Source organism: Arthrobacter sp. 10N410 (genome assembly GCF_056394945.1).
In genome coordinates this window covers 1-57,671 of sequence record NZ_JBFTIP010000004.1, presented here as the reverse complement: position 1 = coordinate 57,671, position 57,671 = coordinate 1, and the positions used below count along the sequence as shown (strand labels likewise).

General features: G+C 64.8%; 43 protein-coding genes and 1 pseudogene (1 of these 44 running past the window's edge). 21 read left to right on the top strand and 23 right to left on the bottom strand.

What is annotated here, in order from left to right:
- Positions 1-120: the final stretch of a hypothetical protein gene (locus AC1DB8_RS11275; protein ID WP_476893064.1), read on the top strand. 144 nt of this gene lie to the left of the window's left edge; only the last 120 of its 264 coding nucleotides appear in the window; the start codon falls outside the window, past its left edge; the stop codon is at positions 118-120.
- Between the two features lie 15 nt (positions 121-135).
- Here the strand turns inward: AC1DB8_RS11275 and AC1DB8_RS11270 are convergent, their stop codons facing one another.
- The 7 genes from AC1DB8_RS11270 to AC1DB8_RS11240 form a co-directional block, all read right to left on the bottom strand.
- Positions 136-3,312 (bottom strand): UvrD-helicase domain-containing protein, encoded by a 3,177-nt coding sequence (locus tag AC1DB8_RS11270; RefSeq protein WP_476893063.1) that lies wholly within the window; start codon positions 3,310-3,312, stop codon positions 136-138.
- Positions 3,309-5,948, bottom strand: coding sequence for a PD-(D/E)XK nuclease family protein (locus AC1DB8_RS11265; RefSeq protein WP_476893062.1), 2,640 nt, complete (start codon positions 5,946-5,948; stop codon positions 3,309-3,311). The genes AC1DB8_RS11270 and AC1DB8_RS11265 overlap by 4 nt, the downstream gene beginning before the upstream one ends.
- A 147-nt stretch (positions 5,949-6,095) precedes the next feature.
- Positions 6,096-6,854, bottom strand: coding sequence for a DUF6308 family protein (locus tag AC1DB8_RS11260; RefSeq protein ID WP_476893061.1), 759 nt, complete (start codon positions 6,852-6,854; stop codon positions 6,096-6,098).
- A gap of 105 nt (positions 6,855-6,959) precedes the next feature.
- On the bottom strand, positions 6,960-8,660 hold the full coding sequence (locus AC1DB8_RS11255) for an NERD domain-containing protein (RefSeq protein WP_476893060.1): 1,701 nt from the start codon (positions 8,658-8,660) through the stop codon (positions 6,960-6,962).
- 109 nt (positions 8,661-8,769) lie between these two features.
- Positions 8,770-9,855: an EcsC family protein gene (locus AC1DB8_RS11250; RefSeq protein ID WP_476893059.1), complete on the bottom strand. Its 1,086-nt coding sequence runs from the start codon at positions 9,853-9,855 to the stop codon at positions 8,770-8,772.
- A gap of 13 nt (positions 9,856-9,868) precedes the next feature.
- Positions 9,869-11,416, bottom strand: coding sequence for an ADP-ribosylglycohydrolase family protein (locus AC1DB8_RS11245; RefSeq protein WP_476893058.1), 1,548 nt, complete (start codon positions 11,414-11,416; stop codon positions 9,869-9,871).
- Positions 11,413-12,372: an ARPP-1 family domain-containing protein gene (locus AC1DB8_RS11240; RefSeq protein WP_476893057.1), complete on the bottom strand. Its 960-nt coding sequence runs from the start codon at positions 12,370-12,372 to the stop codon at positions 11,413-11,415. Before AC1DB8_RS11240 ends, AC1DB8_RS11245 begins: the two co-directional genes overlap by 4 nt.
- A gap of 93 nt (positions 12,373-12,465) precedes the next feature.
- Here AC1DB8_RS11240 and AC1DB8_RS11235 point away from each other — a divergent pair, with 93 nt between their 5' ends.
- From AC1DB8_RS11235 to AC1DB8_RS11220, 4 genes are all read left to right on the top strand, one after another.
- On the top strand, positions 12,466-13,137 hold the full coding sequence (locus AC1DB8_RS11235; protein ID WP_476893056.1) for an NUDIX hydrolase: 672 nt from the start codon (positions 12,466-12,468) through the stop codon (positions 13,135-13,137).
- A 100-nt stretch (positions 13,138-13,237) separates the two neighbouring features.
- Positions 13,238-13,888: a TY-Chap2 family putative peptide chaperone gene (locus tag AC1DB8_RS11230; RefSeq protein ID WP_476893055.1), complete on the top strand. Its 651-nt coding sequence runs from the start codon at positions 13,238-13,240 to the stop codon at positions 13,886-13,888.
- A 41-nt stretch (positions 13,889-13,929) separates the two neighbouring features.
- A complete protein-coding gene (locus AC1DB8_RS11225; RefSeq protein ID WP_476893054.1) occupies positions 13,930-15,489 on the top strand; it encodes a PD-(D/E)XK nuclease family protein in 1,560 nt (519 codons plus the stop codon).
- An 88-nt stretch (positions 15,490-15,577) separates the two neighbouring features.
- Positions 15,578-16,120: a uracil-DNA glycosylase gene (locus AC1DB8_RS11220; protein ID WP_476893053.1), complete on the top strand. Its 543-nt coding sequence runs from the start codon at positions 15,578-15,580 to the stop codon at positions 16,118-16,120.
- Between the two features lie 61 nt (positions 16,121-16,181).
- Here the strand turns inward: AC1DB8_RS11220 and AC1DB8_RS11215 are convergent, their stop codons facing one another.
- The gene (locus AC1DB8_RS11215; RefSeq protein ID WP_476893052.1) at positions 16,182-17,729 is read right to left on the bottom strand and encodes an SIR2 family protein; all 1,548 of its coding nucleotides are present in this window, start codon (positions 17,727-17,729) and stop codon (positions 16,182-16,184) included.
- A gap of 444 nt (positions 17,730-18,173) precedes the next feature.
- On the opposite strand from AC1DB8_RS11215, the gene AC1DB8_RS11210 reads away from it, so the two are divergent.
- The 5 genes from AC1DB8_RS11210 to AC1DB8_RS11190 all read left to right on the top strand — a co-directional run bounded on the left by AC1DB8_RS11210 (position 18,174) and on the right by AC1DB8_RS11190 (position 24,928).
- Positions 18,174-18,656: a hypothetical protein gene (locus AC1DB8_RS11210; RefSeq protein ID WP_476893051.1), complete on the top strand. Its 483-nt coding sequence runs from the start codon at positions 18,174-18,176 to the stop codon at positions 18,654-18,656.
- A 153-nt stretch (positions 18,657-18,809) separates the two neighbouring features.
- A complete protein-coding gene (locus AC1DB8_RS11205; RefSeq protein WP_476893050.1) occupies positions 18,810-21,965 on the top strand; it encodes a DEAD/DEAH box helicase in 3,156 nt (1,051 codons plus the stop codon).
- Between the two features lie 89 nt (positions 21,966-22,054).
- Positions 22,055-22,900, top strand: coding sequence for a DNA adenine methylase (locus AC1DB8_RS11200; protein WP_476893049.1), 846 nt, complete (start codon positions 22,055-22,057; stop codon positions 22,898-22,900).
- Positions 22,897-23,949 (top strand): DNA adenine methylase, encoded by a 1,053-nt coding sequence (locus AC1DB8_RS11195; protein WP_476893048.1) that lies wholly within the window; start codon positions 22,897-22,899, stop codon positions 23,947-23,949. The genes AC1DB8_RS11200 and AC1DB8_RS11195 overlap by 4 nt, the downstream gene beginning before the upstream one ends.
- Before the next feature lie 10 nt (positions 23,950-23,959).
- The gene (locus tag AC1DB8_RS11190; protein ID WP_476893047.1) at positions 23,960-24,928 is read left to right on the top strand and encodes a protein NO VEIN domain-containing protein; all 969 of its coding nucleotides are present in this window, start codon (positions 23,960-23,962) and stop codon (positions 24,926-24,928) included.
- A 323-nt stretch (positions 24,929-25,251) separates the two neighbouring features.
- Here AC1DB8_RS11190 and AC1DB8_RS11185 read toward each other — a convergent pair.
- The 5 genes and pseudogenes from AC1DB8_RS11185 to AC1DB8_RS11165 all read right to left on the bottom strand — a co-directional run.
- Positions 25,252-26,386 (bottom strand): annotated as a pseudogene (locus AC1DB8_RS11185) (IS3 family transposase); the annotation flags it as partial.
- 811 nt (positions 26,387-27,197) lie between these two features.
- Positions 27,198-28,235 (bottom strand): endonuclease NucS domain-containing protein, encoded by a 1,038-nt coding sequence (locus tag AC1DB8_RS11180; protein ID WP_476893046.1) that lies wholly within the window; start codon positions 28,233-28,235, stop codon positions 27,198-27,200.
- 512 nt (positions 28,236-28,747) lie between these two features.
- Positions 28,748-28,918, bottom strand: coding sequence for a hypothetical protein (locus AC1DB8_RS11175; protein WP_476893045.1), 171 nt, complete (start codon positions 28,916-28,918; stop codon positions 28,748-28,750).
- 628 nt (positions 28,919-29,546) lie between these two features.
- Positions 29,547-30,803 carry an SLC13 family permease gene (locus AC1DB8_RS11170; RefSeq protein WP_476893190.1) on the bottom strand — a complete coding sequence of 419 codons (1,257 nt, stop codon included), beginning with the start codon at positions 30,801-30,803 and terminating at the stop codon, positions 29,547-29,549.
- Between the two features lie 231 nt (positions 30,804-31,034).
- Positions 31,035-32,153 (bottom strand): PrpF domain-containing protein, encoded by a 1,119-nt coding sequence (locus tag AC1DB8_RS11165; RefSeq protein WP_476893044.1) that lies wholly within the window; start codon positions 32,151-32,153, stop codon positions 31,035-31,037.
- Positions 32,154-32,404: 251 nt separating this feature from the next.
- Here AC1DB8_RS11165 and AC1DB8_RS11160 point away from each other — a divergent pair, with 251 nt between their 5' ends.
- A complete protein-coding gene (locus AC1DB8_RS11160; protein WP_441419476.1) occupies positions 32,405-33,343 on the top strand; it encodes a LysR family transcriptional regulator in 939 nt (312 codons plus the stop codon).
- Here AC1DB8_RS11160 and AC1DB8_RS11155 read toward each other — a convergent pair.
- The 3 genes from AC1DB8_RS11155 to AC1DB8_RS11145 all read right to left on the bottom strand — a co-directional run bounded on the left by AC1DB8_RS11155 (position 33,334) and on the right by AC1DB8_RS11145 (position 37,700).
- Positions 33,334-34,572, bottom strand: coding sequence for an NAD(P)-binding domain-containing protein (locus AC1DB8_RS11155; protein ID WP_441419475.1), 1,239 nt, complete (start codon positions 34,570-34,572; stop codon positions 33,334-33,336). The genes AC1DB8_RS11160 and AC1DB8_RS11155 overlap by 10 nt on opposite strands.
- A gap of 70 nt (positions 34,573-34,642) precedes the next feature.
- A complete protein-coding gene (locus AC1DB8_RS11150) occupies positions 34,643-36,019 on the bottom strand; it encodes an FAD-binding oxidoreductase (protein ID WP_441419474.1) in 1,377 nt (458 codons plus the stop codon).
- Between the two features lie 364 nt (positions 36,020-36,383).
- The gene (locus tag AC1DB8_RS11145) at positions 36,384-37,700 is read right to left on the bottom strand and encodes a GAF domain-containing protein (protein WP_441419473.1); all 1,317 of its coding nucleotides are present in this window, start codon (positions 37,698-37,700) and stop codon (positions 36,384-36,386) included.
- Between the two features lie 162 nt (positions 37,701-37,862).
- Here AC1DB8_RS11145 and AC1DB8_RS11140 point away from each other — a divergent pair, with 162 nt between their 5' ends.
- From AC1DB8_RS11140 to AC1DB8_RS11130, 3 genes are all read left to right on the top strand, one after another.
- Positions 37,863-39,653, top strand: a complete 1,791-nt coding sequence (locus tag AC1DB8_RS11140; protein WP_441419472.1) for an NAD(P)/FAD-dependent oxidoreductase — start codon at positions 37,863-37,865, stop codon at positions 39,651-39,653.
- A gap of 96 nt (positions 39,654-39,749) precedes the next feature.
- Positions 39,750-40,805, top strand: a complete 1,056-nt coding sequence (locus tag AC1DB8_RS11135) for a 2,3-butanediol dehydrogenase (RefSeq protein ID WP_441419471.1) — start codon at positions 39,750-39,752, stop codon at positions 40,803-40,805.
- 180 nt (positions 40,806-40,985) lie between these two features.
- The gene (locus AC1DB8_RS11130) at positions 40,986-41,336 is read left to right on the top strand and encodes a hypothetical protein (protein ID WP_476893043.1); all 351 of its coding nucleotides are present in this window, start codon (positions 40,986-40,988) and stop codon (positions 41,334-41,336) included.
- Between the two features lie 9 nt (positions 41,337-41,345).
- Here the strand turns inward: AC1DB8_RS11130 and AC1DB8_RS11125 are convergent, their stop codons facing one another.
- The 4 genes from AC1DB8_RS11125 to AC1DB8_RS11110 all read right to left on the bottom strand — a co-directional run bounded on the left by AC1DB8_RS11125 (position 41,346) and on the right by AC1DB8_RS11110 (position 45,295).
- Entirely contained in the window at positions 41,346-42,566 is a 1,221-nt protein-coding gene (locus AC1DB8_RS11125; protein WP_441419469.1) for a flavin-containing monooxygenase, read from the bottom strand.
- A 47-nt stretch (positions 42,567-42,613) separates the two neighbouring features.
- Positions 42,614-43,015 carry a TfoX/Sxy family protein gene (locus AC1DB8_RS11120; protein WP_441419468.1) on the bottom strand — a complete coding sequence of 134 codons (402 nt, stop codon included), beginning with the start codon at positions 43,013-43,015 and terminating at the stop codon, positions 42,614-42,616.
- 94 nt (positions 43,016-43,109) lie between these two features.
- Entirely contained in the window at positions 43,110-44,690 is a 1,581-nt protein-coding gene (locus AC1DB8_RS11115; RefSeq protein ID WP_441419467.1) for an alkaline phosphatase D family protein, read from the bottom strand.
- Positions 44,691-44,842: 152 nt separating this feature from the next.
- Positions 44,843-45,295, bottom strand: a complete 453-nt coding sequence (locus tag AC1DB8_RS11110) for a DUF4383 domain-containing protein (RefSeq protein WP_441419466.1) — start codon at positions 45,293-45,295, stop codon at positions 44,843-44,845.
- Positions 45,296-45,550: 255 nt separating this feature from the next.
- On the opposite strand from AC1DB8_RS11110, the gene AC1DB8_RS11105 reads away from it, so the two are divergent.
- Positions 45,551-46,807 (top strand): NAD-dependent epimerase/dehydratase family protein, encoded by a 1,257-nt coding sequence (locus tag AC1DB8_RS11105; RefSeq protein ID WP_441419465.1) that lies wholly within the window; start codon positions 45,551-45,553, stop codon positions 46,805-46,807.
- 139 nt (positions 46,808-46,946) lie between these two features.
- Here AC1DB8_RS11105 and AC1DB8_RS11100 read toward each other — a convergent pair whose 3' ends face one another.
- A complete protein-coding gene (locus AC1DB8_RS11100) occupies positions 46,947-48,125 on the bottom strand; it encodes an aminotransferase class V-fold PLP-dependent enzyme (RefSeq protein ID WP_441419464.1) in 1,179 nt (392 codons plus the stop codon).
- 251 nt (positions 48,126-48,376) lie between these two features.
- On the opposite strand from AC1DB8_RS11100, the gene AC1DB8_RS11095 reads away from it, so the two are divergent.
- The 3 genes from AC1DB8_RS11095 (at position 48,377) to AC1DB8_RS11085 (ending at position 50,747) form a co-directional block, all read left to right on the top strand.
- A complete protein-coding gene (locus tag AC1DB8_RS11095; protein WP_441419463.1) occupies positions 48,377-49,597 on the top strand; it encodes an acyltransferase family protein in 1,221 nt (406 codons plus the stop codon).
- A 228-nt stretch (positions 49,598-49,825) separates the two neighbouring features.
- Complete coding sequence (locus tag AC1DB8_RS11090; protein WP_011690916.1) at positions 49,826-50,029, top strand: cold-shock protein; 204 nt, start codon at positions 49,826-49,828, stop codon at positions 50,027-50,029.
- A gap of 253 nt (positions 50,030-50,282) precedes the next feature.
- Positions 50,283-50,747, top strand: a complete 465-nt coding sequence (locus AC1DB8_RS11085) for a hypothetical protein (RefSeq protein ID WP_476893042.1) — start codon at positions 50,283-50,285, stop codon at positions 50,745-50,747.
- A 127-nt stretch (positions 50,748-50,874) separates the two neighbouring features.
- Here the strand turns inward: AC1DB8_RS11085 and AC1DB8_RS11080 are convergent, their stop codons facing one another.
- Positions 50,875-52,719 carry an AfsR/SARP family transcriptional regulator gene (locus AC1DB8_RS11080; protein WP_476893041.1) on the bottom strand — a complete coding sequence of 615 codons (1,845 nt, stop codon included), beginning with the start codon at positions 52,717-52,719 and terminating at the stop codon, positions 50,875-50,877.
- A gap of 99 nt (positions 52,720-52,818) precedes the next feature.
- Here AC1DB8_RS11080 and AC1DB8_RS11075 point away from each other — a divergent pair, with 99 nt between their 5' ends.
- Positions 52,819-53,013 carry a hypothetical protein gene (locus tag AC1DB8_RS11075; RefSeq protein ID WP_441419460.1) on the top strand — a complete coding sequence of 65 codons (195 nt, stop codon included), beginning with the start codon at positions 52,819-52,821 and terminating at the stop codon, positions 53,011-53,013.
- Between the two features lie 85 nt (positions 53,014-53,098).
- Positions 53,099-54,718, top strand: coding sequence for an alkaline phosphatase D family protein (locus AC1DB8_RS11070; protein ID WP_476893040.1), 1,620 nt, complete (start codon positions 53,099-53,101; stop codon positions 54,716-54,718).
- A 118-nt stretch (positions 54,719-54,836) separates the two neighbouring features.
- Here AC1DB8_RS11070 and AC1DB8_RS11065 read toward each other — a convergent pair whose 3' ends face one another.
- The gene (locus AC1DB8_RS11065; protein WP_476893039.1) at positions 54,837-55,730 is read right to left on the bottom strand and encodes a glucose 1-dehydrogenase; all 894 of its coding nucleotides are present in this window, start codon (positions 55,728-55,730) and stop codon (positions 54,837-54,839) included.
- Positions 55,731-56,042: 312 nt separating this feature from the next.
- On the opposite strand from AC1DB8_RS11065, the gene AC1DB8_RS11060 reads away from it, so the two are divergent.
- Positions 56,043-57,203 carry a TerC family protein gene (locus AC1DB8_RS11060; protein WP_476893038.1) on the top strand — a complete coding sequence of 387 codons (1,161 nt, stop codon included), beginning with the start codon at positions 56,043-56,045 and terminating at the stop codon, positions 57,201-57,203.
- Positions 57,204-57,671 lie beyond the last annotated feature (468 nt).

Sequence of the window (57,671 nt, the reverse complement as noted above, 5' to 3'; positions counted from 1 at the left end):
GAGTTCGCAGGCTGCATCGTCATGGACGAAATGCGTGTTTACCCCGCCACCGGCAAAGTGGAATTCGGCCTACCCAAATGGGCGTGCCAGAGCTCGGAGTGCCGGCACCGCTGGTGGTAGCACTGCTCGGCGACCTCAGACCTCGCTGATCTCGTAAACCCGTCCTAGCGCCGGGAAGTGAATTAGCGTCCGCAGGACCGGCTTTCCGGTGGCGGCGAGAACCGCGTTGCTGTACGCCGCCATTTGGCCCAGATACTTCTCGCGCACGTGGCTTTCCGGATTATTGCCCGGGTACGTCTTGTGGTCTACCAGGACAAAGCCATTCGGTCCTTCCAACAGCAGATCGATCCAGCCTTCCATTACTTGATGGTCCGGCCGCCAGCCGATTGCGGCTTCCCGGTGCCGTATCCACTGCGGAAATTCTGACTCGAGGTAGGACTCGAATCGTTCTCCGGAAGTAATCAACAGCGAAGAATCGACGGTGCCTTCGACTTGCCACCGTCCTACGATCCGCTCCGCAAGATCCCACCGCTCGGACGGGTTGAGCGCGGAAAACTGCGTTCCCAAGTAGGCATGCACCGCACTGCCCACCGCACCCCAGTCATCGGAACCATGGTCGGCAAGCCGTGGACCCAGCTCTGCAACGGCGGTGACCGCTGCGTCGAGCTCGGAAGAGTCCAAGGATGAGGCTGCGAAACGGGCTGGCAACGTCTCAGTCGGGGAGGGATTAGAAAGCGGGTCAGCAAAGCGTTGTTCCCACGTCGCCGCTGGGGGTAGGCCGTTCACCGGCGCTAGCTCCTCAACGATCGCGGGAAAGCCCTCGTTGTCTGCCACTTGGATAATGCCGGCCGAGCCGGGTTCGTCGTTTTTGGTCCAGGAAACCAAAGACGGAGTGCCCAGGTTATTCAGCAGATCCGGTTTGCTGCTTTTGGCGGTTAGGACAGTGGTTTCGACTGCCCGGGTCATGCCCACATACATAAGCCGTGACATGTTGCGGCGGTCGCGTTCCTGCGCGCGTTCCGCCACGTCGCTATTCCGACCCTTTGCATCCAGCGGGGATCCGCCGTACGGGAAGGGGCTAGGCCAGAACCGAATCCAGCGGCCCGCAAGCGGCTGTGCCAGATCGAAGATGCCCTGCTGCTCAACGGCTGCCCCGAACGCCGCGAGCCGCAAGTCCTTGTCCAGCCCCTCCATCACCACTACGGGCCACTCGAGTCCCTTGGCTTTGTGGTAGGTGAGGACGTTGACCACGTCGTCCCCGGAATTCTCAGCTGATTGTTGCTCCTCACTGCCGAAAAAGGCCAGAAAGCCACGCAAGGTTGCCGGGGAGCGGAGCGCCAAGCAGCGCTCGTAGTAGGTATTGATTGCACCACGGACGGCGTCGAGGTTCCTGAGCCGAGTAGAGGGCGAAGTCCAGCTCCCGATCAGTCGAGGGAGGCTAAGGACGCCAGTCACCGCGTCGAAGACTTCGGTGGGAGTAGCCCCTACCGCACGTTCGCGAAGGCCGTCGAGTGCAGTGACCAGCGGGTCGGCACTCCACGACTCAAGCACAGCGGCGGCGTCAGGAGCAGAGAGCAGCTGCTGTTGCCACATGGCGTGGGCGGAGTGGCCGGGATGGAGTGCCACAACCTCGGCGAGGGCAACAGTGTCATAGCCGTCAGCGACGAAGGCCATGCCTGCCCGTGCCAGCTGCACTTCCCTGGCGGCGGACAACTTACGAGGATTGCGGCTGGCCCGAATGCCCAAGGCATCGAGTGCTGCGGAAAGAGATTCCACGTCCGCATTTGACCGGGCAAGGATGGCGACGTCGCCTGCTCTTAGCTCCCGACGCCGGCCCAGCAAGGATGCTACGCCTGCTGCGGTGGCCTTGAGCCGGTCGCCGTCGTTGGACGAGGGCCGGGTCCAGGCTTCGAGCGTGCCTGGTGACCACTCCGCGTGTGCAGTTGGAAGCGTTAAGTGGACGGTTTCCGGCGTCATACCGTGTCCTTCGAACACCGGCTCAAACACGGCGTTGCTCAAGTCCACGACGGCTTGGTGCGACCGCCAGGTCTCGGACAGCTGTTCCCGCTGGCTCACCTTTGTCACCACAGCCTCCATGAGCTCCGGGTCAGTGCCGCGGAACTCGTAGATGGCCTGCTTGGGGTCGCCTACCCATACGGCCTGGTCCACGAGTTGGCTGAGCTGCAGGAAGAGTTCGAGCTGCAGTGGGCTGGTGTCCTGGAACTCGTCCACGACGAGAAACCTGACGCGGCTTGGGAACGAGCGGCGGAAGGCGGCGTTGTTGCGGGCCAGTTCCAAGACAAGGGTCTCTTGGTCCACGAAATCCATGAGGCCATGGAGCCGTTTGAATTGAGAGTAGGCCTCGAGGCATTCGGCAGCACACTTGAAGATGCTCCGGGTGTACTGCTCGAGGTCGTGGTGGAAGGCTGGGTTGGAGAGCAGGCCCTCCTTGATGGCGTCCGTCGCCGGTGCGAAGAGTCCCCTGACGGCGGCTGGAGCAGCGGATCCCACCACTCCGCGCCAGTCCTCCCAGGAGATGTTTTCGATCTCCTTCATGGCGGTAATCTTTTGAAGAATCTTTGGCACGTGCTCCGTAAACGAAGCCGTCGTGACGGTCACACTCTTACCGGCGGGCGTCCTGCCGTCCCTCGCCGTTGCCTCAAGATCGGGCACACCGGCGCGCAGGTCCCGCAGCCACTGCTCCCTCTCGTCCGTGCTTGGGTCATCGAGGAGCTCGCGGAACCCTGTCCAGGATCGCTCTGCGCATGCGGCCAGATCATCGGCTCCTAGCAGGTTTGTTCGGGCAGCATCCACGATGGCCCTGACCATCTCCTGCCAGGTTTTGGCGTCCCGTGCTCCGTTGCCGTCGGTGCCCATGCGCTGAGCGATGGGAAGGATGACGGATGAGTGCTCGGCCAGGACTTCGTCGGCGGCGAGGTTGAAGATACTGGAGAGCTGTTCTTCGCCGATGACTTCCAACGCAGGTGATTGGCCCGCGTCGATGGCGTGTTCCTGAAGCAACTGACCGCAGACACTGTTCACCGTGCCTATCAGGCTGGCCGGGAGCTGCTGGGAGGCGAGCCTGAGGGCGCCGGCAGCATCGGCGTCGCCGGCTGTCTCTGCCTGTTCCAAGAGCCTCGCGGCAATTCGCTCGCGGAGTTCACCTGCCGCTTTCTTGGTGAAGGTGGTGGCCATGATGACGCCGGCTGGCATGCCGCCTGCAATCCGCTCCACGATCTTGCCTGTCAGAGTGTAGGTCTTCCCGGTACCGGCGCTCGCCGAGACCATGGTGACGTTGTCCAGCAGGTTCACGAGTAGTCCCCTTTGAGTCCGCACAGAGTTCCGAATTGGCAGTACCGGCAAGTAGGCTGCCGGTGCAGCCGCTCATTCACAGCAGCGAGCGCGGCGGCATCGGGCTCGCCTTCGACCAATGCGTCTTGGGCCGGTTGCGTTGCAGTGATCCGTCCGGCCAGTACTTCCTCGACGGTGAATTCCACCGCGCGTACGGCACGGCGCCAGAGTTCCGGCGTGTCCTGGGCGGACTGCAGGACACCGCCAAACTCCGGGTGTGCGGACGCGAACGTGCCCTGTTTGAGCAGGAAATACGCTGACGGAGAATCGGGAGGGACGCCGCCATCGTTGAGTGCCCATTGGTACAGGGCCAGCTGAAGAGCTTCCCCCCGCTGCACGTCCTCGCGGAGGTACTTTTCTGTGTTGCTCCATTTGAGGTCGATGACGGCGGTCCGGCCGTCAGCATCTATGCCCACCGCGTCGGCACGCCCCTCGATCGAAACTGTGAGCTCAGACCCACCCACGGTGAAGGTCAGGTCCTCACTGAAATCTTTCTCCATGTCCTGCAGCACAACGCCGCCGTGCTGCAGCTGTTTGAAGAACATCATCACGGTGGTCTCGATGGTGGCCCGGACGGCCGCACGCCGGTGCAGCTGGCCGGGCAGAAGCAGCTCCGAAGCCATCAACGGGAGGAGTGAATCGATGACGGTACTCACCTCGCCGGGTTCCGGTACCGCCCGGTGCTGCTGCCGCAGTTGGTCGTGAAGCACTTCGACGACCTTGTGGGCGAAGATTCCGAGCATCTGGTTGCCGGTGGGCACTCCGGCGGCATCGGGTACGCGAAGGTGCGATTTATGTTTGAGCACCCAAGCCAGGGAACAGCCGAGCAGCGTAGACAGCTGGGTGTAGGAGAGGCGCTTGGGAATGAGAGCCGGATTGGGACCTATCTGGTGGACGGGAGGTGGCGCGGCGGGGCGGTGTTGGGGAAGGGTAATTAGCTGCGCGTGCCGGCCCGCCAGCGACCAGCGGCCGTTGTCGTTGGTCAGTCCCGCGGGGGTGATAGTCAACGCGGAGAGGCGATCGGCCACGGATTCAGACTCCGTATCCGCCGTCGGTTGGGCGGCAACGAGAGCCTCCAGCAACGGGTTGCCTGCCACTTGTTCACCGTTACGCTGTTGGATCTGGACGAGGACCAGGTCTTTGGTCCGGGTTGAGGCGGCAAGCGTCTGGGTGACCTCAAGGGCGCTTATTTGTTCGGGGGCCGGAAGATGCGCACCCACCTGGGCGAGGGCGCTGACGTCATGGGCGTCCCACCGACGGATGCGCGGCATGCCTGCGCTCTGGAAACCCCACCAGAGCACCTGGTCGACGTCGTCGGTAAGCTCAGCCAAGTGGCTGAGACGCAGCCAAGGTGAGGCTTCCGCTGCTGCTAGGGACCCGGAGGATGGCGTGACCACGGCGGAGACGATTCGGCGCAGGTCCCGGCGGGACACTCGGGGGAGAGGCTTGATGAGTGCGAGGACCCGTTGCAGCACCGCCGCCGTGCCGTTGGCTGTCTCGTCGATGGCTGCGCGGGCATGCAGCCTGCCCGCCAGCCATTCCGCCCGCTCCGCCAGCTGGAGGCCGCTGACATTCCCTTCTTCCACAAGCAAGCCGACGTTGAAGACGTCGTCCAAGGCCCGCGCAATGTCCGGGCCGAGCTGTTCGTCGCCTTCAATGTCTGCAATGGCGGCGGCCCAGGCGTCGCCTCCGATTCCAGGTTCGGCCCTGAGCGCACCCAGCAGGTGCCGCGCCGCGCCCCGGCGGACCGGTGAACCGGGAAGGCTGAGCAGTTCGGCGAGGAGCTGCACGTTCACGGGCGACCAGATCACTTCGAAAAACAGCGGAATCAACTGGTCCTGCGGCCGCCACACCGAGGGCGCGCCGACACCGACTGCGGGCAGCCCATGGCCGGAGACGTAGCTGTCCAGGAGGGCGCTGCTGTCAGAACAGACGACGGCGGTCCTGGTATTGTCGCCCGACGCCAGCCACCTAGCGGCCACTTCCGCGGCGTCCCATTCGGTTTCGGCTCTCAGGATTGTCAGCTTGGGCGGGGCGGCAGCAGGGATTGCTTCGCTGATTTCGACGCCGCGGTCGCGGAGCTTCCCAATGATGACCTGCCAGACCTGCGGAAAACTGCCCTCCGGATGCTGGAGCACGAGCTGGTGGATGTCAAGCGGAAGCGGAGAGTCAAGCGCTGTCACCAGCTCGACGATGTCATCGGCCAAAGATGGAGCGAGTTTTCCGGGTCCCTTTTCCGCGGCTGCAAGCGTCTGTAGCAGTTGGGACGGAGCAGTAGCGCCGGGGCGCTCGGTGGGGAGCGCTCCGGTCCAGCCGTTCGCGACGGCGTCGTCGCGGGCGGCGAGAAGCTCCTGGGCTGTGGACCACGGATCGACTTGGAAGGACTCGTGGAACCAAGCGCCCGGGGAGTCGATGGACTGAAGGCGGCCCAGATACTGGCCGACGCGCTCAGCATGCCCTGTGTCCGGCCGGGTAATGCCCAGGCGTGTCTGCAGCAAGGCGGTGAAGTTCTTCCGGCCTACCCGGATCCGGTTGAGACCAGGCCGTTGGTAGGCCCAAGGCGCCCGGTCCAGATACCATCCGAACTCGATATTCATTCATCCCCCATGCTTTGACTGGTGGTCGTTTCTATCACGCTATCGGCAGTGTCAGACAATCGGTTCTGTCATCTAGGACAAAGGTCGTGAGCGCTGAATGACCGTTGTCTTGGTGCTTTTCCATCGAATGCCCTTCCGTCTTGCGGATCACTGCAATGACAAGGGATCGAGGCGCCCTGGCTGATAGTCGCGCGGTTGCCGATTCAGCCAGTAGTTGGCTGGGCTCCCGGCTCGGGACATCCGGTCATCCTGCGAAGTCCAGATGCTGATGTCCAGCAGCCGGAGATCCGTTGCCTTGTCAATATCCGGTACCTCGCGGGCGACTTGGGCACGGATCTGGGCAAGTTCGTCCTGTTGGCTGCGGAGGATGCCCCGAAGCGTCAAGAGCGTTTTCTCGATACGCTCCCAGCGCGGTTCCGCCCCGAAACGGAAGCCGTCTCTCTTGAAGCCCATGGCCATGGCCACGTGGCCGTCCAGAACAGGGACGGCGTCCGGCCTGTATAGGGCAAGCATTTTCGTGACCTTGGGCGCCCACACCCCGTGAAAGCCGGACCGGCAAAGAAGAGTTAGACCTTTCACGTCGTCATCGTCCATCTCGGCGAGGTCCTTAGCGGACAGGGCGTTGAGCCGTTGCGCCAATTCCGACCGAACCTTGTGCGTGAAGCGTGCGATGTCTGGCGCGGACAATCGCCCGGCCAGCGTGGTGGCCCACAACAGTGACCACGGAGCGATCTCCTTGAAGTGGCCATCTTGTCTAGCTACCGATCCAAGCAGGTCATAAGTATGCCAGCCGCTCCGAGGATGGGTGCAGTAGCCGACGACTCTTGTCACAATGTCTTGTATTGGTCGGACACCTATCCCTCCGGACATGCCGGGGGAGAGATCCATTTGAACGGTCGTGCTCATCGTCTTCTTTCGTAGGGGTAGATTCAATGCCAATTGACGGGCCTCTTTCGAAGTCGCATCCAACAGGCGGCTGACTGTGGGGCGTCCAAGCTCCGTGTGAGCTCGCTAGTTTTCAGTTGGTAATGGCGTCCACGCCTGAGTCCGCGACAATGCCGTCTTCAGTTCCCGCCCGCCCGCTTCCTCAAGTAACTCGGAATCACCAACAACGACCAGCAGGCTCCGGGCACGGGACAATCCGACATAGAGCTGTTCCCGAGCCCGGCCCATGTCCTTGAACCCGTTGACGCAAAGAACAACGACGGACCTTTCCAGGCCTTTGAAACCCAGCACATGGCCGTAGAATTCACCCTCCTTGGCGTGGAAGTCCCGCCAGTACTCCTCTGTGGCGCCGCGCTCGAAGTAGTCCAGATGGATGGGGTGACGATCCCTAGTGGTGAGGAGCGCGATTTGGTTGTTCGCCCAGCCCTCGTCGATCAGCGCGTTCAAACAATCTTCAGCGACGTCGAGCGACTCCTCCGTAGGACAGTCCACGAACCGTACGGGCAGGCCGGTGCTACCCCGGGGCGTGAAAAGCTCGCCAGCGAACGGCTTGAATGTCTCAGCGATCTTTCGTGTGTTGCGGAGGTTGTCGTCGACGTGGATGGGCACGAAGGTGGCCGTCGGACCATTGGTGAGGTCCGCCGTCGCGCCTCCCCAACGCTGGTAGACGTCCTGCCGGTCATCCATGAAGGCGTACACCTCACCCGCGTTCGGGTCGGTCGTGCACGCAAGAAGCGCCTCCCACCACAGGGGTGCGAAGTCCTGCGCTTCATCGACGATGACGGCGTCTAGCCGCTCGTGCGGCTCCATCCCGGCTGCCAATTCCTTCAGGAGGTTGGGCATCTCGACGTCGAAATAGTCCTGGCCTTGCCCGTCGGGGACTCCCAGCCCACGCACGTACTCGTGGAATTCGCCCGTGAACGCCGGCTTGGCCTGGCGCCGCCAGGTTGCTACGCGGTCCTGAAGGTATTGCCCCAAGCCTTTGTTGTAACAGAAGAGGCCCACGCGTTTGCCCTGTTTGCTGAGCATGCGGGCCTTTTCGACCGCGAGCCACGTCTTTCCGCTGCCCGCGCCGCCGGTGAAGCGGACACGTGGGAGCGAACGCGTTGCCTGAAGCAGCACGGACTGGCGCTCGGTGAGATGGTCCTGCGCTGCTTCATCCTCCTGGGAGGTGGCGGAAGGTATGACGGCGGTGTCAAGGTTTCCGGTCAGCTGGCGGACGATGCGTTCCAGGAAAACCGGGGCCAGAGGGGCGGCACCGCCGCCTTCGTTGTCGATCGCTTGGCGCACAAGCTCGGCGGGGGACTGGCTTTCGGCCCGGTCAAGGATGAGTGCCCGGGGGCAGCCGGCCATGGTCCAACCGCCCGGCACGTCGGTGTAGGGCAAGCTGACCATGTAGACGCAGCGGCTGCTCAGGCGGGAACCGAGCTGGTTTTCAAGCCAGTTCTTGAGTGCATGAAGTGAGCTTTGGGACTGCGCCACCGGGCTTTGGATCCTGCGCCTCTGATCCCGGTCCGACTGGTACCACTGCCCGTCGGTAATGCTGACCTGGCCACCCTTGACCTCGATCGCGGCCATGCCCACGCCGGGCCAAAGGACCAGCAGGTCAATCTCGTATTCGTTCCGGCCGTCCCGGACATGAACGGAGTGGGCGAGGACGCAGTCATCGGGGAGTCCGTTTTTTAGAGCCGTCCAGACGGCCTTTTCCGCCAGCTGTCCCTCACCGAACTCCGGTTCCTCCGGTATGCACCTCATCGTTGCCCCCATACTGACGAACCGGCTCTCCGGTTTTGCGCTCTTCCAACGTTAACCGAGGAGACTGTTCACGGCAGTTATGTGGTGGACATTACTTGAATATGCCGCACGGGTCCCCGTTTCATATGGCGGCGGATGGAAGGTCGTCGTCCGCATCCGTCCCTAGTGCGGCCGGCAGCGGAAGACCATACTTCTCACACAGGAATCGCGTCTGGCAATACCGTTGAGCGTCGGCGGCCACATTGCCGAGGATGGCCGAATTCATGCCAGCACCGATGAGGATACCCACGTACGGCACGACCTTGGCGACGTTTTGAACTGGCACCCTCGAGCCCGACTGGCCCAACTGCCGCATCAACTTTTCAAGGGCGGCTAGGAGTCGGTGGCCGTGTCGGAGCTTGTCTGACCACCTTACTCGTCCCTTCACCGCGTCCGCCGCACGTGCGACGTCACGCAACGGTTCTACTTTGGCCGCCTGAGCCATAAAAGACCGACGCACCAGGCGTTGGATAAAGATCTGCTCGTCGGGGTCTTTCGCGTCGTAGCCGTAGGAGTAGGCAATGCGCGCTGCGACGGAGGTGCTCAGGACCTGGATGACTAGGATGTCCGCTGTCATCGCGACGGGGATCCCGGCGACTGGGACCAGGGCCAGCAGGCCCATGGCGCCGCCTTCGATCGCGCCGGCGGTCCTCCATGTAAGGGTATTGAATTTCAGTAGCCGATCGCAGACCTTGAGGTCTTGCTGCCGAAGTTCGGTGAAACTGTCGAGTTCAAAACCTCGTTGACGTGCGAGCTTCTCCACGTTCGCAGGGTCGTTTAGCTCCAAGGCCCAGTCGTTGACCAGCTCGAGCAGCGATGCCACAGCTTCGAGCGCCGGTCGCACAGCCGTGGTTGCTACCGCGTCCCCTGCGCGACGGATCGGTTCTTTGACCTTCTCCGGAACGGCGCTCGTAACCCGGCTCGCAGCATTTCCAGCGACTTCACCGGTGCGGCTTAGCGCGGTGCCCGCCCAGTTCGGTAGACCACGACGGTTGTTGCGGCGCTGCCAGTGCTTGTTGAGCCTGTCCCATACCTTCCCCTCGTACTCGCTCATGGGGGTTTCTCCATGGATGAGGGGGTTGGTGTAAGTGCTCATCTCGCCGTCGGCGTAGCGCTCAACCACTGCACCGTCGCGCTGCTCCGGGCTGAGTTCAGGAGGTGTCGTCATGCTCATATTCCTATCAGCTGCCTCTGACATTATCTGTCAGCCCGCGCGATGTTCCGCCCCACGGGCGTTCACCGCCAGCCTCTGCGCTTCCGAGCAACTCCATGAACAGAGGATTCGGCAGCGCGTCAGGTAGTACCCGCTGCACGTCAGCCAGCGCTTCTAAGGGAGAAATTCCCACAGCACGAGCACCGTAAAAAGCCGCCACAGTGGGCGTCCGTGACTCGGCCCGGACGCAGTGCAGCAGCACCCTCTTGCCTTCGGCGCGGAAGCATTCGACGGCGGCCGCCGCGTCGCGCAGAACATACGCGGCGTGCGCGTTGTCCGCCTCAACAGGCGAGTCGATGACCCAGAACGTGGCGTGGTCCTCCGGCGGCACACCCGGCACGTCCAAAGTCCCCAGCCTGCACAGCGACACCACTGCGTCGATGCCCAGCTCGGGCACCCGCGCAAGGGACCCGACGCCGCCCAGCCAGACGCCGTCGTCGTACGGGTGCTGGACCAGGGCATCGGCGCGGCCCCACAGGCTGTAGTCCTGGCACTCGGCCCGCGGCCAAGCATCGGGCCGGTGCCCCTCGCCCCATCCCAGCTCCATGCCGAGCAGCATGAGGTCGCGGGCGCGGAGCCCGGGCCAGCCGTGCAGGTGCCTCCGCCATTCGAACGGCACGGCCGTGTAGCCGTAGGCGGCACCGAGCAACCCGCCGGCGATGGCGGCGACCGTGTCGGTGTCCCGGCCGCCGCGGACCGCTTCCTCCACCGCCGCCCGCAGGTGCGCCGGGCCGGAGGAGGTCAGGCCGGTGAAGTGGATGGCGCTCCAGGCGCCCTGGAACGCCTCGACCACCCAGCCGTTGCGGGTAAAGTCCCGCGGCCGGGCCCGCTCGGCAACCTCGATCCGCTCAAGCCACAGCGTGGCCCGCTCGGCGGACAGCAGCGGCAGCCCGGCCCGGACGTCGAGCCGCCCGGTCAGGACCGCTTCCCGGATGGCCACACACCAGAGGCCACAGGCTTCTTGCGCGTCGGGGTCGGCGTGGGTCAGGGCGCTCAGCACCCCCGCCCCGGCCATCAGTTCAGCCGGGTCCCGGTCTAGGTAGGCCAGTGCCAGCGGTGCGGTGCGCATCAGCGAGCCGTTGCCGGCACTGCGGCCGGTGCGGGCGTGGAAGTCCGCCGCCGCGGCACCGAAATCGGCGGCAGTCACCTTGCTCCGGCCGTCGGCGGACGCCAGCCGGCGGGCGGCGGCGATGACGGCACTTGTCTGGGCGCCCACGTCCTTGGCCTCGGCGGCCCATGCCGTCCAGGCCCGGACCACCATCGTGAGCGCCGCGGGGGAGGAGGACCCGGCGTCGGACGCCGCCTCGAGCAACGCCTGGGCGATCGGAACGGCCATGGAGGTGTCGTCGGTCCACTCGGCCGGCGCGAACCCGAACGGTCCGCCGCCCTTCATGGCGACCTCGGCGCCGTCCGGCAGCGGGGCGCCGAACTCGTAGCCGGCGCCGAGGGCGTCGCCGGCGGCCAGGGCGACGAGGACGCCGGCCGCGCGGTCATTCTGCAAGGGGGTCAGTTTCATGCGAGCTCCATCAGGGGGTGGTGGGTGTTCCAGCCGGTCAGGTGGGCCAGCTGGGGGCGGCGGGTGGGAAGTTCGACGGCGATGCCGGCGGCGGACACCGGGCCGGCGGCGCGGGAGACATTGCGGCTCCGGAGCGCGCCGTGGCTCCGGACTTCGACCGCTGCGGCGCCGCCGTCGAAGGTTCCGAAGTCCATCGCCTGGACGTGTGCGGCGAAGTCGCGGGCCCGCTGGCCGGGCATGGGACCGGAGGCCAGAGCCTTGGGCGAGAGGAGTTCCAGGTCCAGCAGCGCGGAGTCGATCAGCTGGCGGTAGTGCCGGCGGAACAGCGTGCCGGTGCCGAAGACCTCCAGGAGCAGCGGCTGCGTGCCGAGTCCGATGACGACGCCGCGCTGGCCCTCCAGCGGTGCCGGGGCATCGGCGGCGCCGAAACGGTTGTGCGCGTTGTCCTTGAACAGGTCCATGTGGTCCAGCAGCGAGCTGGTCACCGATGGGCCGCGGGCCGCGTCGAAGCGGCTGACCCGCTCCCAGATCCGCCCCTGCCGGTCGCCGCCGCGGCGGCCGTCGAGGCCGTTGGCCAGTTCGGACCAGACGTTCAGTGGTGCGCGCCGTGCCTGCCGGCGGTGGCTGGACTGGCCGGCTTCCCAGCGGCCGGCCTCGACGCAGAAGGTGTCGATGTCGCGGGTTTCGCCGGGGCCCAGGACGACGTCGCGGGCGCAGGTCCGGTGCTGCTGGCCGCCTTCAAGCAGCTCGCCTTCCAGCAGCAGTGCCGGGTGCGGGCCGTTGTTGGTGACGGTGAGCCGGGCGACCTGGGGGCCGCTGGCGAGTTCGGTCACGGCGACGTCGGCGTGGGTGCCGGTGCTGATGCCGAGGCCGCCGGAGCCGGAGGTCCAGACGGGGAAGATGCTGAGCGGGCCGAGCCTGCTGCCGGCGCCGACGTGGAGCTGGGGGACTTTCATGGGAATCTCCGGTTCATTTAGATCATTTCTGCGCTAATTGACTTCAGTATGCACGGCTTGCATCTTTAGCGCAATACTGCAATAAATAATCCTGTGAAGGATTCCCAGAACGGCCCCGGAACGTCCCTGCTCGACTACCCGCGCCCCTCGGTGGCGGTGGATACGGCGGTGTTGACGGTGGCGGACGGTTCCGTCTGCGTTCTGCTGGTGCGGCGCGCGGAGGACCACCAGCACGGAAAGTGGGCCCTGCCCGGCACCTTCCTGCGGGAGCGCGAGACCCTGGCGGACGCGGTGCTGCGCTGCCTGCGGGAGAAAGCCGGGATCTCCGGGCGGGTGCCGCGCCAGCTGCAGGTCTTCGACGACCCGGCGCGCGACGACCGCGGCTGGGTGCTGTCGGTGGCGCACGTGGACGTGGTGCCGCTGGCGGCATTGGAGTCAGCGTTAGAGTCCGACTGCGTCCGGCTGGCTTCCGTGACGGGGGAGCCGCAGCTGATCGCCGGGCTTCCCTACGGCCACGCGGACATCGTGGCCAAGGCGGTGGCGTGGCTGCGGGCTGCCTACGCGGAGGCGCCGGACCCGGGGGAGCTGCTGACCGAGCCGTTCACGCTGAAGGAACTGCGGGAGCTGCATGAGACGATTGCGGGCTCGGTTCTGATGCGCGACACCTTCCGTCGATTCATGGAGCCGAAGCTGAAGGGGACCGGGCAGATGTCCGACGGGACGCGGGGGAGACCGTCGCGGTTGTGGGTGCGGGGTGGGGAATAACAGTTGCCCCGCGAGGCGTTCGTGCCGGGTCGGTCCTCTGCATAAAGAATGGTCTCAACGACGAGGTGACTAAGGAAGTCGCCGTCACAAAGGGAGTGCAATGATCCACGCAGAACGCGGGACTCTTGGGTATCGGCAAATCAATGCTCTGTCGTGGCGGGTGGCGAGCGAGTTGAGTCGACGGGATCCGGGTCTCTTCATCGGGCTGACGGGTGACGGGGGATCCGCGGCCCACGCTGACGCCTTGATGATGACCAACGCCAGCGGCCTTGAGTACCAAGCACGTCGTTGTGGTCTGGGCTTCACTGCCGGCTCTAGCGGGGACTTCCAGATTCCATGGGACAGGGCATTAGCCATGCCCAGTGCCAGAGCGATTGCGGTAGCGCTGGAAGAATCTAACGGCATCCATCGCCCAAACAAATCGCCGGCGACAACGCCCCGTGCGCTGGGCTACCGGGTGATGGCCTCGATGCTGGAGCTCACGGTGGGAGACCGCGCGGACTGGGCAACGGGCGAGTACAGTGGCGGACCGTTGGACTCTGCGTCAATGGCTTCACGCGACCGTCTCCAGCCATGGGAAGACACACGCTGGGCGCTGATCCGGGACGGTGAACCCGTTGCACGCATGGACAATTTTGGCTGGCTGGAAATCCAGGAACGCACGATTGATCTTCATTCGCGGTACCGTGCGCTCGACGGACGGGTCTACCCGCTGATTCTGGAAGTTCTCGGCGACATTTTGCCGAAGTAGAGAACTCCCAAACCGTTCCGTTTCTAATCCAAGGAAGCATTTTGAAACTAAGCACTGCCGAAGGCGGCCTGGAACTAAGGCCTGTGCCGGCCATTCAGCGCCCTGTGGTGATGTTCGTGATCAGCAAGACCTACCGGGAAGACAAGTCCCAGGCACGGCTCTACGATGCGACACGCGGTAACTGGCGGATCAGTGAGGGAAGCCGGAACCGGGCGGAAATTGCCCTCGGAATTGCCGATGGTGTTGTTCGCACGGCCTACGAGATTGAGAATTGGGGCAGGGCCGACGACGGAACGGCACCATGGGAGGCATCCGGATCGTCGAGCCGCTGGTACTTTGAAGGCCGCGAGACCGACGAGACAAGGTCGTGGCTAAACTCATCCGTTCGGCACTTGGCGCCGGGGAAAGGGGCTGCCAACCCTGTCCGCCTTTTCTTGGAGGGCGTGCCCGGACCGGCTGACGAAAGTGCCGAAGATATCTCCGGTCTCCTGCAAACCGAGGCCCTTGGCAGAATCATGTTCGGCAACAGTGAGCTCTTTCACAGCAACCTCCTTGCATGGATTTTCGAGACCTTTCCGGGGCAGTCGGACGAGGTGTTCGGATCGTTTGTCGCTGGCGGGGCTCCGGGTTCGGGAGACAGACGTGTAGAGCGCGAGCGGGAGAACCTCGACCTAGTCATGCATTGGCCGGACCGGGGATCCTTGGTGATCGAGAACAAGGTCTTTTCCGTCCCCCACCCCGATCAACTCAATAATTACGCCGGCAAGATGTCGAAATGGAAGTCGCCAGTTGGTGGCGCTCTCCTGCTGAGCCCGACCAGACACTCCTTCTTAGAAGGTAGATATTCCACAGGGCTTCAATTCAAAGACGGTACCCCGATTGTCTGGCATCACCTTAGCTTCGAGGCGTTAGCCGAATCCTTGGAATTGGCATTCGACGGAACACCAGATTCGTACGAGGTCGAGACGGTGCGTCGCTACTGCACTGTGCTCCGCGCGCTGGCAGCCCTGATGGCGCATGCACTGATTTCAAGCACCGAGGAGGAGGCTTTCCTCGACCCCTTGTCCCTGGCTCAGGCACTACCCAAGCAGGCCGTGACAGGATTGATGAAGGCACGCGCCGCCCACGTTGCCGGGGTGCTTAGCGAAAAATTGGTCGAAGCGGGACTCGACCCATCCGGGGTCGAAAGCGGCATGAGCCATTCGCTTCCCCAAATTTCCTGGTTCACGCGGACCATGGCAGGTGACCAGGAAATCGTCGCTGGATGGCAGTATCAAGAGGGAGTTCTGCGCCTTGCCCTCGTACTCGACCATCTCAATGGCAAAGGACAACCGGCGAAGTCGAAACGGGCAGAATTCGCACGAGCACACCCGGAATTCTTCTCGTTTGAGCATCTCGACGAGATCCTCGGGACCACCGGCGTGGCCATATCGCCCAGTTCCAAGTCTGAAGGCCCGTTCGGCCACTTCGATCCCGACTTTATCTACCGGTATAAGAAGATTGCGGGCCTGGCGGTTCAGCAGCTGATTGACCTCACGGTTGCCCAGGACCGACATCTCGAACGGCTTTCCAACGCCGTCAATCTCAGTGAAGTTCACTGAGATGGTTCGTCGAATGGGCGGCGGATCGTTTCGGGACCAACAGATGCAGGTTCGGTACGCATCTCATGTGGCGCCAATAAACCGATTGGTGGACGACGCCTTCGGGCGCCCCGACTTGGGCTGGATGCCCTATGTCGCCCCTCTCCACGGCGGGGTTCAGGCGCGCGTGTTGAGCGTGCTGCGCGATCCGGGACCCAAGGTGCGGCAATCGGCCGATCACCAACACGGATTTCTGTGTATTGAAAATGATGACCCTACAGCAGAAGCTCAAGCGGCCTTATTTGAGTTGGTCGGAATCAGCCATTCTGACGTGACGCCGTGGAATGCCTACCCCTGGTACATAAATGCTGCGCCCAGTGCGGCACAGCTGCACCTCGGCCTCGACCCGTTATTTCGTGTCCTGGAACTCATGAATCAGCCGTCAGTGATTCTGCTACAAGGTAGCCATGCGCAAACGACTGGACGCAAATTTGAAAAGCGCTGGCCCGGGTATTTGGATTCCCGAGGGATCAAAGTTGTGACGACGTATCACCCGGGCCGACAGGCGCTGTGGCATCAGGATGCAGACGAGCGCAAGAGGCGCCTTGAGCACCGAGTGCAAGCGTATCGGTGCGCAGGGGATTTGCTTTAGCGTAGAGACGTTACAGCGGCACCAGCCGGGGCCGCCGGATGTGCTCTGCGCTCGGCTTCGATTAGGTCTGTAATCCAAGCTTTCGCAGTGCAGCATCGACGACGCCCCAAACCTCCTCAGTATCTGCCGAGCGTTGGTGGCCAGCGACTTCAAGGAGCAGCTGCCGCAGTTCTTCTTCGCCTTTGGTCAGTCCGCGGTTGTACGCGGGAGCCAGCAAATAGGAGTGTTTGTCCGTTGCATAGGCGGCCATCATGTCCAGGAAGATCTCCAGTTCCCGCCCGGCCGTAGCGACCGCGGTCCGGACCGCGGCCTGGCCAGATTCTGCAGCAGGGGCACTCCCGGACATGGGGAGGATATCGAGCCGTCCTTCCCAGACGAGATTTTGCAGCGGCTCGTGAAAGAGGGACAGCACCGTGCCCATCTGGTGATTCTTTGAAACGTCTTGCGGAAGCGCACGCCTGACGTCGTGGACGATTTCGTGGAAATGATCGTCAGCAAGACCGAAGCCAACGAACAACAAATGATGCGTCAGCAGGTGAGCTTTGACCAGCGCGGAAAGCGCGTCTCTATTGCTGTTGTAGCCGAGGTAATCGTCACGAGTGAGCACGATGCTGTCAGGCTGAGTTACTGAGCCGTGGAGTTTAAGCAGCCAGTCGTTTCCCACCGCAGGAACGTTTTCTGGCAGCACGGTTCGCGGCTTTTGGGCGTCTTCACAGGCTGTTTCGAACAGCCTGTCGTAGTTCAAAGTTATGGCACCGACTGAGGGCAGGGTAGCGAGCAGTGCGGGGGCCAGCCTATATCGCGGCAGGTCGACGGCACGTGCAACCGCTTCGCCGAAGGCTTTCCGCGAGTCATACTGATCGGCGTATAGCTGTTCGAGCACCCCCGCCTTGTCAAGTACACCCAGAGCCTTGAAAGCGGCTTCCTCCGTCGGCTTTAGATGGACCCCTGACCTCAGCTCGTCGAGGAGTTGGCTCCAGCTTGGAGCTCCGGCGCTTATGCTGACGCCGGCTCCGAGAAAGGGAACCAAGTGCCCCGAACGCGCTTCCCGTCCCAGTGACTTGGCCTTCTCATGCAGGAGGTCGCCGAGGGACGGCCAGGACGAGTCACTCGATACTTCCCGCCTCAGTTTTTGGGCCAGCGAGAAGGCCGCTCTGTCTCGGAGGACAAGGACAAAGTCCACGCGGTACGGGGCAGCCAGTTGGCCGCAGGCATCGAGGATAGTGCGGAGGGCGGCGCCAAGGTGGTCGCCGGCGCCGCCCCCGGCCGTTCCGAAGAACGGCAACGCCAGAAGTCTGTACGGTCGGTTCTCTGGAGCCGGAACGGCAGACATCGCACTGCGCACGAACGCTTCAAGCCGTTCGACGACGGCGGTGGGTCCCCAACTGCCGTCATATGGGACGGCCGCCAGAATGGGCAAGGGTCCCGATGGGTCCCACGGCCGGATTGGCTCGGCCAGGACGGCTCCCTCTCGAAATTCAGTCGAGGCTGAAGCGGCGGCCAGCGTCCGCAGGTCGGGATGGGCTTTGAGCCAATGCTGCTCGATGCGAACGCTGGAGTCCGTTGGCAGCAACCATGCGTCGCATCGGAGATTCAAGATGTCTGCCATGGCTACGAAAACATGAGGTTGAGTCATGGAACCCGTCTATCAGACAGCGGGTCGCCCGCTGACGCAGGACTGAAAAGTGGAGGGTCCGGGACTAAGCCGCCGCGAATGATATAAATCCGGCGGGAAGGGTGTCGTCTCCGCGAATTTCCCAACCGGGAAGATACGTTCAGTGCAATTGCATCAGAACAAGGGGAATGTCACAGCATGAACAAACGATTCAACCCGCCGCCGAATTGGCCTGCACCTCCTGCGGGTTGGACTCCGCCGCCTGAATGGCTGCCTGATCCAGCCTGGGGTCCACCGCCAGAAGGGTGGCAGCTCTGGGTGGATGAACCGGCGTTTGGAACTCACAGCGCATATGGCCCCGCAAGTAGTCCGTCGCCTGTCTTCGGGACGGCACCTCATTCGCCGAAGAAGAAGAGGCGAGCAGTTTGGATCGTGCTGATGGCTGTCGTTATTGCTCTGTTCGCAGGATGCGCCATCATAGGGTCGAGCCTCGGTTCGTCGTCCACCGGATCACAGCTTGGGTCCAAGGATCGCGCTCCGGTTTCGCAGGCGCAAATTGATGCAGCCACCGAGCTTAGCGAGCGCGACCTGGCACTTCTGGTCAAAGACCCCGAAGGTTATTCAGGAAAGACCATGGTTATCTATGCACGGATCAGTCAGTTCGACGCTGCAACGGGAAAATGCATTTTCCGGGCCAGCATCTCCCATAAAAAGATGGAAAATTCGTGGGACTACGGTGAGAACTCGGTTTTTCGAGGAGGGGATGGAAACTCAAACTGTCCTTCCCTTGACGGCTTCGTGACCGATGACGAGGTCCGAATCACAGCTACGTCGCTAGGCGCCATTAGCTATGAAACCCAGATACGTGGGAACACCACGGTCCCGGCATTCAAAGTCGAGGCGATTGCTTCGGCGAAGTAATCAGCCCTTCGAAAAATGTACTAGTGGATGGGCGGGTCTAGGCTCGCCCATCCATTGGACCTGTACCCGAACGAATCTGGTCGCTGACTTCGAATCAGGAGCAATTCGGCGTTGTCTTTCGTCATCGTTCCTTTGACCAATTACCCTGGCGCAGTGACTAACTTCATTGGGGGCGTGGCGGCGGAGCAGCTGCCCGAGGGCTTGTACGAACTACTCAACACGGATGCGCTGGGCAGTTTGCTGAACAACGCGTCTGGTCTGCAGCCAGTCTTCGCAGAAATCGAAGACGAAGACAGCCCCGACATCCTATCCCGCCACGTAGCGGACGCCGTCCGGCGGGCCCTCGCCGCTGCCAGGCCCACCGAGCGCGTCGCCCTCGCGAACAAGCTGCTCCAGGAACTGAACACCGGCGACCGCATTGCCCCCGGTCCTACCCAGCTCCAGTCCCTCCACCGCCCGGACACCCTGAAACGCCGCAGCCTGCGCCGCCCCACGACAAGACTCAGCGACTCAGCCCTGCTTACCAACAGCAAGGACGATCCCAACCTCGCCGCGGAGCTCAGAACCGAGATCGAGTGCGCCAACACCGTAGACCTGCTCTGCGCCTTCGTTCGCTGGACAGGCTTGCGTCTACTGCACCCGGCGCTTGAGGAGCTCAAGGAACGCGGAGCCAAACTCAGGGTCATCACCACCACCTACATGGGCGCCACCGAACGCCGTGCCATCGACGAGCTGGTAACCCGGTACGGGGCCGAGGTTAAGATCAGCTACGAAACACAGGCGACGCGCCTACACGCCAAGGCCTGGCTGTTCCGCCGGGACTCAGGCTTCGACACCGCCTACGTCGGCAGCTCCAACCTCAGCCAAGCGGCCCTCCTCGACGGGCTCGAATGGAACGTCCGACTCAGCTCGGTCGGCACGCCCGCGCTCCTGAACAAGTTCGAGGTCACCTTCGACAGCTACTGGGCCCAGCGCGCCTTTCAAAGCTACGATCCGGAACGCGACGGCGAAAAGCTGGACGCGGCCCTGGAACGCAACGGCGGCCGGCGGACAGCAATCCCCGGGGCAGCCACTGGACTCGAGGTCCAGCCGTTCCTCCATCAGGAGGAGATGCTTGAGGACCTGGACGCCGAGCGGCTCAAGGGTTTCGACCACAATCTCGTGGTCGCAGCGACCGGTACCGGGAAGACCGTCATCGCAGCCCTGGACTACAAACGCCTGTGTGAGGCGGCCGGCCGTGATCTGAAGCTGCTCTTTGTCGCCCACCGCCAGGAAATCCTGAAGCAGGCTATGCGCACCTACCGTGACGTCATGCAAGACGGTGCCTTCGGCGAACTCTACGTCGGGGAGCACAAACCCCGGCAGTGGAAGCACATCTTTGCCTCCGTCCAGTCGCTCGCGTCCCTCGGCATCGAGCAGCTGGAACCCGACTTCTTCGACGCCGTCGTCATCGACGAATTCCACCACGCCATGGCGCCCACCTACCGCCGGCTGCTGGACCACCTGCAGCCGCAGCAGCTCCTCGGACTGACCGCGACGCCGGAACGCGGCGACGGCGTCGACGTCGCCAAGCAGTTCTTCGACGGCCGCACCGCCAGCGAACTGCGACTCTGGGACGCCCTCGACGCCGACCTGTTGGTGCCGTTCCACTACTTCGGCGTCTCCGACGACGTCGACCTCAGCCAGCTGGAATGGAAGCGCGGCAACTACGACACCGCGCAGCTGAACAACCTCTACACCGGCAACGACGCCCGCGCCGCCAAGGTGATCCGCGAACTCCGCGACAAGGTCACCAGCACCGAGCAGATGCGGGCCATCGGCTTCTGCGTCTCGGTCCAGCACGCCCACTTCATGGCGGAGGTCTTCAACCGCGCCGGCATTGCCTCCGTTGCCGTCGACGGGAGCACCGACGACGCCGACCGGGCGGCGGCGCTGAAGCGTCTCGCCGTACGCGAGATCAACTGCATCTTCGCCGTAGACCTCTTCAACGAGGGCCTGGACCTGCCGCAGGTAGACACCATCCTGATGCTCCGGCCCACGCAGAGCTCCACGATCTTCCTCCAGCAACTGGGGCGAGGGCTGCGCCGCGCCGAGGGCAAGGCGGTGCTGACCGTCATGGACTTCATCGGCCAGCAGCACCGTGAGTTTCGCTTCGACCTGCGCTACAGGGCGCTCACCGGTTACGGGCGCAAGGAACTGGAAAAGGCCGTCGAGGACGAGTTCCCGTACCTGCCGTCGGGCTCGCAGATTGTGCTGGATCGGGTGGCGCAGAAAGTCGTGCTGGACAACATCAGGGCCCAGCTGCGGTTCAACCGCGCTCAGCTGGTCCGGGACGTCGCCTCCTACGCCGAGACCGAACTGGAGGCCTACCTGCAGCGGTCGGGGAACGACGTGAAGTCGATCTATCGGTCCACCAAGGATTCCTGGACCGGTTACCTGCGCCAGGCAGGGCTGATCGAAGGGTTCTCGCCGCTGGAGACAGTACTCAGCGGGAGGATCCAGGAGCTCTCCGACGCCGACGAGAAAAAGCTCCTCGGCAGGATGGCAGCGCTGACCCATGTGGATGATCCGGAACGCGCCGCAGCGTACTCGATGCTCGTCGGCCCCGACGCGCCTCGCTATGCGGAGCTCGGAATGCGGGAGCAGACGTTCGCCCGCATGCTCTTCTACACGCTCTGGGACGACGGCGGCGGCTTCCAGTCGTACGACGCCGGCATGGACTATCTGCGCGACTACCACTATGTCTGCAGCGAGATCCGCCAGGTCGTGGCCCTCGGAGTAGCCGCGTCGAAGCATGCCGCCAAGGGCCTGGGCGCCGGGCTGCAGCACGTTCCCCTGCTTTCTCATGCGACCTACCGGCGAGAAGAGATCCTGGCCGCGCTGCAGTACGGGTCGCTGGAGCTCGGCAAGAATGTGCAGCACCGCGAGGGCGTCGCCTGGTGCCCTGCGACCTCCACAGACGCCTTCTTTGTCACGCTCAACAAGGACGACAAGAAGCACTCGGCCACCACGATGTACAAGGACTACGCCATCAGCCCGGAGCTGTTCCACTGGGAATCGCAGAACGCAACGTCACCCGGAAGCCCGACAGGCAGTCGGTACCTGGACCGGGCTGCGCACGGTTCGAAGGTTCTCATCTTCACTCGGGATACTTCAGAGGACGAGACCGGGATGACCGTTCCGTACACGTGTCTCGGACAGGTGGACTATGTGCAGCATGCAGGGGAGAGGCCGATCGCGATCACGTGGAAGCTGCACCGGCCGATGCCGGCGGACGTGTTTGCGACGGCTGCTGCGGTGGCTCAGTAGGCCTCCAAATGAAGCCACTTTCGGTGACCTGAGACACGGAGCGGAGCGCCGAATGCCATCTGTCGTAGGCCTCTCGTACACTTGAGCTCATGTCTCCAACAGATCTTCTTCCGTCAGCTCCGCTGACGTCGTGTAAACCCATCATGAAGTGGGCCGGAGGCAAGTCCCAACTGCTGGCACCAATATTGTCCAAATTTCCGGAGCGCTTCGGGAGATACATTGAGCCTTTCGCCGGGGGCGCAGCCGTGTTTTTCGGACTCGCCAGACCGAACTCAATTATTTCCGACTCCAACGAAGAGCTCTGCAACTTGTACAAGTCTGTTGGTTCTGATGTGGAAGCCGTAATCAACGCGCTCCGCCCCTACGGTAATAGCGAAGAGGAGTTCTACGCGAGTCGGGCCGTCTCGTGGCAGCTGCTCGCGCCGCATGAGGCAGCCGCCAGGACTTTGTACCTCAATAGAACCTGCTTCAACGGACTTTATCGAGTCAACCGTAAGGGCGACTTCAATGTTCCGTTTGGACGTTACAAGAATCCGCGCATCGTGGATGAAGAGCGCCTCAGGTCTGCTTCAGCGATTCTTGCTAGATCGACGATACTAACTGGCGACTACGCAACCGTGGTGGATAGTATTTCATCCACAGGTGATGTTTACTTTTTTGACCCCCCCTATGTTCCGGTCTCAAAGTTCTCTGATTTCAAGCGGTATACGAAGGAGCAGTTCGGACTTGATGACCAGGTAGCCCTGGCCGGGGTGGTAAGGCGGTTGGCTGATAACGGGAACCTGGTGATATCTACAAACTCTAACCATGACCTGGTCCATGATCTATATGCTGGATTCGACATAGAAGTTATTGAGACTCGGCGCAACATAAATAGCATCGGATCCAAGCGGAGCGGACAGGACGTTCTCATTGTGGCCGGTGAAGTCGAATGACGGCATCACTGTTCGAGCTCGACGCGGAGCAGATTTCGAAGTTTCCATCGACCCGATACATGGGCTCGAAGGGGAAGTTGCTACCGCATATTTGGGCCGCCTCTCAGTCCGTCGAACACTCATCGGTTCTGGATTTGTTCTCCGGGAGCGGTGTCGTTTCTTACATGTTCAAGGCCCAGGGGCTTCAGGTGGTCTCTAATGACTATATGCAGTTTAGCTCGACCATGGCAAGGGCGACAGTTGAGAATAGTCTGACCACGCTGGACGGGAACGATATCGATAGGTTGATCTCAGCAACGGACGTTGGTGACGCTTTCGTCAGTGAAACGTTCAGGGGACTATATTATTCGGATTCGGACAATCTGTTCATCGACCGCATTCGAACCGAAATAGCGAAAATGGTTGACGCTCACAAACGAAGTCTGGCTATGGCTGCTCTTATGCGCGGATGCCTTAAAAAGCGCGCAAGGGGCATATTCACCTACGTTGGCCAAAGATACGACGATGGTAGGCGGGACCTGTCCCTGGGCCTCCGCGAGCAGTTTTTGGAGGCAGTTGAGACCCTGAATGCGGCAGTCTTTTCGAATGGTCGGAACAATCGCTCGGTCTGGGGGGACGCATTGTCCGTCTCGCCGGCGGAGGGGGCACTTGTTTATATCGACCCCCCGTACTATTCTCCGTACTCTGATAATGAGTACGTGCGTCGTTACCACTTCGTGGAAGGTCTAGCCCGGTCCTGGGACGGCTTAGAAATTCAGCAGCATACGAAGACGAAGAAGTTCAAAAACTATCCCACCCCCTTCTCAACCAGAAAAGGAACCTACAAGGCCTTCGATCAGCTTTTCGAAGCTCATCGCAATAGTCCTCTTATTGTCTCTTATTCTTCGAATAGCCTGCCCAGTTTTGATGAGATGATAGCTCTTCTCCGACAATACAAAACGCAGGTTGAAGTTCTACCGATAGATCATCGATATTCGTTCGGGACGCAGATGAGTGCTGGGGTCAGCGGTCGAAACGAAGTTAAAGAGTACCTGTTCATAGCTGATTAGGAGATTGATAATGAGTTCGTTTGAGACGGACGATTTTCCCCAGGCCGACCGCATTTTTGCTGTGGGACGCTTGGTTGATGCTGCCTATCGGGGAGCAAGTGGGGATGTGGAGTTAGAGAAAGCTATTGGTCTCAATTCCGAAGGTCGCCAAGGGCGGTACTACAGGAAATCAGCTGTGGTCCTTGGGCTAATAGAGAAGCACAACGAGGACTACCAACCGACGCAACTTGGCGTGCAGTACGCGACAAGCTCCGAACCCAGCTTTCGGACGTCTATCCTGCGCCAAGCGGTGGAATCGTCGCCCGTCTTTGCAACGATTTTGGAACATATTGATTTGACGAATCCGTCGGTCGCGGAGCTCCGGAGTAAGATGTTTGACATCTATCCGGGTGAGCGCGGGACTGCGGCAAGGCGGTGGTCTACCATCTACCGCTATCTGATTGATCTAGGGCTTGTCGTCCAGCTAGGTGAAAGGTTAGTTTTGGCTAAACGGGTTCTTCCAGGACCTGCTGAGCCTGAGTCGCCTGCCGGCACAGAAGAGCCCAAGGCTCCCGCGGATGAAGAACTGTCAAATCTGTCTCCCCGATATGCTGGCTTTTGTGCCGATCCTGTGCTGCGAAAGGCCATCGAAATCCAGGCAGTTAATCAGGCTATTGACCACTACGTTGGCCTCGGCTATCAAGTAACGGACGTCGGTGCAACGCAGTCTTATGATCTTCACGTCGTTTTAGACAAAGAGGTGCGGCATGTGGAGGTAAAGGGTTCGCAGGGGCACATTTCGCGCATAGTTCTGACCAAAAATGAGGTGGTCCACGCCCAGACTTTCGGTAAAACGGATCTTATTACGGTAGCTGATATACCCTGGTTAAAGGAGGGTGATGAAGTCAAGACCTCTGATGGCTTGCTAGTCGCGCATACGAACTGGCGCCCATCAGAAGAGGGTCTCGAACCTTTGAGCTACTACTACTCGTTGGATTAGCCCTAGCGGCTAGGTGTTTCGGTCCTTTCGCCGGTTACTGCCCCGCGCGGGCTACGTTCTCCCCAGGACTCCCTGTATCCAGTCGGCGGAGGGTGGTGGTTTTCCGGCCGCAGGGCCGGTGGCGTTGGTCAATGCCCCCAGCCGTGCCGTTTCCCCGCCAGTCCTAATTTTTCTTTTCTTTTTCCTCACGGAACCCTCCGTTTCGCCGGCGAAGCAGTGATTTCGAAGGGCTTAGCCGAGTCACTAGGACGCAGGGGACTGCTGAAGGTTTCGTTGACAGCCGGGGTCGATATTTTCTTACGCGGCTGAGGCCGCGTCTTTTTTGTCTCGAACTCGATGGGGGTTAGGCGTCCGAGGGCACGTTGACGGCGTTTGCGGTAGTAGCTGCGCTCGAACCAGGTCGTGATGGCCAGCCGGAGCTCGGCCCGTGCTTCCCATCGTTTCCGGTTCAGGACGTTCTTTTGAAGCAGGGAGAAGAACGATTCCATCGCAACATTGTCACCGCACGCCCGGACCCGGCCCATCGATCGGTTAGGGCCGTAGCTGGTCAGGGCCAGGACGAACTTTCTGTATTTGAACTGGGGCCCGCGATCGCAAAGGACCGTCGTGCCCGCCGGTTTCCGCGACGCCACGGCATGGTCCATTGCGGCGACAGCCAGGACCGCTTTCAAACGCTTATCCATCGAGTACCCGACGAACCGGTTCGAGTGCAGGTCCTTGATCGCGCGCAGTTACAGCTTTCCCTCCCCGGTGTGGTGCTCGGTGATGTCCGTGAGCCATTAGCGGTTCGGTGCCGTGGCGCTGAAGTCCCGTTCGATGAGTCATCGTGGACCGGCTGCCCGCCCTTGAGCCCGGAGCGGCGCCGGCGGTGGATCACCGAGATGATGCCGTTCTCGGAGCACAGCCGCCAGATCCGGCGTTTGCTGGCCACCGGGCCGGGACCGGCGTTGATCTAATCGGCAATGAACCGGTATCCGGAGGCAGGATCGTCGCGGTGGCGATCGATGGCCGCATTGGTCAGGTGCGCTTCTTCCCAGTCCCGGGCGGGGACGGGGTTGGCGGCCCACTGGTAGTAGGCCTGTCTGGAGAAATCCAGTACCCGACAGGACACTGCCACGGGAACCCGGATCGGGGCGTCCCTGGCAGCCAGCTCGCGGACCAGCGGGTACATCATTTTTCTGGATTGATGTCCCGGGACAGATAGGCCGCGGCGCGGCGCATGACTTCCGCTTCCCGCTCCAAGAGCCGAATGCGCTTGTTGGCCTCCCACAACTTCGCGGCGTCATCGGACACCACCCCCGCACTTCGGGCCGTCTTCCCTGTCGGCATCTTCATCCAGCGGTGCAGGGCAGCCGATGAAACGCCGAAGTCCTTGGCGATCTGGGTAATGGGCGCTTCGCCTTCGCGGGCAACCGCGACCACGTCACGGCGGAACTCTTCGGGAAAGGCTTTGGGCATGATGAACATTCCTCCACCCGCAAGGATCAAATCCTCACAGGCAAAGTGTCAATCAAAACGTCAGTAGTCCCGGACGAGGTTCCAGGGGGCGTTCAGGACCCAGCTGTAGCCGTCGAGCTGTTGCTGGGTGCGGCTCCGTTGCTCGTCCTCACCGAGAGCTCCCTGCCTAGCCTGACCAGCCCTCGAGCGTCCGCTCGTGGGGGGCGCGCCTACCCGTCAGGGTGAGCAAGGGGGTCGCCGCCTTCCTAGCCCCGGCAAGGATGGCGAGGGCCCTGAACTTCCTGAACTGGCTCCTGCAGGCCAGCAGGCTGCAAAGGCCCGGCCGCCCTTGGCACCCGGCATCCTCCCCGGCGACTTTCCACCAGGTCGCCCTGCCCAGCGGTGCAAAGATTGCCGCGCAGCCGAGGGCGAAGACCAGACCTGCACGAGCTTAATGAAAAAGCCGGCGTTTCTCGGTCTGTCCGAATCCGGGGTGAAAAGGGTGCCCATGGCAAGGGGAGGTCGAGCCGGGTCCAGGCGGACATCTGGCGGGCAGGCGATCATCACGGCGGTCAGAGCCGTGGTCGAGAGCAGCCCGAACTGCGCCCAGACTTGCCAATCCGTTTCAACCGCCAGCCTGGCGTTTGCGGGGGTGGGTCTGCTTTTGCCGCTTCCATGACCGACCGTCTAAAACCATGTCAGTTCAATTCAGATGGAGCATGAGCGGCAGGTCAACGGCGTCAAGAGAGGGGCACGTCTCCCCGTTATGTGACCGAGACGGCGCTACTTTTCGAAGCCTTACCCTCGTCTGGGCTGTCCGTATTGGGCCGGGTTATGGCTGGTCTGTAAGTCTGAACTCGGCGGTCAGTTGATCGATTGTGAACTGGTTACGCAGCTTGCAGGCGCTGTTCTGGTTGGCGAACATTCCTTGACGCCACACGGCGTTATCCAGCGGTACGGTTTCGATCCACTGGACAGGGACGATGTATTCCGCGGCATCGGTTTCCGCGTCAGCCTGTGGGTGTCGGTATTGGCCATGCAGCTGCAGCGACCGGAAAGACTTGTCCGATCCATCCACGGTTAAGACCGCGTCATCCGCCGGTTTGGCGGACCCCTGAACAATGCCCACGCCGACGTAGCCGTGCTGGGGAACGTGCACAAAGATGCGGGCACCGTCGGGCAGGCCTTTCAGCGTCCGCGAGTACCAGTCACCCCCTCCTGCAGAAATGAATCCATAGGTGCGGGCGTCGTCCCAGGAGCGTTCGCCGCCGTCGATGCCGAAAGCTGCGTACCAGTCCCGGCCATTCCAAGCGGCCCGTGTCGACTTGGTCCGGGCTGCCCCGGAGGCGCTGACGAGCGCGACCTCATCGATCAGCCAAGTGCGGGCTAGATAGTCGTGACCGTTGTCGCTGAAGTAACGGAACATCATCACATTGATAGGCACAGCGTGGGTGTTGTTCAGGTAGGCGACGATTCGTTCGGTCCCGGGGTCCAGATCGCTGGCCACGATTGTCATTACATGGCCCGAGTTGAGTTCGTCGGGGACGGGTGCCCCGTCGAACCGGAGTGCAAAGGCCTCGTCCAAGCTGCTGCCGGGGTTGCCTGCGGCGAAAATATTCCGAACATCCTCGTTGCCCAGCTCCTGAACCCAAGAGGCGTAGTCCAAGGCCTGGGCCACCACATCCCGCGGAGTACGGTCCCGCTTCAGTTCCAAGATGTGCAAGACGCCTTCCGAATCCAGGCCCAGCAAATCGATGTACTTGCCGTATTTTGTGGGAACCTGTCTGCCGAGCAACAGCAGCTTGGTTTCCAGGATTTCTGGATCGTCCAGAATCAGCTGCTCGAGCTTAGCCTCCAGCGGCATGGCCATGGGGTGTATGCGTTGTGGCCGGTCGTCCACCCGCCATAGGCCTACTTCTACAGGCATCCCCTGGCCCTCCATCCTTCTGGGCAGCACTGCACCACCGCGTCAATCAAATAGTCCACGTCTTGCCCCCAAGCAAAGCTACCGTCCATTGGTTCGTGCAGGTGTGAAGCCCGGACGTTACTCTATGCGTTTGAAGCGGCGATCGCTCGCTTGCGCCCATATGAGTCGGGTACGGTGAAGATCCCGAGCAGGACGCAGACGTCACACGACGGCGTTAAGAGGCAACTCTATCCACTTGCCGGACATATGTTCCGTTGCGCGGCGTTGAACTGCTCACCGAGGTTACGCGGCGGCTTGTCCAGGGCGAGCTGCACGGGGGCTGACCGCACGGCGGGGGCACGTCACCGCCCCGCGACATGCCCCGCCACGAACTCCGCGTCGTCGCCGACTACGGACAGCGTGGCCGACAGATGCTTCGTAAGCCAGGGCAGGCCCACGGCGTAGAGGCCCGGGACTTAGGTGACGCCGCGGCTGTGGCGCGGGTAGTTCCACTCGTCGAGCACCGGCACGTCGAGGAAGCTGAGGTCCAGGCCGTAGACGGTGCACCAGATGATCGAGGTGACACCCTCGGCAGCCAGTTCCAAGCGGGCCCCCGATTCGGTGGGCTGCCAGTCATCCGCCCACACAGGCTCCGCCAACGGGGCGTCGAGGCCTGCCGCGGCATGTAGGCGTCGGCCATCCGCCCCAGCCGCTGGCTGAACCCGGCCTCTACCAGGGCGAGGCGTGCGGGGAGGTCGTCGCTGAAGACGAGGGCGCCGTCGTCTGTTCCCTCAAACCGGCCGTGCAGGCGGACGCCCCGGCGGCCCAGGTCCCGCACGTGGATGCTGCGGCCCCCGCCGCTGCCCGAGATCAGCGGGTCGCACATAAAGCGCGCGGCCGGGGAGGGGAGCTGGTCCGCCTGCAGGCCGCTGAGCCCGTGATCGGGGCCGTGGAGGTTCAGCTGCAGGATCAAGTGGAACACGTCCTGGCCGCGGTACCGCCGCGGAGTCTCCGGGCAGGACGAGATGGACAGGTGGACCTCCCGGCCAGGTTCATCAGTAGCCGGATCGTGCTGGAGGACCTCGGGGAGCCTGGCTTCGACACCCTCATCAGCCACAAGGACACGGCCGTGAAGGTGCTGGTGCATCCTGGAGCCCGCAAAAATATCGCGTCACCACGCGGCGATGTGGCCGCTACGCACTCCGCATCGACGCGAGACACCGAAAGGCAGGCCGGCTGTGAAACCGACCTGCCTTTCGCTCCTAAGGACGCCCCCTACATAACCCCGGTCGGCACCAGAAGCACCCAGGCCAGGGCGGGGGCCACCAGGACAACCCCGCCGGCGTACATCATGAGCTGGCGGTAGACGCGCTGGCGGTCGTTGTCGCGGGCGTTGGCTACCACCAGGGCGCCGTCGGTGGAGAAGGGGGAGACGTCCACGACGGTGGCCGCGATGGCGAGGGCGGCGACGGTGCCGGAGGCGCTGAGTGAGCTGGTGGCCAGCAGCGGACCGGCCATCGGGATGAACGCGGTCAGCAGCGCCGTCGACGAGGCGAAAGCGGAGCCGACGCCGATGACGTAGCAGAGGACCAGGGCGATCAGCAGCGGCGCTCCCAGGGCCAGCGCCATCTCGGCGAGGGTGTCGATGACGCCCACGTGCTGGAGCAGGGAGACGTAGGTGATCATGCCGGCCACGAGCAGCACCGTGGACCAGGACACGCCGCCGATGAACGTCTTGTGTTCCTTGATGTTGACGAACGCCAGCAGCAGGCCGGCGGAAAGGGCCACGAAACCGATCGGCAGGTGGAAGCCCAGCGTGGCCACCAGGATCGCGGCGATCAGCACCAGGGTGAAGATCTGCTGGCCGCCGGGGCGTCCGGTGCGGGGCGTCTCCAGGCCGGCGTACGCGTTGGCGTGCTTGTCGCGCAGCTTGCCCAGCAGGGCGAACAGCACGAGGGTCAGCGCGGAGAGGATGAAGTTCAAGGCGAAGCTGGCTGTGAAGAGCCCGCCCTGCGAGATGGGGAAGCCGTTCTTCAGCGCGATGTCGTGCACCAGCACGCCGGCCACGGACAGCGGGGAGAAGCCGCCGGCGTGGGCGCCGTTGATCACGAAGGCGCCCATCAGGACCGGGTGGATGCGCGACTCGTAGGCCAGGCCCAGGGCCGCCGGTGCCAGCAGCGCCACGGCGGCGGGGGAGAAGGTGCCCAGCGCGGTCAGCGCGGCGGCCAGCAGGAAGAACACCCAGGGCAGCAGCATGGTCTTGCCCCGGACCAGCCGCACGCAGGTCTGGACGATTATGTCGATCGACCCGTTCCGCTGCGCCATGCTGAAGAAGTAGGTCACGCCGATGATCGTCAGGACGATGCTGGCCGGGAAGTCCTCCAGGATCTCCTTGTCGCTCATGCCGAGCATGAAATAGCCGACGCCGAAGGACGCCACCAGCCCCATGACCCCGATGTTCAGCGGCCATTTGGTGGCGACGACGAACATCACCACGAGGATGACGAGCGGGATGATCTGGGTGGCGGTCATGGTCGGCTCCGATTCAGAGGCGGCCGCGGGGTTGAAGAGGACACCTCCGAACAGGAGGGCGATCAGACCCAGGACAGCGATCGCGGCTACCGTCACCAGCAGGATACGGCGACGGCGGTCAGGACGCCCGGAGGGCGCCACCCGGGTGTCGCCGGCGGCGGTCTGTACGGCCGTCTCTTCTGTGGTCTGTTCTGCAGTCTTTTCTGCGATGTTAGTCATGATGCTTTCTCCTCATCGAGTAGCGCTGGCAAAGGAGGCGCCGACGGCGGTGCCGAGGGCCTCGGGAAGGTGGATGGTGGTGGTGGCGATGGTGCGGGCGGTGCGGTCGACGCCGACGAGCAGCTGCCCGTCCCTTTCCTCGCTCCAGGTTTCGATCACCCCTGCCGGGGTGCGCAGCCGCAGGGTGGGGCGAACGGTGCCGCCGGTGATATCGCTCAGCAGCGTGCCCGGGGTGCGGGCCGCGAGGGTCAGGGCGATGCTCCCGGTGATGGCCAGGGCCGGGTGCGGCTTGCCCATCGAGAGCATGACGACGGCGACGTCGCTGTCGGCGTCGGACGGGGCAGGGGCCCCCACGACGGCGACCTTGGGGACGGCGCGGGCGGCTTCGCCGGGAGCCGATGCGAGACCCATCCGCACGGCTGCCTGGCGCCGGATGTGTTCCAGGGTGTCCAGCTGCAGTTCCAGCCCGGCGGGCCAGCTGCCGTAGCGCTCCGGGTCGAGACCCAGGTCCTCGGCGCGCAGCATGACGACCGGCGCTCCGGCGTCGACCATGGAGACAGTCCAGCGGGTTCCTCCGGCGACGATGGTGTCGGTCGGCGAACCAGTGGGAAGCAGCCTGCCGGTGGTCTTGCCGGCCGGGTCCAGGAAGCCGAGCCCCACCCGGTAGCCGGGGAACGGGACACCGGGCATCTGGGCCTGCGGGACGATCGGCAGGGCGCCGGCTGGCGTCGACACCCGCTGGATGATGACCTGGCCGGTGTTGGTGTTCCGGGTGACGATCCGGGTGACGTCGCCGTCGGGAACCACCCAGCCCTTTTCGATCGCGTACAGGCCGACGACGGCGGAGCAGTTGCCGCAGTTGCTGCCCCAGTCCACGGCGGCCTCCTCGATGCCCACCTGGGCGAAGGTGAACTCGACGTCGACGCCGGCGTCGGCGTGGCGGTGCAGGATCATCGCCTTGCTGGTGGTGGAGGTGGCGCCGCCGACGCCGTCGATCTGCCGGTGGTCGGGGCTGCCGAACAGCCGGGGCAGCAGCACGTCCGGGCTGATCCCGGTCTCGTCCAGCTGGCCTGTTTCGAAGACCCAGCATTTGCTGGTGCCTCCGCGCATCCACTCCGCTTCGATCTTCATGGTCTGTTCCTAGCTTCGGTTCTGCATAGATCTGCCCCAATGGTGTTCAAGGGCTTGATTCGAGATTGATCCAGATCACAAATGAAGACAAGGTTGGATTTCTGCACGGGACTGTAGTGATGCTTCATTCATTGTCTTTGAAGCTCAGGCCATCCTGCCTACCGGAGTGCCGCCGTCGGAAATTGTTCGCTTCACCCCCGGAAGAGAGCGTGAATGTATAGAATTAACGGATTCAACAGAAGGGCATAGCGTTGCTTAACGATCCTGATCGGGAATTGTTCGACATTCGGCGCCTTGCCTTGCTGGTGGAGGTGGTGGAGCAGGGGTCGATCACCGCTGCGGCCGAGCTGATGATGTACACGCCCTCCGCCGTTTCGCAGCAGCTGAGGAAGCTTGAGCAGGAAGTCGGCCAGCCGCTGCTGAACCGCCGCTCCCGCGGAGTGGTGCCCACCGAGGCCGGGCAGGTCCTCGCCGGGCACGCGCGCAAGGTCATCGGGCAGATGCGCGCCGCCCAGTCGGACCTGGACCAGATCGCCGGCCTCAAGCGGGGCTCGCTGACGGTTGGCACCTTTCCGACGCTCGCCGGCTCGTTCCTGCCGGTTGTCATCCGGGCCTTCAAGAAGAGGTACCCGGCGATCGGCCTGTCCCTCCGCAGCGCGCGGTTCGATGAGCTGGTGAGCGACCTGCAGTCCGGAGTGACCGGGCTGTGCCTGCTGTGGGACTACCCTTGGAACCGCTTTCACGACGATTCCATCCGGATCACGGAGGTTTTCCAGGAAAGCACGGTCCTGCTGGTGTCCCGCAGCCATCCGCTAGCCGACCGCGACGAGATCCGGATGGAAGAGCTCCGCAAGGAATCCTGGATCGTGCGGGCCGAAGCGCACCCCGTCGTCGAAGTGCTGCAGCGCTCCGCCCATGAAGCCGGCTTCGAACCGACCATCGGCTTCCTGGCCAACGACTACCAGGAAGCGCAGGCGATGGTGAGTGTCGGCATGGGCGTGGCCATGGTGCCGAAGACGGCCGTGGCCCTGCAGCACCCGGACGTCCGGGTGATCAGCCTCGGCGAGGCCGCGCCCCTGCGGCGGGTACTCCTGGCCCAACGCCAGGACAAGGTCTACGCCCCGGCAGAGGTCGCCTTCCATTCCACGTTGCTGGAAATCGCCCGCGAACGCGCCGGGGACTACCTGTAGGGAGGGCGCCCCCGAGACATCTGATCGGCCAGGAATTCGGCGTCGTCGCCCACACCTGAGAGCAGGCCGGACTTGAAGGTGTGCATCCAGTGCAGCCCAAGGAAGTACAGGCCCGGAACGGCGGTGACGCCGCGCTGCTGGGCGGGCCGGCCGCGGGCATCGAACACCGGAATCCTGACCCAGCCGTAGTCGTAGCCGTACCCCGTCGCCCAGATGATAGTGGTGATGCCTTCCGCCGGGAGGCTCAGCGACTCGACCTCCTGTACACCGGGAAGAGGCTCTGGTTCCCCCGAATCCGCCTCGGCGAACCCATCCTCACCGCCTCTGGTGATGAAGTCCCGGGCTGCAGCCACGAAGCCGGCGTACGCCTGATCGGCCTCATCGAGGATCTGATTCGCGTTGGCTTGCACCCCCAGCTCGCCGCCTGACGCTCCGGTGACCCGGCCAATCACGTTCGCGCCGGCTGCCGCAAGCTTGCGAACGTCGACGTCGTAGCCGCCATTCACCCCTGTCACGACCGTCGACGGCGGGTACTGACGCTCGGGAAAGCTGTCGATGGTTTGCGCAAAGCGGCCCAGTGCGTCGAACCACCAGTAGGCGTCCTTGCCCCGGAAGCGCCGCGGGACGCGCCGGTGCCTGCTAACCGAGAGGTAGACGCGGCGTCCGGCACGGAGCAGCTCATCGGCCATCTGGGTGCCGGAGGCGCCGCTGCCGACAACGAGCACGGCACCTTCCGGCAGGGCCTCGGGACGCCGGTAGCGCGTGGGGTCGAGCTGCAGGACCGATCGTGGGACCTCGTGCGCCACGGCGGGGATCCGGGGAAGCTGAAAGGGCCCCGTCGCGATGACGACGTTCCGCGCGCGGATGGAGCCGTCAGCCAGGGACAGCTCGAAGCCCTCGTCCCCGCCAAGCGCCGCGAGACCCTGGACTTCGGCGTGTTCACGCACGGGCGCCGCCAGGTGCCCCGCATAGTCCTCCAGGAGACTGAGAATCCCGCGGTAGTGGGCGAACCCCTCCGGATCGGGCCCCTGATATGCGTAGCCAGGCAGCTGCAGGGTCCAGTTCGGGAACTGAAAGCGGAGGGAATCCCATCGCTCGGTCCGCCAGCGCTCACCGACCCGCCCGCGCTCCAGGACGACGTGGTCGCGGCCTTGCTGCTGCAGCACCCGACTCATCGCGAGCCCGGCCTGACCGCCGCCGATGACAACAATGTCCTGCTGCTCCCGCATGCTCAGCTCCTGGGAACCGGTGACCCACCCGGCGCACCAACCGCATGCACTCGCCGGGTTGTTGGAAGTGTCAGCCCGCCGGTTTGATGTTTTGGTTGATGTGGAAGAGGTTGCCGGGATCGTACTTGGCTTTGACTTGGGCGAGGCGGGCGTAGTTCCCAGCGTAGGTGTCCTCGATGTGTGGCTGGTCGTCGGCGTCGAGGAAGTTCACGTAGCCTGCGCCGGATCCGAGGGGGTGGAGTTCGGCATAGTAGTCGCGCACCCATTTCCTATTGGCGTCATTGTCGGCCGGATCCTCCCAGTGGCAGGCAATGTCCACTGCAAAGTCGGCGTCGCGGTAGGGGAACGCGGTCGCGTCCCGCCCGACCCGCTGGACGGCACCGTTAATGGGATAGAAGTGGTTGGCCGTCTGGACGCTCGGAATGGCCTCGCCGAACTTCTCAGCGACACGGACGACGTCGTCGCTCAGGCGGGGCAGGAACGCGGACTTCCAGTAGGCCTGCAGGCCCTTGGGATACATGGGGTCGAAGAGTGTATTTAGCACCGTGTACGGAATGGGGCCCAGGAAGGAACCGGCGGCGGGCGCGACGTCGAGGAACGGCTGCCATTGACGCTCCCCTTCGTCGTGGGGGCCAGCCCAGCCGCCCACCAGCACCACCACGGGCTTCCCGTGATATTCCTCAGGCAGGAAGGGGACAGGCGGCCCCTGGTGGAAGCCCAGGAAAACTCCCATTTCCTCCGGTGCGGTGGCGATGTAATCCCGGTAGAGCCGTGCCACCGCGTCGGCGTGCTCCAGAAGGTGGATGATCACTCCGCCGTAGAGAACATCCACCGGGTGCAGGTTGAACTCAAAGGAAGTCACGACGCCGAAGTTGCCGGTCCCGCCGCGCAGCGCCCAGAAGAGGTCCTCGTTTTGTGTGTCGCTGGCGACGAGGAACTTCCCGTCGGCGGTCACTACGTCCGCGGATTTCAGGTTGTCGCACGAGAGTCCGTACTTGCGGGCGAGGTAGCCGATGCCTCCGCCGAGGGTTAGACCAGCAACACCCGTTGATCCAATGATGCCTCCGGTGGTGGCAAGGCCGAAGGCGCACGTGGCGTGGTTGAAGTCCGCCCACGTCACTCCGGCTTCGGCCCGTGCTGTCGCATTGGCAGGATCCACGCGCACGCCCCGGCAGCCAGTGAAGTCGATGACGAGGCCGCCGTCGCAGGTCCCGAACCCGGGTGCGCTGTGGCCGCCGCCGCGCAGGGCCAGGTCCAAACCGGTGTCCCGCGCGAAGTTCACGCCTGCCATGACGTCCGCGACTTGCGACACGCGCAGGATGGCTGCGGGGCGTTTGTCGATCATTCCGTTGAAGACGGCACGCGCGGTGTCGTAGTCCGCGTGATCGCTCGTGATGACGTGGCCCCGCACTTTCTCCTGGAGGGCCTGGAAAGAGCTGTTGTCCACCGTGTACTCCGATTCACCCGGGCCGGGCATGCCCGGGCAACTGGGCACGGCCGCTGGGTCGTGCCGGGTAATGGGTTTAGCAGCCGATGGGGCCCTGGGTCGTGGAGGGCAAAAGCCTATGCCGCAGGCTTCCACAGCGGCGGAGACCTTATGCACCTTGGCAACCCAGCATCGTTACGCGGGTTGCCTTGGCGTGATTCCGAGACGGGGTTCGCCCTCGTCTCAACGGGTTACAGCACGGCTACTCGTAAATTACCCCCGCCCCATACGGCGGTCAATAACCTGTTGCGCGGCCCCCGCCTCGTCCGTTCGGCCAATGGGTTCTACTTCGCCACCAGCCCCGGCAGCCTGTCTCCGGGCCCGGTCAGGCGCCGGCGGAGGCGCGGAACGCCAGGTACCGCGGGTCCCCGCGACCCAGCAGCGCTCCCAGGACCTCCGCCGCCTCGGCGTCGGCGGATCCCATGTCCGTGGAGAGCCAGCGCATCAGGAGCCCGGGGTCGGCGCTGGCGCGCACGGCCGATCCCACGGCCAGGTCCAACTGGTCCCGGAGCAGCTGGACCGCTAGGACGCCGGACCGGCTGAGGAGGGGAGCCCGGTAGGATTCCAGCGCTTCCGCCACCCGGCCCTCGCGCAGCTGCCCCAGCACCCGCCCCGAGTCGGACCGTCCGGCCACGTCCGCGGCCAGCCGGTACGGGTTGGACAGCACCGCCTCGCCGAGCAGCGACCGGAGCCGGAACATCTCGGTGCGGATGGCCTGCGGAGTCCCGGCGTCGCCGTGCAGTTCGTAGGCCAGCTCCTCTGCCGCCCAGCCCTGCGCGCGGGAGTCCAGCAGCGCCAGGATCTCGGCGCGGCGCGGCGTCAGCGGCACGCGGCTGCCGTCGGCCATCAACGCTGATGGCTTGTCGCCCAGCAGTTCCAGGGACGCCACCGCCGCCCTCGGCGGCGAGTCGACCGGGCCGCGCAGGCGCTCGCGGGGGCGCTGCCCGCCCGGGCCCGACGGCGCACCCGCGGAAGTCCCGCCGTCGTGCGTCCCGCCGTCGGGCGTCCCCAGGAGCGACTCCGCCACCCGCACGGCGCACCGCACCATCCGCAGGGTGTCCGCACTGATCGTGTCCAGCGGCCCCGAGACGTCCAGCACCCCCAGCACCCGCCCGGTGGCCGGATCCGTGATGGGCGCCGCCGAACACGCCCACTCGTGGTGCGTGCGGACCAGGTGCTCCGCGGAAAACAGCTGCACCGGGCTACCGGTGACCAGGGCCTCGCTGATGGCGTTGGTGCCGATCCCGGCCTCGGACCAGTCGGCCCCTTCCAGGAACTCCAGCCGGTCAGCCTGCCGCAGGACGGCCGGGCTGCCCACCCGCCACAGGATCTCGCCGCTGGCATCGGTCAACACCAGCAAGTGCCGGCCGCTCCGCGAATCGTCGGCCAGCAGCTCATGCAGGGCCGGCATCACGCGCTGCAGCCGGTGCTCCCGCCGGAGCTCCAGCACCTCGGACACCTCGTGCAGGTGCCGCGGGCTGTGCTGGTCCGGGCTGATGCCCAAGGCCATGGCCCGGTGCCATGAATCGGCCAGGCTGGCGGGGATTTCGGGGCGCGGGACGCCGGAGATGACGAGTTCATGTGCGCGGCGCAGGGTCCGTGCATACCGTGCCGGGTCAGAGAACCTCAGGCCGTAGTCCACTCAGCTCCTCCCCGCAGTCGGCGGCAGTGCCGGACCGGTGGGCGTGTAACGCCGCTGTTACCCCCGGCGCGCTCCAATGGTGATGCAGCTCACGCTCGCCCCAGCATATCGCAGGGTACCGGCGGGACGGGGCTCACCTGGCAACATCACAAAGGAGTGGAGATGACCGGAACACCAACCGCTGCCGCGCAGGCCTGGCTGGCGTCCTTTGATGACGCGCTGCAACGGCGCGACTTGGACGCGGCCCTGGAGCTTTTCGAGGATGACAGCTACTGGCGCGACTTCGTGGCGTTCACCTGGAACCTGAAGACCCTCGAGGGTAAGGCGGACATCCGACGCATGCTGGAAGCGACACTGGAACGCGTACAGCCCGCGGGCTGGGCGCTCGCGGAGGATGCCACCGGGGACGCCGACGCCGTGGAAGCCTGGATCACGTTCGAGACCGGCGACGCCCGCGGCTACGGCCACCTCCGGCTGCGGAACGGCAAGTGCTGGACGCTGCTGACCACCATGCAGGAGCTGAAGGGCTTCGAGGAGAAGAAAGGCCCGCGCCGTGAGCAGGGCGTGGCTCACCAGATCGTCCGCGGCCGCCGGTCCTGGCTGGAACTGAAGGAAGAGCAGGAGGCCCGGCTCGGCTACGAGCAGCAGCCGTACTGCGTGATCATCGGCGGCGGGCAGGGCGGCATCGGCCTCGCCGCCCGGCTGCGGCGCCTCGGCGTGCCCACCATCATCATCGAGAAGAACCAGAACCCCGGCGACTCCTGGCGGAACCGCTACAAGTCCCTGCACCTGCACGATCCCGTCTGGTACGACCACCTGCCGTACCTGAAGTTCCCGGACGACTGGCCGGTCTTCGCCGCCAAGGACAAGATCGGCGACTGGCTGGAGCACTACACCCGGATCATGGAGCTGAACTACTGGTCCGGCACCGAGTGCGTGGGAGCGGCGTACGACGACGGCGCGCAGGAATGGACGGTCGACGTCGTCCGCAACGGCGAACCGGTGACGCTGCGGCCCAAGCAGCTGGTGTTTGCCCTGGGCGTCTCCGGCTACCCGAGCATCCCCGCCTTCGACGGCGCCGAGAGTTTCCTCGGCGAGCAGCGCCACTCCTCGCAACACCCCGGCGGCGGCGACTGGACGGGCAAGAAGGCCGTGGTGATCGGCTCGAACAACTCAGCGCACGACATCTGCGCGGACCTCTGGGAGCACGGCGCCGACGTCACCATGGTGCAGCGGTCCTCCACCCACATCGCCCGCAGCGAGTCGCTGATGGACCTGGCCCTGGGTGATCTCTACTCGGAGCGGGCGCTCGCCAACGGCATCACCACCGAGAAGGCGGACCTGCTGTTCGCCTCGCTTCCCATGCGGGTGCTTCCCGGGGCGCAGGTGCCGGTGTACCAGCAGATGGCCGAGCGGGACGCGGAGTTCTACTCCCAGCTCGAGGCCGCCGGCTTCGACCTGGACTTCGGCGTGGACGGGTCCGGCCTGTTCGTGAAGTACCTGCGGCGCGGCTCGGGCTACTACATCGACGTCGGCGCTTCCCAGCTGCTCATCGACGGGCGGGTGAAGCTGAAGTCCGGCCAGGTCGCCAAGATCACCGGCAACGCCGTCGTGATGGACGACGGGACCGAGCTGGAGGCGGACCTTATTGTCTACGCCACCGGCTACGGCTCGATGAACGGCTGGCTGGCGGACCTGGTCTCTCCCGAAATCGCGGACAAAGTAGGAAAATGCTGGGGATACGGCTCCGATACGCCAAAGGACCCTGGTCCGTGGGAGGGTGAGCTGCGCAACATGTGGAAGCCGACCAATGTACCCAGCCTGTGGATCCACGGCGGCAACCTGCACCAGAGCCGGCACTACTCCGCCTATCTGGCCCTGCAGCTGAAGGCCCGGATGGAAGGACTCGAAACGCCTGTTTACGAACTGCAGCCAAGTCACCACACCCGCTGACCGGGCTCAATCGGCGGCCGCCGGCTGGACCCAACCGGCGGCCACCGGCCGGCCCGGTGAAACCCCATATCCGTTCCACTGATTGGAAGGACCATCATGAAGGCAGCACGTTTCCATGGCCGCAAGGACATCCGGATCGAGGACGTCCCGGAGCCGGAGCTCCGGGCCGGCGCGGTGAAGATCGACGTCGCGTGGTGCGGGATCTGCGGCACTGACCTGCACGAATACCTGGAAGGCCCCATCTTCTGCCCGGCGCCTGGGCACCCGCACCCGCTCTCGCACGAGGAGTCGCCGGTGACCCTGGGGCACGAGTTCTCCGGGACCGTCTCTGAGGTGGGCGAAGGCGTGGACGGGCTCGCGGTGGGGGACAACGTCGTCGTCGAACCGTATTTTGTGGACGGCGACTGCGATATGTGCCAGGCGGGCAGTTACCACCTGTGCCGGCAGATGGGCTTCATCGGGCTCTCCGGCGGCGGTGGCGGGCTCAGCGAAAAGATCGTGGTGGACCAGCGGTGGGTGCACCCCATCGGCGACATCCCGCTGGACGAGGCGGCCCTGATCGAGCCGCTCTCCGTGGCCCACCACGCGGTGGCGCGCAGCGGCGCCAAGGCCGGCGACGTGGCCCTGGTGGGCGGGTCGGGCCCCATCGGGCTGCTGACCGCGGCCGTCCTCAAGGGCATGGGCGTGACGACGATCATCAGCGAACTGACCCAGGCCCGGAAGGAAAAGGCCCTCTCCAGCGGGGTGGCGGACCACGTGCTGGACCCCAGCCTGGAAAACGTTCCGGCCCGGGTGCTGGAACTCACCGGCGGGACCGGCGCCGACGTCGCCTTCGAATGCGCCGGCGTGAACGCGGTGCTGGACACCATGCTCGACGCCGTCCGGCCCGGGGGAGTGGTGGTCAACGTGTCCATCTGGGGCGCGCCCGCCACGGTGGACATGCAGAAGCTGGTGCTGAAGGAGATCGACCTGCGCGGCACCATCGCCTACGTCCGGGACCACCCCGCCGTGATCAGGATGGTGCAGGAGGGCAAGGTGGACCTCAAGCCCTTCATCACCGGAAGGATCGCGCTCGACGACCTCGTGGAACAGGGCTTCGACACCCTGATCAACCACAAGGACACGGCCGTGAAGGTGCTGGTGCACCCGTAGGGGCCGGGGCCCTGTGCGGTGCGCCGGGCGTTGCCGGGACTATGCGGTCTCCGGCAACGCTGCGGGTTGCACGGCTCCCGGGGCCCCATGGCGCCGCCTGACGCTGGCTCGGCGGAGAGCTTCTGAGCCGGGTAACAGTCGGGTGTTCCCATCCCGGGTCTGGGTTGGAACAATGCTGCCATGGCACGAATTCTTGGGTTCCTGTTGTTTCTGGCCGTGGTGGTCTACGTGATCGCCGCAACGTGGCTGTTCGTCCTCGCGCTGGTGGTGACCGTGGCGATCGTCAAACATGTACGCACCCGGCACCGCGTCGCCCCGCGGGCCGCCCCGGCAGCCAAGCTCCACCACAACGCTCCAGCCGTCCCGCGCGCTATCCCGCGCCCCGCCCCGGCGCCGGCCTATCTGTCCCGGTGGTCGGTCCAGCGCCGGTGGGTCGTCGCCGGTGACAAGGACGACTGGGACCAGGCCTTCCGGGACGCCGAGCTTCAGGCGCAGGTCTGCGCCGCCGGACCGGGGGCCACCCGGAGGTAGCGCACGCCGTCACCGCCCCGCTATGTGCTCTGCCACGAACTTCGCGTCGTCGCCCACCACCGACAGCGTGGCCGACAGGTGCTTCGTGAGCCAGGGCAGGCCCACGGCATAGAGACCCGGGACCTCAGTGACGCCCCGGCGGTGCCGCGGGTAGTTCCACTTGTCCAGCACGGGCGCGTCGAGGAAGCCAAAGTCCAGGCCGTAGCCGGTGCACCAGATGACCGAGGTGACTCCCTCGGCTGCCAGGTCGAGCCGCGCCCCCGAGTCTGCGGGCAGCCACTCGTCCGCCGGCGCGGGTTCCGCGGGCGGGGCGTCGATGCCTGCCGCGGCGATGTAGGCGTCGGCCATCCGCCCAAGGCGCTCGCGGAACCCCGCCTCCACCAGGGCGAGGCGTGCGGGGAGATCGTCGCTGAAGACGAGGCCGCCGTCGTCCGTTCCCTCGAACCGACCGTGCAGGCGGACGCCCCGGCGGCCGAGGTCGCGGAGGTGGATGCCATGGCCGCCGCCGTTGCCGGAGATCAGCGGGTTGCACATGAACCGCGCGGCCGGTGACGGCAGATGGTCCGCCTGGAGGCCGTTGATGCCGAATTCGGGGCCGTGGAGGTTGACCTGCAGGATCCACTGGAAAACATCCTGGCCGCGGTACCGCCGCGGAGCGTCGGGGCAGGTGGAGACGGACAGGTGGACCTCTCGGCCGGCATCGAGCAGGTCCTCGGTGATCTGCCCGCCGGACTGCCCGGTGCCTACCACCAGCACGGCGCCGTCGGGAAGCTGCTGCGCGTTGCGGAAGTCGTGGCTGTGCAGCTGGCGGATGTGCCCGGGGAGATTGCCTGCCGACGCCGGAAAACGCGGCCGCTGGAAGGCGCCGTTCGCGAGGACCACGTTCCGCGCGAGCCAGCGGCCCTGATTGGTCTCCACCGTGAAGCGGCCGTCGACGACGCCGACCCGGGTCACCTCCGTGCCGAGCCGGACCGGCGCCTTGATCCGCGCGGCGTAGTCGCGGAACAGTCTGATCACCTCATCCCGGGGGAGGAAGGCGTCCGGCTCGGGACCGTCGTAGCTCAGCTCCGGCAGCAGGAACGAAAAATTCGGGGTGTTCAGGAAGAACGAATCCCAGCGGTCCTGCCAGGCACCGCCCAGCTCCCTCCGCCGTTCCAACACGTAGTGGTCGACGCCGTACCGGCTCAGCCAGCAGCTGGTCGCCAGGCCGGCCTGCCCCGCGCCGACCACCAGGGTGTCGGCCGACTGGACAGGTCCCGCGCCGGGGGAGGGAATGGCTACTTCCTCGGCGCTTTCGGTGCCTTGGAGGCCTTGGCCGCCTTCGGGGCCTTAGGCGGCAGCCCGGCCACATACTCGAACGCCCTTTCCACCCAGGCCCTGGCGCGCTCCTCGCCGGTGCCGCCGCCGTCGCCGTTCCAGACCTCCGGCAATCCGGTGTAGCCGCCCATAGGGCGCTCGGCCGGGCCGAACGGAACGGTCCGCTCCGAACTTTCGAGCGCCGCCTGATCCGCAGTGGAAAGCTTCACGCCAATGGTGGAGCCGAACAAGCCGGCGAACATGTTGCCGTTCACGAACGCCCCGAGGTTTCCGAACATCGGCTTGATGACCACCCCGGGATGGTCCGGAATCAGCGAGCGGAAGTGCTCCTTGTCGGCGTCGGACGCTTTGGGCATTTCCATGCGTACCTCCCGGAAATGGGGGCCATTGAACAGGTCTTTCTGCAGGATATGCCCGGGGCCGCGCCCGGTACAGACCGCCGGTGTTCTGCCCCCGCTACTGCAGCCCCGGCACCCCGTCCCGGATCTCAAACGACGCCTTCGTGCTCACCGGTGCGCCCGGCGTCGTGACGTAGTCCAGCGTCCGGAAGGCGGCGGTCATGGCGTCCTTGGTGATGCGGGTGTTCACGTAGCCGCGGTTGTCGTTGTAGAACTTCAGGTGCGGGTTCCAGGCCATCGTGGCGTCCGTGGTGGAGCCGGTGCCATTGCCGGTCGAGGTGATCGAGGTGCACACCAGTTCGGAGCCGACCACGGGGGAGGCCGGCTCCTTGTAGTCCACCTTGACGTCGTTGGCCCAGTTGCGGTGCACGTCGCCGGTCAGGACGACGGCGTTCCGCACGTCCGCGTCCACCCAGCCCTGCGTGATGCGGCGGCGTGACGCGGCGTAGCCGTCCCAGCCGTCCATGGAGACGTCGTCGATCTCCGGTGCCTGGTTCCGGTCCCGCTCGGCGAAGAACACCTGCTGGCCCAGAATGTCCCAGCGCTGCGTGGAGTTCCGGAACCCCTCCAGCAGCCACTTCTCCTGCTCCGCGCCGGTGATGGTGCGGTCCTCCGCCAGGCGCTCGGTAACGTTCTTCCGCCAGCCGTCGCCGGCGAGCTGGTCGTCGCGGTACTGACGGGTATCCATCATGTGGAAGTTGGCCACCTGGCCCCACTGCAGCTTCCGGTAGATCTTCATGTCGGCACCCGCCGGCACGGACGAGCGCCGCAGCGGCATGTTTTCGTAGTAGGCCTGGAACGCGGCGGCGCGGCGCTGCCGGAAGTGCTGGGTGGTGTCGTTCAGCTGCCCGGCATCGCGGTTCTCCGGGACGTCGTCCGCCCAGTTGTTGTCCACCTCGTGGTCATCCCACACCACCAGCCACGGCGCCACGGCGTGCGCGGCCTGCAGGTCGGCGTCGGCCTTGTACTGCGCGTGCCGCTGCCGGTAGCCGGCCAGGTTCACCGTCTCCGGTCCTGCGTGGTCGCGCGGGTTGCTGCCGCCGATCACGTAGCTGTCCTTCTTGTACTCGTACAGGTAGTCGCCCAAGTGCAGCACCAGGTCCGGGTGGTCCTGGGCCAGCCGGGCGTAGGCGGTGAAGTAACCGTGCTCGTACTGCGCGCAGCTGGCGAACGCCATGGCCAGCGCCGCCGGCACCTCGTGCGGTGCCGGGCTGGTCAGCGTCCGGCCCACCGGGCTGATGTGCCGGCCGGTGCGGAACCGGTAGAAGTATTCGCGTCCCGGCCGCAGGCCTTTCAGCTCCACGTGCACCGAGTGCGCGGTCTCGATCCGGGCGTGCTCGACGCCGCGGGCCACCACCGTGCGCATGCCTGCGTCCTCCGCCACTTCCCACGCCACCGCGACGTTGCGTGCGGGCATCCCGCCCAGCCCGTCCCCGGCCACCGGGTCCACCGCCAGCCGGGTCCAGATCACGAAACCGTCCGGCCACGGCTCGCCGGAGGCGATGCCGAGCCGGAACGGATCGGTGCGGAGACCGGCGTCGTCCGCGGTGGAAACGGCGACGGCGGCCCCCGGCCAGGCGGCGACGAGCCCCGCTCCGAGGCCGGCGGAAAGAACGGATCTGCGCGAAATGTTGTCCATGCCCGCCACGCTATTCACGCCGGATTGACCCAATCCAAGGAAGACATGAATGCGCAGTTAACTGCGTGACAAGACCTGACACGACAACCGTGCCCGCCGGGTTCCGGCGGGCACGGTTGTCGTGGAGGCGCGGTGCTCCGTGCGGCGCTGGCTTAGGCGTGTGCCTTGGCGCGGCCCTTGGTGAGGATGACTGCCAGCGCGATCATGCCGGCGCCGAGCACCAGGTGCAGGATGTTGTCCAGGCTGTTCAGCGGCACGAAGTCGCCGGCCGAATCTTCGGGAACTACCAGGCCGTACACGAACAGGACCAGGTAGATGACACCGCCGTAGAGCAGGAAGGAGCGGGCGCCGGTGGCGGTACGGGCCAGCAGCAGGCCGGCGGCGCCGAAGAGCAGGTGGACGATGTTGTGCAGGACCGAGACCTGGAACAGTCCCAGCAGCATGGCCTCGGAGTGGTGGCCGGCGAATTGCAGCGACTCGTAGTTGGTGGTGATGCCCGGGACGAAGCCCAGGATGCCGACCAGCAGGAAGACGGCGCCGACGGCGAGGCTCGCCTTCTGGACGGTGGTGCGGGCTGCGGTCCGGTTGTGGGTCGTGGTTGTCATGCTGGCTCCTTGGGTGCGGGCTTGCGGTGAGGGAGCGACCTGTGGTTCGGCCGTTCCGATGCTTATGCCAGCAATTCGGAGGACATTGAGCGGCGGATTGCTCCATCCGGCGGAATTTGCTCCGGGGAGCAGCAGGGCGAGTGAATCCTGCGGGACTACTCCCGTGCGACCAGCCGGAAGCCGCACCGTGAGCTGACCCAAAGCATTGACTCATGGGCAGTGTTTGCTCTACGTTCTCGAATTACGGAACCACTCATGCATTTTGTAAAAGCGGAAAGCGTGATTTTCATGGGGTCAGCCATGATTGAGACGAACGACAATATGCTCATGATTCTTGGCGGTGACGGGTATTTGGGCTGGACGCTGGGACTGGCGTTGGCCAACCGCACCGGCCGGCAGGTGGTTCTGGTGGATAACCTCATCAAGCGCCGCTGGGAAGAAGAGGCTGGGGCCAAGGTCCTGGTGCCACTCCGGAGCCCCGAAGCGCGCATCGCCGAATATGAACGGATCTTCGGGAAACAGAATCTTTCATTCGAGAATGTCGAACTCCTGGACCCGAAGGCTGTTGAGAAGGTAATTGCGAAGTACCGGCCCGCCGTCGTCATCAACGGCGCCCAGCAGCCCTCGGCGCCGTTCTCAATGAGCAGTGCGGAGAATGCGGCAGCCACCTTTACGAATAATATCGTCGGCCACCTCAACGTGCTGTGGGCTATCGCGCACCTGAGCAGAGCCACTAAATACATCAAGCTTGGCTCCGGAGGCTGCTACATGGCCACCGACACCGATGCGGTCCCGCTCGGTAAGCACGACTTCGCTTTCGAACATGAAGGCCGGCAGCACAAGGTCCTGCAAAGCTTCCTTCCGATGCAAGCCACCGACTTTTACCATCAATCGAAGATCACTGACCTGCTGATCGATGACCTTTGTTCAAAAATGTGGGGCTTGAAGGTCATGACAGTCCAGCAAGCCACCATCTTTGGAGCGACAGTTCCGGAAAACCATTCACCTGAGCGTGGCGGACTGGCCGCCAGATTCAATTACGACGCCGTCTTTGGCACGGTCATCAATCGCTTTGTCTGCCAGGCCGTCGTCGGCCATCCCCTGACTGTTTATGGCGACGGGACCCAGAAGACCGGCCTGATCAGCCTGACCGACACGGTCGACAACTTCCTCAAGTTGATCGACCTCGACGTCGAGGCCGGTGAACACCTGATGGTGCACAACTTCACCCATCGTCTGAGTGTCGGTGAAATAGCCCAAAAACTCGCAGAAATCGATTCCTCGGTCAAAATCGAGCATGTCACCAACCCCCGCCAGGAAGCGACCGGCAAGCTGGAACCCCACGTGGAAGTGCATGAGGCAATCAGGGCCTGTCACAGGGACCTGGAGGCCCGGCTGCAGGCGGAATTGGCCGCCATGCTCGAGTTCACGCGCCGCTACAAAGACAACATCGAGCCGTCCATCATCATGCCAAGAGTTAATTGGTCTCCCAGGCAAGCCGCTGCCCGCTAACCCTGCCCACTAAGCCCGTGGCCGCCCGCACCGCCCCGGCCCCGCCCGCTGAACCGTTGCCCATACCGCCCCGGCCCCGCTCGCTGGCGGCGTTACTGGCGGCGTCACCCGCGATCACCCGCGATCACCCGCGCGAACGCTAGCTTCTGCTACCGTCGAGGAATTCTCGGGCGAGCCGGGCCAAAACCTCGACGTCTTCCAGCTTGGACTCGTGGATGAAGGAGAGTCGGGCCACGTCCTGGATGGGCTTTAGGTAGACGCCCCGTTCCGTCAGGAATCCGCATAGGCCGGCCGGATCAGGGATGCGTAGCGAGACGATGTTGCTTTGATGCGTGCCGTGATCAATGAAGTCCAGGTTGTGTTCGTGCAGAATACCCTTGATCCCCGCCAGGAGCTCAAGGTTTTTCTGTTCGATGGCGCCCATCCCGATGGCGTTGGTTTCCCGGAGCGCTGCATGGAGTGCCGCCAGGCCGCTGACATTTTGGGTCCCATCCTGAAACCGGGCGGCCGTACTTTTGAGCACGTAGGAATTCTCGTCGAAATGTTCCACGCTGCGAATGCCCGCTTTGCTGTCACGCAGGAGGGGCATGACGTTCCGGTTGACGTACATGAAGCCGATCCCCATGCCGGCGCGCAGATACTTTTGGCCGCCGCAGACCAGGATGTCCACCGGGGTCCTGGTTAGATCAATCCTCCGCGCACCAACGTGCTGGACGGCGTCGACAACCAGGAAGATGCCCAGGCCGCGGCACTTGCGCGAAAGTAAGCCGAGGGCCGGCATGAATCCGTCGTACTGCTGGGCCGAGGAGATGCTTATGGCCCTTGTTCGCGGGCCGATGCTCTCGAGCAAACGCAGGAACGCGCCTTCATTGTCGCGGCCCGTAATTACCCTCACCGTCACGCCGTCGTGGCGCTTGCGCAACCACGGCAGCAGATTCGCGGGATATTCGTTGCCGAGCACCAGTACCTCATCGCCCCGCTGCAGCGGCAGGGCCTCACTCGCCATGATGATGCCCTCGGTCGTATTTTTTAGGTACGTGATTTCTTCAGCCGCACAATTGACCAGCCGGGCGGCTTCGGTGGCCATGTCGTCTGCCAGTGTGTCGTATTGGTAGAGCACTTCGGGGGGCCCGTAGAGGTAAAAATCCGCCATGAATGTGCGTGCGGCTTCATAAGCGGCCCGGCTCATCGGCGCAACGGTGGCATAGTTGAAAAGTATTTTCTCGGATATCGGTGTGGGGCCCTTGCGGACTGGGCCGCGGAGCGCGGCCGCCTCGATTGCCTGCGCAGTGGAGGCCAGTGTCGCACCCTTACGCATGGTTGCCTCCCCGCTTGGCACCTGTACCTCGACCCGTACCGAGTGAAGCTCAAGTTATAGGCGCGGTGATCCCGTGTCACGAGTAGTCATTACCCGGAAAGCGCCCGGTTTCAGAGGCCATGTCGCTGCGTGTCCGGGAGGATGTGCCCGGGAATTTTCCGTCGGGAACCAGACTGCGAGGGCGCGAATCCATGCCTGCGAGCTAACACCAGCCACCCGCCCCAGTGTAACGAACTGGTAACATAGGGCTGATGCCGAATCAGTCTGGTCAAAAACGAGTCACCCAATTGGACGGCCTCCGCGGGATAGCCGCCCTGGTGGTCATCGCCTGCCATTTGCTCTCCACGCTCCCGGGAATCGGGAATGTGGTCTTCGATGACCGGTCCGCACCACTCGACGCTGCGGGGCACTGGGCGGTATTTTCCCCGCTGCACGTCCTTTGGAACGGCACTCCCGCGGTCCACGTCTTCTTTGTGCTGTCCGGCTTTGTCCTGATCCTGCCGTTCACCCGCGGGGACAAGGCCACCCGCTGGACCACGTACTACGCCAAGCGATTGCTGCGTCTCTACCTGCCAGCCTGGGCGGCCTTAGCCGTGGCGGTCGCGCTGGTCGTGACTATCCCACGCACAGTGTCTTCCCTGCAAAGCTCCTGGGCGAACATGTACGTCACCGACCCCAGCGTGGGCCAGGTCGCCAAGGACGGCCTGCTTCTGTTGGGCGCGAGCACCATCAACACCCCGCTGTGGACCCTCCGGTGGGAGATCTTGTTCTCCCTGCTGCTGCCGGTGTACGTCTTCGGTGCCCTCCGCTGGCGGCGCTTCTGGCACCTGAAGCTCGGCATCGTCGTGGCCCTGGCCGCGGTGGGCGCGGTGCAGCACATCGATTGGCTGATCTACCTGCCCATTTTCGCCATCGGCGCGATCCTCGGTGCCGAACGCGAACGGATCCGCGAGCTGACCCGCTCGTGGCCGCGCTTCGTCTGGCTGCCTGTCACCGCCGCCGGCCTGGTCCTGGCTAACGCAGAATGGTTCAGCCCCGCCAAACCGGTCGACGGCGTCGAGGCGCTGGTAACGGTCGGCGCGACGCTGCTCGTCCTGGTGTTCCTGCTGTCCGGCTCCGCGAAGAAGCTCGGAGACACCGCCGTTGCCCAATGGCTGGGCCGGATCTCCTTCAGCCTCTACCTGGTGCACCTGCCGATCATCCTGGCCGGCGTCACCCTGCTACGGTCAGTCTCGCTTCCGCTGGCGCTCGCCGTCTCCGCGGTTGCCTCGTTCGCGGTGGCCGAACTGTTCTACCGCTTCGTGGAGCAGCCCGCCCAGCGCCTCTCCATAGCCGCAGGACGGGCCGTGGAGAGGCGGCTCGGCGGCCGCCGCGACCGCGCGGATCCCCCGGCGAAACCGGGCATCGCGCACGAGGTGGGAACGACGTCGTCGGCAGCGGACCTCGGCCGGACGCGGCAATCCGTCTCGTAGGTAGGCGCGCGGCGGGGGCGTCCCAAAGGGCGCCGATGATGACGAGTGGTAATCCTCCGCCCATCCGTCCTGTAGAGTAGTTCTTGTTGTTGTGTTTATGCAGTTCGTAGTTCAGGCAGTACGCACGGTCGAAAGCCCGTGTTCTTCTGAAGCAGCGGTTTTGAGCACCCCAAACAGGAGGACCCGAAAGTCGGGACAGTTCCTCCACCTTCACGAAGGACAAAAATAATGGCTACTGGTACCGTCAAATGGTTTAACGCTGAAAAGGGCTTCGGCTTCATTTCCCCCGATGACTCCTCACAGGACGTTTTCGCGCACTACTCCGCGATCAACTCCTCGGGCTTCCGCTCCCTCGAAGAGAACCAGAAGGTCTCCTTCGAAACCGAGCAGGGCCCCAAGGGTCCTCAGGCCACCAACATCCAGGCTATCTAATTTCCTTAGATACCCGGAACCGTTAGGTTTCCAGCAGGGCCCGTCTTCGGACGGGCCCTGCTTTTGTTTAACCCGGATGTGCCAAGCGTGCCCAAGTAGCTCGCGGTTGTTGTCGTTTTGAGGCCCCAAAACGACAACAACTGCGAGTCAGTTGGGGCCTAGACACCGTCCACGTGCGGGAGCATCCTGTTGCTGTCCGCGTTCGCCACCACGCGGCCCCCAGGGATTGGCGAGGGAAGCTGGCACAAGGATCATGAGCGAATCACCAGACGCCCGGCAGAAACTGTCCGACCGGATCGACGAGAAGCAACGCGCCGTCCGCGCCTACCTGGCCCGCGAACGGCCCCGCCGGAACCGGCTCTCCAACGTCAGCATTGTGGGCAGCGGACTGGCCGCTGCACTCACCGCCGGCCCCGCGGTGGGCGGCACGGGATTCACCCACGCCACGGCAAACCTGCTCTCGCTCAGCGAGGACTCGATCGTCTGGCGGGTGCTGTGCTTGCTGGCCGTGATCCTCTCCGTCGCCGCCGCGCTGTCCACCAACTTCGCCACCTCGCGTTCCGTCGCGGACCGGGTCAGCGCCGCCGAAACCTGCAGCGCCCAGCTCGAAAGCCTCGCCGTCTCCCTGGACATCGGCCACATCGACGTCGACGAAGCGGTCAAGCTCTACCAGCAGTACGCCGGCCAGGTCCCGTTCGTGGAAACCGCGCACGCGTGAAGGCTGCCTTGCTGCCGATGCCCTGTCAGTTATGGCTGGTCTGAGCCCGTCGGAACAGCCAAAGCTGATAGAGCATCCGCCTCGCACCAACCGTTTTCCCCATCGGAAGCGCCCGACGTCGGCCGCCTCACCCGGCCCGGTGCCCCGCCTGCCGCCGCGCCACCCACCCGGCCAGCACCGGGTTGTCGATCTCCTTCGCCAGCCACTGCGCGGATTCGGCGGCGCCCGCATCGCCGAGGGCCGCCCGGTGCGACTGCGCCCGCACGGCAAACTCACGCATCCCGGACCGGCTGGCCAACGCACCCAGCCGGTCCGCGAACTCGGAGGCCCGCGGCGAACCCGAGGCCAATGCCACTTCCGCCGCCACGTCCAGCAGCCGGGCCGAGTACCAGAGGTACCACGGGCTGGGCGCCATGCCCCGGCCCACCCAGTGTTCGGCGGCGGCCAGATCGCCGTGTGCCAGGAACAGCCGCGCCTCGGCCCCGGCCGCGAGGGCCATGTAGCAGTGGTCACCGGCCAGCTCCGCCATCACCCAGGACCGGTCGATCAGCGCTGCCGCCTGCTCGAGCTCCCCTGCCGCCAGATACGTCTCGCCGCGCAGCCCGGCCACGAACGGCTCGAACGCCGTCCAGTGTTCCGCGGCCACCCCGGCCAGGGCCCGGTCCAGGCACGCCCCGGCCGGGCCAAGTTCGCCACGGATGAGGTGGACCCGGCCCAGCAGTGCCTCCCCGAACGCCTGCTGCCGGCGGTTCCCGGCCTCTGCGGCGAGCCGCACCGACTCGGTCAGAGCGGCCACCGCATCTGCGTAGCGCGCGGTGTCCGAGGCCAGCATGCCCTGGATTGCCAGGATCCTCGACTGCTCGTCCGGGAACCTCCTCGCGGCCCTCATCGCCCGCTCCAGCCAGCCGGCGGCCCGGTCCGGCACACCGCGCTGCACCGCCAGGTAGCCCAGCTCCCGGTACGCGGCAGCAGCGGTGCGGGAGCCGCCGTCGGGCGCCTCCGCCGTCAGCGCGCGGTGTAGGAAGTCCGCCACCTCGGCGCCGCGGCCGCCCGCCTGGTGGATGACCGCCCCGGCCAGTGTCACCAGCGACTCGGCCAGCAGGTGTCGTTCGCCCGCCCGCTGGGCCAGTTCGACGGCGAGGCGCAGCTGCGCCAGCCCGCGGTCCACCGCGCCGGCCGAGAGCGAGGCTGCACCGGCGTCGAGGTAGGACCGCACGGTGGCAGCGTTCGCCGGGGTGCCGGAATCCGCGGCGGTCCCCGGTTCCGACAGCGCTCGGCGGACCTCCTCGGGCAGCGGCAGCCCCAGCTCCGCGCGGTACAGCTCGCCGAACTTGGTGACCTGCTCGCGGGCGCGGCGCTGCTCACCGAGGGCCACCAGCGCCTTGACCAGCACGGCGGTGCAGTCGGTGTTGAACGGATCCCGCTGCAGCGCCCGGGATGCGAGGGCGGAGGCGTCCGCCGGGGCGCCGGCCGCCAGCGCCGCCAGCGCGGCGTCGTAGAGCAAGGACTGCAGCGCGTTCTCAATCCGGTAGCGCTGGTCCGCGAGCCAGGATTCAAACACCGGGCTGTCAGCAAAGTTCAGGCCTTCCAGCAGCTGGCCCTCGAACCGGCGCGGATCGACGTCACGGCCCCCTGCCGAACCCAGGAGCTCCAGCACGTCGCAGCGCCAGCCCGGCTGCAGCTCCAGCCGCAGGGGATCGCCCGCGATCGCCGCGCCGCCGAGCACCCGACGCAGCTCGGAGAGGTTCCAGCGCAGCGCGCCGAGGGGATCCGCGGCGTCGGGAAACAGGAGCGCGGCGGTCCGCGCGCGGCCAACGCCGGCCGGGTTTAGGGCGAGGTAGGCCAGCACCGCCCACGCCTTGCGGCCGCGGGGTTGCGGGGGAGCCCCGCCCGCGGAGTCAAGGTCCGTGGGTGCTGGGTCAGGGGGTTCGATCCGGGGCGGGCCGAGGAGCCGAATCCAGGTGTCGGCCATACCGAATTTTACCGCCGGAACGTCCTCACACGCCTGCTCACACGGTGCCCGCAGACACTGAAGCCATCCACCCGCCACCCACCACCGAGGTGCATCACCATGGAAGTACTTGCAGTCCTGCTCGCCGGATCCGCCCTGGTCGCGATCCCCGGCACGTTCGTCGCCATCCTGCGGGACGGCCACGGCCACACCCCGGAGGTCCGGTCCGACGAACCGTGGAAAGCCGGCAACCTGCCGAGCGAACCCTACGCGTCGGCGAACCGGGCCTTCCCGCCCACCCTCTGGTTCCGGTAGGCACCAGCGCCGGGCGCATCCATTGGCCCGGCGCTGTTCACGCTCCCGCCACCACCGGTTTACGCGGGCAGTCAAGGATGGCACCATGACTGATTTCACCCGCCGCAATGTCCTCAAAGGTGCCCTGGCCGCCGCCGGCGCAGCCGCCGTCGTCCCCGCAACGGGCGGAGCGGCCAGCGCCGCCCGGCCCGCCGGCGTCGCACTGGTCCGCAACCGCCTGACCCTGCCCTCCGGAATCGCCACCGGCGATGTCACCACCGGCTCCGGTGTGCTGTGGTCCCGCGCGTCGGGCCCCGGCCGGCTGGTGGCGAACCTGCTGGCCGTCGACGACGGCGGGTCCCCGCTCCGCGGCGGCCGCGCCTTCCGGCGGGTGCTGCGGGGGAGCGCCGCCAGTGAGGCGACCGACTTCACCGCCAGGATCAACGCCGAACACCTGCCCGCCGGCACCCGTTTCGCGGTGAGCCTGCACTTCGAGGACGCCGACGGCAACGCCGGCGAGACCGCGCAGGGATCGTTCAGCACCGCGCCGGAGACCGGGCTGCTGCACAGTGGCCGCGCCGCCCGCGGTCAGAGCTTCGTCTGCAGCGGCGACACCGCCGGCCAAGGCTGGGGCATCAACGAGGAGATCGGCGGGATGCGCGGCTACGCGGCCATGCACGCCACAGCGCCGGACTTCTTCATCCACTCCGGCGACACGATCTACGCCGACGGGCCGATCAGCGCGCAGGTGACCGAGCCGGACGGCAAGATCTGGCGCAACCTCGTCACCGAGGAAGTGTCGAAGGTGGCCGAATCGCTCAACGAATACCGCGGCCGGCACCGCTACAACATGATGGACAGGAACGTCCGCGCCCTCTACGCGGAGGTCCCGGTGATCGCGCAGTGGGACGACCACGAGACCCACAACAACTGGTACCCGGGCCAGATCCTCACCGACAGCCGCTACACCGAACGCCGCGTGGACGTGCTCGCCGCCCGCGGCCGGCAGGCCTGGCAGGAGTACCAGCCCATCGCCGGGGTCAGCGCCGGCGGCACCGGCTTCGAACCGGCCCGGATCTACCGGAAGATCAGCCGCGGCCCGCAGCTGGACATCTTCTGCCTGGACATGCGCACCTACAAGGACGCCAACACGGACGGCAAGGAACGGCAGCTGACGCACATCCTGGGCCAGGAGCAGGCCGACTGGCTGATCCGCGAAGTCAGCAAATCCAAGGCCACCTGGAAGGTCATCGCCAACGACCTCCCGCTGGGGCTGGTGGTGCCCGACGGCCCGGTCAACCAGGAATCGCTCTCCAACCGCGACGCCGGCGCCCCCTTGGGCAAGGAACTCGAGCTCGCCGGGGTGCTCTCCGCATTCAAGCGCAGCCGGGTTAAGAACGTGGTCTGGCTGACGGCCGACGTGCACTACTGCGCCGCGCACCACTACGCGCCGGAGCGGGCCGCGTTCACCGACTTCGACCCGTTCTGGGAATTCGTCGCCGGGCCCATCAACGCCGGCAGCTTCGGCCCCAACGCCCTGGACGGCACGTTCGGGCCAGAGGTGAAGTTCTTCAAGGCCGGCGCCTACGCCAACGAATCCCCGCGCAGCGGCGAAACCCAGTACTTTGGCCACGTGGACCTGGGCGCCGACGACGTCTTCACCGTCAGCCTGCGCAACGCCAACGGTGCTGTGCTGTGGAGCAAGGCCCTGCAGCCGGAGCGGTAGCGCTGGGAGCGGGCGGGCGTCGGCGTCGCACTTGGGTGGGCGGGCCGGCGTCGTAAACACCAGTGGGCCCCTCCCGGAAAGTCCGGGAGGGGCCCACTGGCGTGAACGGAGACGGGGCCTACGGCGTCGGCATGCCGCCGTTGACGTTGAGCGTCTCGCCGATGACGTAACTGGACTCGGACGAGGCGAGGAACACGTATGCCGGCGCCAGCTCGGCCGGCTGGCCGGCGCGGCCCAGCGGGGTCTCCTTGCCGAACTCCGGCAGGTCCTCGGTGGGCTGGCCGCCGCTGGCCTGCAGCGGGGTCCAGATGGGGCCGGGCGCCACCGCGTTCACCCGGATGCCCTTGGGTGCCAGCTGCTGGGCCAGGCCCTTGGTGAAGTTGTTGATCGCCGCCTTGGTGGAGGCGTAATCCACCAGGGTTTCCGAAGGGCTGTAGGCCTGGATGGAGGTGGAGTTGATGATGCTGGAGCCGGCCGGCAGGTGCGGCAGCGCCTCCTTGGTCAGCCAGAACATCGCGTAGACGTTGGTCTTGTAGGTGTGGTCGAACTCGACATCGGTGATGTCGCCGAGCGCCTTCTGCGCGACCTGCTTGCCGGCGTTGTTGACCAGGATGTCCAGGCCGCCGAGTTCCTCGACAGCGGTTTCGACGAGCTCCCGGCACACTGCCGAATCCTTCAGATCGCCTGGCACCTTGACCGCCTTGCGGCCGGCCTTCTCGATCAGGTTCGCGATCCGGGTGGCGTCCTCTTCCTCCTCGGGAAGGTAGGACATCACGACGTCGGCACCCTCGCGGGCGAAGGCGATCGCCGTCGCGGCGCCGATGCCGGAGTCCGCGCCGGTGACGAGCGCCTTGCGGCCCTCCAGCCGGCCGGTGCCGCGGTACGTGTCCTCGCCCAGATCCGCCCTGGGCGTGAGCTTGGCGTCCAGGCCGGGCTCCGGCTGGCTCTGCTCGGGCGGCTCGATCTGCTCGTACGCCGTAACGGGGTTCCTGAACGTGTACTGGTCAGTCATAGTTCTCCTCCGATGGTTGCGTTGCGCCCGGTACCTTTTGCAGGGCCGGACATCGACGGCGGGTGGATCCCACAACACGCTAAGCATGCTTAGTAATTACCCTAGCCAGATCGGGGGAGCGGATGCAACGGGGATGCTCGGCCGACCATTGTCGGCAGAAGTGAAGTGTGTTTCACTTTTTAGGTGGAGGGGAGTATCCCCCAAATGTTCCGTCGTCAGTACGGCCGCCCCTGAGCGGCCCGGCGGGCAGGCCCCTTGGGGCCGGGAGAGACCTCCAGTTGGTGTTGACTGACTGGAAGCGGGTGCTCTTCGATGAATGTTCCTCTGTGGGCCTGGTTGGCCGTCCTTGGCGTGATCGTCCTGATGTTGGCGGTGGACCTGTTCGCCCACCGCAAAGCGCATGTGATCGGCGTCCGCGAAGCGGCGTTGTGGTCCGCCGTCTGGGTCGCGTTCGGCGTCGGATTCGGCGCGCTGGTGTGGCAGCTGTACGGGGCCGAATTCGGCCAGCAGTACTTCGCCGGGTACCTGATCGAGAAATCCCTGGCGGTGGACAATGTCTTCATCTGGGCGATCATCTTCACGTATTTCGCCGTGCCCCGTGAGTACCAGCACCGGGTGCTTTTCCTCGGCGTGCTGGGCGCCCTGGTGTTCCGCGGCATCTTCATCGCCGCGGGCTCCGCCATCATCGCCAGCGCCGGGTGGGTGCTCTACCTCTTCGCGGCGTTCCTGCTCTTCACCGGCTACCGGATGATCCGCCAGCGCAACGACCACCCGGAGCCGGAGAAGTCTCGGGCGCTGAAACTTTTCCGCCGGTACGTGCCCATGACCGACAAGTTCCACGGGCAGAAATTCCTGGTCCGCAAGAACGGCCTGGTGCTGGCCACCCCGCTGCTGGCCGTCCTGGCCCTGGTCGAGGTTACGGACATCATTTTTGCCGTCGATTCGATCCCCGCGATCTTCGCCGTCACCGACGAGGTGTTCCTGGTCTTCACCGCCAACGCCTTCGCGATCCTTGGCCTCCGTGCCATGTACTTCCTGCTCGCCGACCTGATCCACCGGTGCATCTACCTCAAAATCGGACTGGCGCTCGTGCTGGTCTGGGTCGGTATCAAGATGCTGCTCAAGATCGACATCTACTACATCCCCACCCCGCTGTCGCTGGGCGTCATCGCCACAATCCTCGGCGTGTCCATCGGCGCAAGCCTTTGGGCCACCCGCGGCCAGGAGCGCAGGGCTCCCGCGGGGCCGGCCCACGCTCCGTTCGGGACCGCCACGGCCGCGGAAGTGGCGGAGCTGGAACCGCTGTGGCGGCGGGGCCGTTCGGGTGCGAAGGCAGCGGCGTCAACGACAACGACGACGACGGCGCGTGGCGGGGAGGCGGGGAAGCCCGGCGCCGGCGAACCCGGCGGCGACCCGCATGCGGCGGCACCCGACGCCGTCCCGCCCGCGCCCCTAGAGAGTGAGGGCAGGTGAACGACGGCGTGCAACGGGCTGATCGGATTGGTTTCACCCTCCGCCGTGGCGGGGCCGGCATTCCGACTGTGACCCACTCCACAGAAGTCCGACGTCGAACGGCTGGGCGCTTTGACCCCGCCGCAGGGGCTGAAACCCGCGGATTTCCCGGGTTTGTGGCGCGGGGAGGTGCTTGCGGGGGCCGATTTGTATGGGGTCGGGTTGGTGTGTAGAGTAGTTCGAGTCGCCGCCGCTGAAGCGGAAAGATAGCGACCGACCCCCTGATGAACGGCCTGGAAAATGGCGCGGAATGTTGCGCGCTGTATAAGGGTGGGGACCCCCTGTGGAATTGTGAATGGCGGAAACGCCGGTTTGCAAAGCTTCATGGATTCGGGTAAGTTTGAAAAGTTGCTCCGGAGCGATCCTGGACCGTTGGGTTTGGGTGGTGCCGGGTGTGTCTGTTGTTTGAGAACTCAATAGTGTGCCAAG

Excerpts from the sequence above, each read along its gene's own strand:
- AC1DB8_RS11265 (WP_476893062.1), bottom strand. The coding sequence starts at position 5,948 with ATGAATATCGAGTTCGGATGGTATCTGGACCGGGCGCCTTGGGCCTAC.
- AC1DB8_RS11260 (WP_476893061.1), bottom strand. The coding sequence starts at position 6,854 with ATGAGCACGACCGTTCAAATGGATCTCTCCCCCGGCATGTCCGGAGGG.
- AC1DB8_RS11255 (WP_476893060.1), bottom strand. The coding sequence starts at position 8,660 with ATGGGGGCAACGATGAGGTGCATACCGGAGGAACCGGAGTTCGGTGAG.
- AC1DB8_RS11250 (WP_476893059.1), bottom strand. The coding sequence starts at position 9,855 with ATGACGACACCTCCTGAACTCAGCCCGGAGCAGCGCGACGGTGCAGTG.
- AC1DB8_RS11245 (WP_476893058.1), bottom strand. The coding sequence starts at position 11,416 with ATGAAACTGACCCCCTTGCAGAATGACCGCGCGGCCGGCGTCCTCGTC.
- AC1DB8_RS11240 (WP_476893057.1), bottom strand. The coding sequence starts at position 12,372 with ATGAAAGTCCCCCAGCTCCACGTCGGCGCCGGCAGCAGGCTCGGCCCG.
- AC1DB8_RS11230 (WP_476893055.1), top strand. The coding sequence starts at position 13,238 with ATGATCCACGCAGAACGCGGGACTCTTGGGTATCGGCAAATCAATGCT.
- AC1DB8_RS11215 (WP_476893052.1), bottom strand. The coding sequence starts at position 17,729 with ATGGCAGACATCTTGAATCTCCGATGCGACGCATGGTTGCTGCCAACG.
- AC1DB8_RS11210 (WP_476893051.1), top strand. The coding sequence starts at position 18,174 with ATGGCTGTCGTTATTGCTCTGTTCGCAGGATGCGCCATCATAGGGTCG.
- AC1DB8_RS11200 (WP_476893049.1), top strand. The coding sequence starts at position 22,055 with ATGTCTCCAACAGATCTTCTTCCGTCAGCTCCGCTGACGTCGTGTAAA.
- AC1DB8_RS11195 (WP_476893048.1), top strand. The coding sequence starts at position 22,897 with ATGACGGCATCACTGTTCGAGCTCGACGCGGAGCAGATTTCGAAGTTT.
- AC1DB8_RS11190 (WP_476893047.1), top strand. The coding sequence starts at position 23,960 with ATGAGTTCGTTTGAGACGGACGATTTTCCCCAGGCCGACCGCATTTTT.
- AC1DB8_RS11180 (WP_476893046.1), bottom strand. The coding sequence starts at position 28,235 with ATGGCCATGCCGCTGGAGGCTAAGCTCGAGCAGCTGATTCTGGACGAT.
- AC1DB8_RS11170 (WP_476893190.1), bottom strand. The coding sequence starts at position 30,803 with ATGACCGCCACCCAGATCATCCCGCTCGTCATCCTCGTGGTGATGTTC.
- AC1DB8_RS11165 (WP_476893044.1), bottom strand. The coding sequence starts at position 32,153 with ATGAAGATCGAAGCGGAGTGGATGCGCGGAGGCACCAGCAAATGCTGG.
- AC1DB8_RS11155 (WP_441419475.1), bottom strand. The coding sequence starts at position 34,572 with ATGCGGGAGCAGCAGGACATTGTTGTCATCGGCGGCGGTCAGGCCGGG.
- AC1DB8_RS11140 (WP_441419472.1), top strand. The coding sequence starts at position 37,863 with ATGACCGGAACACCAACCGCTGCCGCGCAGGCCTGGCTGGCGTCCTTT.
- AC1DB8_RS11135 (WP_441419471.1), top strand. The coding sequence starts at position 39,750 with ATGAAGGCAGCACGTTTCCATGGCCGCAAGGACATCCGGATCGAGGAC.
- AC1DB8_RS11130 (WP_476893043.1), top strand. The coding sequence starts at position 40,986 with ATGGCACGAATTCTTGGGTTCCTGTTGTTTCTGGCCGTGGTGGTCTAC.
- AC1DB8_RS11120 (WP_441419468.1), bottom strand. The coding sequence starts at position 43,015 with ATGGAAATGCCCAAAGCGTCCGACGCCGACAAGGAGCACTTCCGCTCG.
- AC1DB8_RS11115 (WP_441419467.1), bottom strand. The coding sequence starts at position 44,690 with ATGGACAACATTTCGCGCAGATCCGTTCTTTCCGCCGGCCTCGGAGCG.
- AC1DB8_RS11110 (WP_441419466.1), bottom strand. The coding sequence starts at position 45,295 with ATGACAACCACGACCCACAACCGGACCGCAGCCCGCACCACCGTCCAG.
- AC1DB8_RS11105 (WP_441419465.1), top strand. The coding sequence starts at position 45,551 with ATGCATTTTGTAAAAGCGGAAAGCGTGATTTTCATGGGGTCAGCCATG.
- AC1DB8_RS11100 (WP_441419464.1), bottom strand. The coding sequence starts at position 48,125 with ATGCGTAAGGGTGCGACACTGGCCTCCACTGCGCAGGCAATCGAGGCG.
- AC1DB8_RS11095 (WP_441419463.1), top strand. The coding sequence starts at position 48,377 with ATGCCGAATCAGTCTGGTCAAAAACGAGTCACCCAATTGGACGGCCTC.
- AC1DB8_RS11090 (WP_011690916.1), top strand. The coding sequence starts at position 49,826 with ATGGCTACTGGTACCGTCAAATGGTTTAACGCTGAAAAGGGCTTCGGC.
- AC1DB8_RS11085 (WP_476893042.1), top strand. The coding sequence starts at position 50,283 with ATGAGCGAATCACCAGACGCCCGGCAGAAACTGTCCGACCGGATCGAC.
- AC1DB8_RS11080 (WP_476893041.1), bottom strand. The coding sequence starts at position 52,719 with ATGGCCGACACCTGGATTCGGCTCCTCGGCCCGCCCCGGATCGAACCC.
- AC1DB8_RS11075 (WP_441419460.1), top strand. The coding sequence starts at position 52,819 with ATGGAAGTACTTGCAGTCCTGCTCGCCGGATCCGCCCTGGTCGCGATC.
- AC1DB8_RS11070 (WP_476893040.1), top strand. The coding sequence starts at position 53,099 with ATGACTGATTTCACCCGCCGCAATGTCCTCAAAGGTGCCCTGGCCGCC.
- AC1DB8_RS11065 (WP_476893039.1), bottom strand. The coding sequence starts at position 55,730 with ATGACTGACCAGTACACGTTCAGGAACCCCGTTACGGCGTACGAGCAG.
- AC1DB8_RS11060 (WP_476893038.1), top strand. The coding sequence starts at position 56,043 with ATGAATGTTCCTCTGTGGGCCTGGTTGGCCGTCCTTGGCGTGATCGTC.